Source organism: Mycolicibacterium agri (assembly GCF_002553505.1).
Lineage (GTDB): Bacteria > Actinomycetota > Actinomycetes > Mycobacteriales > Mycobacteriaceae > Mycobacterium > Mycobacterium agri.
Genome location: NZ_PDCP01000051.1, coordinates 1 through 40,494 on the forward strand (window position 1 = coordinate 1; position 40,494 = coordinate 40,494).

Consider the following 40,494-nt stretch of genomic DNA (forward strand, 5'->3'; position numbering starts at 1 on the left):
GAAAGCCATACCCGACATCCCTGGGTGATTCGAAGCCTAAGGCCGACGACCCCAAACACCCTTCAAGAAAGGTAAGGCTAATCGATGACTCAATTCACGGTCCCAGGCCTGTCCGACAAGGCGGGCAGCGAGGTCGCCGAGCTGCTGCAGAAGGCGCTCAGCCGCTACAACGACTTGCACTTGACGTTGAAGCACGTGCACTGGAATGTGGTCGGCCCGAACTTCATCGGCGTGCACGAGATGATCGATCCGCAGGTCGAATTGGTGCGCGGCTACGCCGACGAGGTCGCCGAGCGGATCGCCACCCTGGGCAAGTCCCCGCTGGGCACACCCGGCGCGATCATCAACGACCGCACGTGGGACGACTACTCCGTCGAGCGGGACACCGTGCAGGCACACCTGGCCGCCCTCGATCTGGTCTACACCGGCGTCATCGAGGACACCCGCAAGTCCATCGACCGGCTTGAGGACTTGGACCTGGTGTCCCAGGACCTCCTCATCTCGCACGCGGGCGAGCTGGAGAAGTTCCAGTGGTTCGTCCGGGCGCACCTGGAGAACTCGGGCGGTCAGCTGGCCAACGAGGGCGCCAAGACCGAGAAGGCCGCGGCGAGCCGCGCCAAGAAGAAGGCGCCGGTCAAGTAGCGCCTCAAGCGCCTCGCTGTTTGAGATCCTCGGGCATCCGATCGCGAAGGCTGTCGTAGATCGGCGGCGATCCAACGAGATTGGCGACGAGCACCGCCGCGGCGGTCGCGACCATCATCGGGATGAGCACCTCCGTGGTGGCCGTCATCTCGGTGACAAGCACCATCGCCGTCACCGGCGCACGCACGGTGGCCCCGAAGAAGGCCGCCATGCCGACCAAGGCCATCGGTACCGCCAATTGGGTTGCGTCATCCGGCCATACGGCCTCGAAGCACGCGGTGAACAGCAGTCCCCACAGTGCGCCGACAGCTAGCAGTGGGGCGAACAGCCCGCCGGGGACCGCCGCCGAATACGACAGCGGGCCCGCGATGAAGCGCACGACCAGTAGGGCGATGACGACCGATATCACGATGTGCTCGCCGCTCAGGATCTGCTGGGTGAGGTCGTCGCCGCCGCCCACCGATTTTGGGTAGACGAACATCGCCGCGCCGATGATGCCGCCGATGACGGCCGCCTTGGCCAGTGTGGGGATGCGGCGGATCGCGGCGATGTGGTCGAGGAACCACAGCACGAGCCCGTTGTACGCGGCACCGATGATCCCTGTGAGCACCCCGAACACGAGGAACAGTGGCAGCCACCCCAGCGCCGGAGTTCCGATCGGTTCGACGTCGAAGTCGGCGTGGTTGCCGAGCACAACACGGGAACAGGCCACCGCCGTTGCAGCCGAAAAGACGGCTGCCAGAACGGTTTTCATTCGGAAAGACTTGGTGACCTCTTCCAGGGTGAAGAGGGCGCCGCCGATCGGCGCGTTGAACGCCACCGCCAGGCCAGCGCCGCCCAGCGCGGTCTGCATCATGCGGACTTCGGGATCGGGTAGCCGCGCCCGCCTGGCTGTCTCGGCGCCGATCGCCGCGCCCATGTGCACCGTCGGCCCTTCGCGGCCCAGCACGAGACCCGACCCCATGGACAGCACGCCGCCGACGAACTTCGCCGGAAGCAACCGAATCAGCGGCGGCCGAGCCTCGCCGAGGAACACCGCTTCGACGTGTTGGATGCCGCTGCCTGCGGCCAGCGGTTCCCACCGCACGATCAGTCCCGCGAGTGTCGCACCGGCCGCGGCGACGGCGATGGGGACCAGCCAGCCGGGGCCGGGCAGGCTGTGCGCCCAGTCGACGAGATGGCCGCGGAGGCGGTCCGCGGTGTCCAGGCACCAGCGGAAGGCGCCGCCGGCGAACCCGATGAATACGCCCGCGACGACCGCCGTGACACAGATTTGCAGCGAACCCCGCATCGAATCGTCGAACTGATCGCGATCTGCCACCGTTCTCCTTCGCCGCCGGACGACCGGGATCTCTAGTTTTGCAGATCCGCGCCAGTGTCACCCGCCGTCAAGGTGATGCGACCACTACCCGTATATACCCCCCGAGGGTATAGTGGCCCGCATGACCGAAGTCGAGCATTCGGGGCACGCGGGTCACGCCGAGCACCAGGACCACGGTTCTCACGGCGACCACGGGGGCCACGGCGCTCACGGCGGGCATGGCGGCCACGGCGACCACGTCGCGCAGTTCCGCAAGCTGTTCTGGGTGATGGTCGCCTTCGCCATCCCGACGGTGGCATGCTCGGCGATGTTCGCGATGATCATCGGCTACGCCGTGCCGGAGTTCCCTGGGGCGCGGTGGGTCTCGCCAGTACTGGGCACCGTGATGTACTTCTGGGGCGGCCGCCCGTTCCTGACCGGTGCGATCAGCGAAATCCGTTCCCGCACACCGGGAATGATGCTGCTGATCGGGCTCGCCATCACCGTCGCGTTCGTCTCCTCGTGGGGCGCGAGCATCGGCGTGCTCGACCACCAGCTCGACTTCTGGTGGGAACTGGCGCTGCTGATCGTCATCATGCTGCTCGGCCATTGGATCGAGATGCGCTCGCTGGCGCAGACCAGTTCGGCGCTGGACTCACTGGCGGCGCTGCTGCCCGACGAAGCCGAGCGCGTGGACGGCGACGAGGTCACCATCGTCGATCCATCGGCTCTGCGCGTCGGCGACGTCGTGATCGTGCGCCCCGGCGGAAGCGTGCCCGCCGACGGCGAGATCGTCGACGGCTCCGCCGACATCAACGAATCGATGGTCACCGGCGAGTCGCGGCCGGTGCGCCGCGGCGTCGGCGAGCACGTCGTCGCGGGCACCGTCGCCACCGACTCCGGCCTGCGGGTCAAGGTCACCGCCATCGGCGACGACACCACGTTGGCAGGCATTCAGCGGCTGGTGACCGAGGCGCAGAACTCGTCGTCACGGGCGCAGCGGCTGGCCGACACCGCGGCGGGCTGGCTGTTCTGGTTCGCGCTGGGCGCCGCGATCATCACCGCGGTGGTCTGGGGGATGCTGGGCCTGCCGGACGAGGCCGTCATCCGCACCATCACCGTGTTGGTCATCGCCTGCCCGCACGCGCTGGGCCTGGCGATCCCGCTCGTGGTCTCAATCGCGACCGAACGCGCGGCCCGCGGCGGCGTGTTGGTCAAGGATCGGCTGGCGCTGGAAAGCATGCGCACGGTGCGTGCCGTGCTGTTCGACAAGACGGGCACGCTGACCAAGGGTGAGCCGAGCGTCACGGACGTGGTTGTCGTCGACGGGTGGGATCGGGACGACGCGCTGCGGCTGGCGGCCGCCGCGGAGTCGGATTCCGAACACCCGCTGGCCAACGCGATCGTCGACGCGGCGCGCGCCAATTCGCTGAAAGTGCCTGCCGCGTCGGACTTTTCGTCGTCACCGGCGGTCGGTGTCACGGCGATGGTCGACGGCCGTCAGGTGCGTGTCGGCGGCCCGAGGCTGCTGGGGGAAACCAATCAGTCGGAACTGGCGGCGGTGCGCAGCTGGCACGAAGAGGGCGCGATCGTCTTGCACGTTCTGGTCGACGGCGCGGTCGTCGCGGCACTCAAATTGGCCGACGAGGTGCGGCCGGAGTCCCGCCAGGCCGTCGACGCGCTGCACCGGCTCGGGCTGACGGTTGTGATGATCACCGGAGACGCCGAACCGGTGGCCCGCGCTGTGGCCGACGATCTGGGCATCGACCGGGTGTTCGCGGGTGTGCGTCCGGAGGACAAGGCAGGCAAGGTCGCCGAACTGCAGGCCGAAGGACTGAAAGTGGCGATGGTGGGTGACGGTGTCAACGACGCACCCGCCCTGGCGCAGGCCGACGTCGGCATCGCCATCGGCGCGGGCACCGACGTGGCGATCGCATCGGCAGGCGTCATCCTGGCCAGCTCGGACCCGCGCTCGGTGCTCTCCGTCATCACGCTGTCGAAGGCGGCCTACCGCAAGATGCAGCAGAACCTCTGGTGGGCAGCCGGATACAACCTGATCTCGGTGCCGCTGGCGGCCGGCGTGCTGGCCCCGATCGGATTCGTGATGCCGATGTCGGTCGGTGCGCTGCTGATGTCGGCGTCGACGGTGGTCGTCGCGCTCAATGCGCAACTGCTGAGAAAATTGGACCTGCGGCCCGAGCGCAGCGTCGAGTAGTCGTCTAGTAGTCGAGGCCGCGCAGCGCTGCGCCCAATTGTTCGGCGACGGCCTCATGCGTGCGGACGAGGTCCATCTCGCGAGCGACCTGGGCTCGCAACGCCGTCAGGATGGCCAGTTCCGTCGCGGGCGAGTCCGGCAGATCCTCGAGCGCATCCGACGCCGACGAGACCACGCCGAGCGCCGACTGGGAAGCCGACTTCGCCGCAGCCACCGCCTCGGCGGCATCCTGCAGGTGCTGACCGAGATCGGACTCGACACCGGACAGGTGATCGAGCGCATCGCGGATGCCCTGCGCGAAATCGGCGTACTGGGCGAGCGCGTCGCCCGTCATCGATGCGGCCTGCTCCTGCCCCGACCGGATGGTGTCGGTGGCGTCGGTCAGGTGTCCTGCGGCCGATGCGGCCGCGTCGGGGTTCGGGGCGCCGAACAATCCGTCGGCCCGGGAAAGCACGTCACCGACGTTGCGAAGCAGATCCGGCAGTGGCACGCGATCCAGTATCAGCCATCGAGGGAGGCGATGAGACGGTTGAGTACTTCCGCGTCCGCCTCGCCCGCGGCTTCACCGGCCTCGACAGCGTTGACCAGCTCCACGGGCAGGCCGGCGGCGATGGCGGTCTCGTCGGCCGACAGGTTGGCCCGGCGCCGCGCGACGTAGAGCCGCTGGCCCAGCGTCGCCCCCGGCGTGGCGGCGGCGCGGAACATCAGGTCGTCGTAGCAGCGCCGCACGGTGCGCAGCGCCAGCACCACGTCGGGCGTGCCACGGCTGCGCTGGGCGGCACGGGCCACCACGGTCTCGAGCTTGCGCAGGTCGGCGAGGATCACCGTGACCCGAGCCGGGAACGCTGGATCGTGGTCGGGCGGCAGCGACTCGATCGCGGCGCCGAACGTCTTCATCGCCACGTCGACGGCGTCGACGATCAGCGACGCCGACCCGTCGTCGGCGGGCGGCTCCGGCGCGGCACCGGGAATCGGACCGCCATACCGTATCGTCGCTATGGTTCCGGCGGGCCACTGAAGGACCTCCTCCAGCTTGGCCCTCGTCCGCTCCCTCGGCCAGCTGCGCCCCTTCTCGAACGCGATCAGCGCGCCGGCGTTGATGATCTTGTACTTCGCGAGATTTCGTTGCTTGATGTCCAATTCGCGGCGGCGGGCGGCGACAGCGGCACCCGCGCGGGCAATGCCAGGATCGCCGGCCACCTCGTCCACCCGCCCAGTGTAGCCAGCCCGACGGCTCCGACAGCGCCGACAACACCGAAGCGGGAAAACCATAACAACTGTTGCACTGCTACGGAAAGAACGCTACGGTTTGCAGCACCGCCGTCGAGCGAGAGGAAGTGGTCATGACCGTCATGATCGAAATGCCCGTTCTGGCCGACCAGATCGGCGCCTGCACACAAGACCCGGACCGGTGGATGACCGCGACCGACGCGCAGACGAAAGCGGTGTGCCGGGCCTGCCCCCGTCGCTGGCTGTGCGCGAAGGAGGCGTGCGAGATGCCCAACGCCCAGGGCCTGTGGGCGGGCATCCACATTCCCGAAGGCGGCCGCGGCCGCACATTCGCGCTCAAGCAGCTGCGGTCGCTGGCCGAGCGCGGCGGCTACCAGGTGCACCGCTGAGAAGTTTCGCCGCCCGCCCGCTCTACGAGGGGGGAGCGGGCCGGCGGGCGGATCGCCCGTCTCTAAGAATCTGACTAAGCTTTCTAGCAAAGGTGAGTGGATCGGCTAAGGGCACGTCACTAGGCATGGTTTGTTGTCATAGCAACAATTGCTCCCGATTCTGACCGATGCGACGCTCGTCACGTTCCTGCCCGCCGCCTTCAGCCGCCAGCCGAAACCCAAAGGCGCACAACAATATCGCCCGTATCATTGAGCGCGGGTGGGCCAGCGTGACCGCGCTGACATACCGGCCTAGTTAGGTTCGACTAAGTTGGCATGTCAAGCGGGGTTTGTCATATCGTTTTCCCCACTTGTGCCGAGTGGGGCAGGGGTCGTCGTTCAGTGCTGCACGCGGGCACCGCCACCGCCACGACAGGTCGACGCCGTCGACGGTGGCCAACAGAGTTTCTAGTAAACGTTGAAGGGCTAGGTGGGAATGACGCCCAGTCGTAGGGGTGGGGCTCGCTCCCCGCACTCGCAGGGGTCCAATCGCTCCTCGCGTGCGCAGGGGTTCAATCGCTCCTCGCGTGCGCAGGGGTTCAATCGCTCCTCGCGTGCGCAGGGGTCCGATCGCTCCTCGCGTGCGCAGGGTCTCTACAACCCCGTGTTCGAGCACGACGCGTGTGGCGTTGCCATGGTCGCCGACATGCACGGCCGCCGAAGCCGCGACATCGTCGACAAGGCGATCACCGCGCTGTTGAACCTCGAGCACCGCGGGGCCCAGGGCGCCGAACCGCACACCGGTGACGGCGCGGGCATCCTGCTGCAGGTCCCCGACGGGTTCCTGCGCGCGGTCGTCGACTTCGACCTGCCCGAGCCCGGCAGCTACGCCACGGGCATCGCCTTCCTGCCGCAGTCGTCGAAGGATGCCGCCGCGGCGTGCGAGGCCGTCGAGAAGATCGCCGAGGCCGAGGGGCTGGAGGTGCTCGGCTGGCGCGAGGTGCCCACCGACGAATCCTCACTCGGTGCGCTGGCCCGCGACGCCATGCCGACCTTCCGCCAGGTGTTCATCGGCGGCGCCTCGGGGATGGATCTCGAGCGGCTGGCCTACGTGGTGCGCAAGCGCGCCGAACACGAACTCGGCACCAAGGGTCCGGGACAGGACGGCCCGGGCCGCGAAACCGTTTATTTCCCAAGTCTTTCCAGTCAGACCTTTGTCTACAAGGGCATGCTGACCACGCCGCAGCTGAAGGCCTTCTATCTCGATCTGCAGGATGATCGGCTGACCAGCGCGCTGGGCATCGTGCACTCCCGGTTCTCGACGAACACGTTCCCGTCATGGCCGCTGGCTCATCCGTTCCGGCGGATCGCGCACAACGGCGAGATCAACACCGTCACCGGCAACGAGAACTGGATGCGCGCCCGCGAGGCGCTGATCAAGACCGACCTGTTCGGCGGCCGCAACCTCGAGAAGGTGACGCCGATCTGCACCCCCGGCGCTTCGGACACCGCGCGCTTCGACGAGGTGCTGGAACTGTTGCATCTCGGCGGGCGCAGCCTGCCGCACGCCGTGCTGATGATGATTCCCGAGGCGTGGGAACGCCACGAGTCGATGGATCCCGCCCGTCGGGCCTTCTACCAGTACCACGCGTCGCTGATGGAGCCGTGGGACGGCCCGGCCTCGATGACCTTCACCGACGGCACCGTGATCGGTGCGGTGCTCGACCGCAACGGCCTTCGCCCGTCGCGCATCTGGGTGACCAAGGACGGCCTGGTCGTGATGGCGTCGGAGGCCGGAGTGCTGGACCTGGACCCGTCGACGGTCGTCAAGAAGATGCGCCTGCAGCCGGGCCGCATGTTCCTCGTCGACACGTCCAAGGGCCGCATCGTCGACGACGAAGAGATCAAGGCCGAACTGGCCGCCGAGCACCCGTACCAGGAGTGGCTCGACGCCGGTTTGTTCCACCTCGACGAGCTGCCTCCCGGCGACTACGTCCGCATGCCGCATCACCGAGTCGTGTTGCGCCAGCAGGTGTTCGGCTACACCTACGAGGAACTCAACCTGTTGGTGGCGCCGATGGCGCGCACCGGTGTCGAGCCGATCGGGTCGATGGGCACCGACACCCCGGTCGCGGTGCTCTCGCAGCGGCCGCGGATGCTCTACGACTACTTCCACCAGCTCTTCGCGCAGGTGACCAACCCGCCGCTGGACGCCATCCGCGAAGAGTGCGTGACCAGCCTGCAGGGCACGGTCGGCCCGGAGGGTGACCTGCTCAACCCGAACGCAGACTCCTGTCGGCAGATCGTGTTGCCGCAGCCGATCCTGCGCAACGCCGAACTGTCGAAGCTGATCTGCGTCGACCCCGACCACGAGATCCGCGGCCACAAGCACGGCATGCGCGCCGCGGTGATCCGCTGCCTGTATCCGGTCAAGCGCGGCGGGCAGGGCCTCAGGGAGGCGCTCGACAAGATCCGTGCCCAGGTGTCGGAGGCCATCCGCGACGGCGCGCGCATCATCGTGCTGTCCGACCGCGAGTCCGACGAGTCGATGGCGCCGATCCCGTCGCTGCTGAGCGTTTCGGCGGTGCACCACCACCTGGTCCGCGACCGCACCCGCACCATGGTCGGCCTGGTGGTGGAGACCGGCGACGCCCGCGAGGTGCACCACATGGCCTGCCTGGTCGGCTTCGGCGCCGCTGCCATCAACCCGTACATGGCGTTCGAGTCGATTGAGGACATGGTCGACCGCGGCGTGATCACCGGCATCAGCAGCGACCAGGCCAAGGCGAACTACGTCAAGGCCGCCGGCAAGGGCGTGCTGAAAGTGATGTCCAAGATGGGCATCTCGACGCTGGCGTCCTACACCGGCGCGCAACTGTTCCAGGCCATCGGCATCAGCCAGCAGGTGCTCGACGAGTACTTCACCGGCCTGACCTGTCCGGTCGGCGGCATCGACCTCGACGACATCGCCGACGACGTCGCCAAGCGGCACTCGCTGGCCTTCCTGGACCGGCCGAACGAGTGGGCACATCGCGAGTTGGAGGTGGGCGGCGAGTACCAGTGGCGCCGCGAAGGCGAGTACCACCTGTTCAACCCGGACACGGTGTTCAAGCTGCAGCACTCCACCCGCACCGGGCAGTACTCGATCTTCAAGGAGTACACCAAGCTGGTCGACGACCAGAGCGAGCGGATGGCGTCGCTGCGCGGGCTTCTGAAGTTCAAGGAAGGCGTGCGCCCGCCGGTGCCGATCGAGGAGGTCGAGCCGGCCAGCGAGATCGTCAAGCGCTTCTCCACCGGAGCGATGAGCTACGGCTCGATCTCGGCCGAGGCGCACGAGACATTGGCCATCGCGATGAACCGCCTTGGCGGACGGTCGAATTCGGGTGAAGGCGGCGAAGCCGTGAGCCGGTTCGACCGCGACGAGAACGGTGACTGGCGTCGCAGCGCGATCAAGCAGGTGGCGTCCGGCCGGTTCGGCGTGACCAGCCACTACCTGACAAACTGCACCGACATCCAGATCAAGATGGCCCAGGGTGCGAAACCCGGTGAGGGCGGCCAGCTTCCGGGTAACAAGGTCTACCCGTGGGTGGCCGAGGTGCGGCACTCGACGCCCGGCGTCGGGCTGATCTCGCCGCCCCCGCACCACGACATCTATTCGATCGAGGATCTCGCGCAGCTGATCCACGACCTGAAGAACGCCAACCCGCAGGCCCGTGTGCACGTCAAGCTGGTGAGCGAGAACGGCGTCGGCACCGTGGCCGCGGGCGTGTCGAAGGCGCACGCCGACGTGGTGCTCATCTCGGGCCACGACGGCGGCACCGGCGCGACGCCGCTGACGTCGATGAAGCACGCGGGCGCGCCGTGGGAGCTCGGACTGGCCGAAACCCAGCAGACGTTGCTGCTCAACGGGTTACGCGACCGCATCGTCGTTCAGGTCGACGGCCAGCTGAAGACCGGCCGCGACGTGGTGATCGCCGCGCTGCTCGGCGCCGAGGAGTTCGGCTTCGCGACGGCGCCGCTGGTGGTTTCGGGCTGCGTCATGATGCGGGTGTGTCACCTCGACACCTGCCCGGTCGGCGTCGCGACCCAGAACCCGGTGCTGCGGCAGCGGTTCGCGGGCAAGCCGGAGTTCGTCGAGAACTTCTTCATGTTCATCGCCGAGGAAGTGCGGGAACTGATGGCGCAGTTGGGCTTCCGCACCGTCAACGAGATGGTCGGACAGGTCGGCGTGCTGGACACCGCCAAGGCCGCCGAGCACTGGAAGGCCTACAAGCTGGACCTGACACCGGTGCTGCACGAGCCGGAGTCGGCGTTCATGAACCAGGACCTGTACTGCAGTTCGCGACAGGACCACGGCCTCGACAAGGCGCTCGATCAGCAGCTCATCGTGATGTGCCGGGAGGCGCTCGACTCCGGCACGCCGGTGCGCTTCTCCACGACGATCGCCAACACCAACCGCACGGTCGGCACCATGCTCGGCCACGAGCTGACGAAAGCCTATGGCGGGCAGGGGCTTCCCGACGGCACGATCGACATCACGTTCGACGGGTCCGCGGGCAACAGCTTCGGCGCGTTCGTCCCGAAGGGCATCACCCTGCGGGTGTACGGCGATGCCAACGACTACGTCGGCAAGGGCCTGTCAGGCGGACGGATCGTCGTGCGGCCGTCGGACAACGCGCCGGAAGACTACGTCGCCGAGGAGAACATCATCGCGGGCAACGTCATCCTGTTCGGCGCGACCAGCGGCCAGGTGTTCCTGCGCGGCGTTGTCGGTGAGCGCTTCGCGGTACGCAACTCGGGCGCGCACGCGGTCGTCGAAGGCGTCGGCGACCACGGTTGCGAGTACATGACCGGCGGCAAGGTCATCATCCTCGGCCGGGTCGGCCGCAACTTCGCGGCGGGCATGTCGGGCGGCGTGGCCTACATCTACAACGTCGACGGCACGTTCGAGCAGAACCTGAATGCCGAGATGGTCGATCTCGACGAGATGGACGAGGCCGACATCGAATACCTGCGCGGCATGATCACCGCACATGTCGACGCCACGGATTCGGCCGTGGGACAGCGGATTTTGAACGACTGGGACAACGAGCTCAAGCGGTTCGTCAAGGTCATGCCGCGCGACTTCAAGCGTGTGCTCAAGGCCATCGCCCAGGCCGAGGAGACCGGCGAGGACGTGAACACAGCGATCATGGCGGCTGCCAATGGCTGACCCCAAGGGCTTTCTCAAGTACACACGGCGCGAGACCCCGCAACGGCGGCCGGTCCCGCTGCGGTTGCTCGACTGGAAAGAGGTCTACGAAGACTTCTCCCACGACACGCTGCGCGAGCAGGCGACCCGCTGCATGGATTGCGGTATCCCGTTCTGCCACAACGGCTGTCCGCTGGGCAATCTCATCCCGGAGTGGAACGACCTGGTCCGAAACGGCCGCTGGCGCGACGCGATCGAGCGGTTGCACGCGACCAACAACTTCCCGGAGTTCACCGGCCGGCTGTGCCCCGCGCCCTGCGAGGGCTCCTGCGTGCTCGGCATCAACCAGGATCCCGTGACGATCAAGCAGATCGAGGTCGAGATCATCGACAAGGCCTTCGACGAAGGCTTCGTCGTGCCGCTGCCGCCGGAGAAGAAGACGGGCAAGACCGTCGCCGTCGTCGGCTCCGGCCCCGCCGGGCTGGCCGCGGCGCAACAGTTGACCCGGGCCGGCCATACCGTGACGGTGTTCGAGCGCGACGACCGGATCGGCGGCCTGCTGCGCTACGGCATCCCCGAATTCAAGATGGAGAAGCGCCACATCGACCGCCGTCTGGCGCAGATGGAGGCCGAGGGCACGCAGTTCCGCGTCAACGTCAACGTCGGCGTCGACATCACCGCCGACGAGTTGCGCAGGCAGTTCGACGCGGTGGTGCTGGCCGGCGGGGCGACCGCGTGGCGTGATCTGCCGATCCCGGGCCGCGAACTGGACGGCATCCACCAGGCGATGGAGTTCCTGCCCTGGGCCAACCGCGTCCAGCAGGGCGACCCGGTCACCGACGCCGAGGGCCTGCCGCCGATCCACGCAAAGGGCAAGAAGGTCATCATCATCGGCGGCGGCGACACCGGCGCGGACTGCCTTGGCACCGTGCACCGCCAGGGCGCCGCGAGCGTGCACCAGTTCGAGATCATGCCGCGGCCGCCGGACACGCGCGCCGACTCCACGCCGTGGCCGGTCTATCCGCTGATGTTCCGCGTCTCGTCTGCCCACGAGGAGGGTGGCGAGCGGGTGTACTCGGTCAACACCGAGGAGTTCCTCGGCCGCGACGGCAAGGTCACCGGCCTGCGCGGACACGAGGTCAAGATGGTCGACGGCAAGTTCCAGAAGGTCGAGGGCACCGACTTCGAGATGGAAGCCGATCTGGTGCTGCTGGCGATGGGCTTCGTCGGCCCGCAGCGCGAAGGCCTGCTGACCGACCTCGGCGTCGAGATCAACGAGCGCGGCAACGTCGCACGGGATGCGAACTTCGCGTCGTCGGTGCCGGGCGTCTTTGTCGCGGGCGACATGGGCCGCGGCCAGTCACTGATCGTGTGGGCGATCGCCGAGGGCCGCGCCGCCGCCGCGGGCGTCGACCGCTACCTGATGGGCAAGACCGTTCTGCCCGCGCCGATCAAGCCGACCGCGGTTCCCCAGCGCTGACCCTAGGAGCGCTGGACGGGGTCGTCTGGGAGCGTCGTGTGCGCACCGTCGCGTAACGATGTGGTTCCTGCTGCAAACCTCATCTGTCACATCTGTCTCATTAAAATCATATGATTTTTATACGGCGCGCCTAGTTTTGTTTGCCGGATAAGCGGTATCTAATGACTTCATGAGGACGCTGCGGTAACGTAGGGTCTCGGTTCAGCAATTGCTATACCGCAGGAGTGATCGACGTGTACCTCAATCCACTGTCCCGCTCTCGGGTGAGTCGAATTGCCTGGTCCCTACTACTTCATCCGCTCAAGAGCCGTCAGTACCCGGCTCAGGCCGAGCGTCTGATTACCCGTGACGAGCTACTCCGCTACGGTTTCTAGCAACTTTTCGACCGCGCCGGTTACGACATCACGTCGCGCTGTGACCGTTTCTTTGCCGAGCTGTTATACATCCGTTATCGTCGGTTAGCTTTGCTAGACGAACGCGTGCGTTGACTCGCGCGTGCCCCGTGCGCCGAACGTGAAGCCTCTGCGAGTTTGCGCGCGAATCTCCGCAATTTCTTCACGTTGGAGGCGAGGGCGCGAGGTTAGTTCCTCGTCAGCAGACCCGAATCCCTGATGGCCTCGGCCAACGGCTCGAGCACCGCGGGCGTGTGCGGCGGGGGCAGATAGACGATCGCGAGGTCCAGCCCCTCGTTGCCCAGCCCCGCGGCCTCGTCGATCACCTTGCCGTAGTCCAGGTCCGGCTCCAGGCGCACGTGCGACGACAGCGTGATCTCCTTCGGGTCGCGGCCGATGTCGGCGCAGCGCGCGGCCAGCACGTCACGCTTGCGGGCGAACTCCTCGGGCGTCCCACCGGCGAAGTTCCAGTGGTCGGCGTAGCGCGCGGTCAGCGGCAGTGTGCGCTTCTCCCCGCTGCCGCCGATGCAGATCGGCGGGTGGGGCTGTTGTGGGCCCTTCGGCTCGTTACGCGCGTCCTTGAGTTGGTAGTACTTGCCGTCGAAGGTGGTCGATTCCTTGGTCAGCAGGCTGATGAGCACCTCGCACGCCTCCTCGAAGCGGTCGAAGCGCTCCTTGATGGAGCCGAGTTCGATGCCGTAGGCGCCGGACTCCTCCTCGTTCCAGCCCGCGCCGATGCCGAGCTCGAGCCTGCCGTCGGAGATGATGTCAAGCGCAGCAGCCATATTCGCGAGGACGGCCGGATGGCGGTAGTGAATGCCGGTGACCAGCACGCCGACCCGAAGACGCTTGGTGGCCTGGGCGAGCGCCGTCAGCGTCGTCCAACCCTCCAGACACGGGCCGGTGGGGTCGGAGAAGATCGGGTAGAAGTGGTCGAACGTCCAGCCGGACTCGAAGATGTCGATATTGTCGGCCGCCTGCCAAACGGCAAGCAAGTCACGCCAGGCGGTGTTCTGCGGGGAAGTCTTGAAAGCGAATCGCACTGAACTGATCGTAGTCGCGCTTTTCTGGTCGCGCGCTGTGAGCGAGGGCTACTCGGCTTCGCCGTATTCGCCGAACCAGTAGGCGAGCTTGCCGCGGCGGCTCACCGCGCGCAGCCGGCGTTCGGCGGCCGCGCGGGTCTTCGGCGTGGTGACGATGAGCAGTTCGTCGCCTACGGCCAGACGCGTGTCGGGTTGGGGCACGAAGGTGTTGCCGTCGCGGATGATCAGCGTGATGACGGTGGGTTCGGGCAGCCGCAGTTCGAGCACCGTGACTCCGTGCAGCCGCGACGGCGGATGCACCGTCATCGTCAGCAGCTCGGCTTCCAGCACGTCGAGCGGTGCCGCCTCTACCTGGATCTCGCGGGTGGCCTCGCGGGGGATCAACCCCAACCAGTGCGCCAGCGGTTTCAAGCTGGGGCCCTGGATCAGCGTGTACACCACCACCAGGATGAACACGATGTTCAGCAGCCGCACGCTGTCGGGAACTCCCTCGACGATCGGAAACGTGGCCAGCACGATCGGCACCGCGCCGCGCAGGCCGGCCCACGACAGGAAGACCTGTTCTCGCAACGGAACGCGGAAGCCGGCGAGCGCGACCACCACTGCCACCGGGCGCGCGACAAGCAGCAACACCAAACCGACCACGATGGCGGCCAATAGATCTCCGCCGAGGTCGCTGGGATCGACCAGCAGACCGAGCAGGACGAACAACCCGATCTGCGCGAGCCATGCCAGACCCTCGGCGAACGATCTGGTCGCCGATCGGTGCGGAAGCCCGGTGTTGGCCAACACCACCGAGGACAGGTAAGCGGCCAGGAAGCCGCTGGCGTGTGCACTGCCAGCCGCGGCGAACGCCACCATGCCAAGGCCGAAGGTCGCAAGCGGATACAATCCGGAGGCGGGAAGGGCGATGTGCCGCAACGCCATTGAGCCCAGAAAACCACAACCCAGTCCGATCACCGCGCCGGCGCCGAGCTCGTAGACCAGTTCAGCGACGAGATGAAACGGCGACAACTCCAGCGGCGTCGCGGAGAACAACAAGACGAGGATGACTGCCGGTGCGTCGTTGAAACCCGACTCGGCCTCCAGCAGGCCCGCGACGCGCCTCGGAAGAGGCACGACACGCAAGACCGAGAACACCGCGGCCGCGTCGGTGGACGACACGATCGCGCCGAGCAACAGGGACAGCTGCCAGTCCAGCCCGAGCAGCAGATGCGCCCCGGCGGCCGTGACCAGCATGGTGACCGCCACCCCGACGGTGGCGAGCATTGCCGCGGGCGCCAACACCTTTCGGATGTCGGCGAACCGCGTCGTCAGACCGCCCTCGACCAGGATGACCGCCAGGGCCACCGTGCCGAGGTGATCGGCGAGCAAGTAGTTCTCGAAGTTCAGACCCAGCCCGTCTTCGCCGACCAGCACACCGATGCCGAGGAACAGCAGCAGGCTCGGCAGGCCCACTCGGCTCGTCGCGCGCGTAGCGACGATGCTCGCCAGCATCACCAGGCCGCCGGCGAGCAGTACTAGATACAGCTGCTGCAGGGTCATTTCACACCGCAGTTAACCAGTACGGCCGCGCATGGGTCACTATGACCTTGTGTTGCGAATCAGGAGGCGGCCACAGGAGGAGGCTCCGAGCCCCGCCGATGAGCACCCGACGATGCGCATCGGCATCGCCGGCGCCGGGGCCATCGGCCGGTCCGTCGCCCTTGAACTGCTCGCCTACGGGCACAAGGTCTTATTGATCGAGCAGAACGTTCGGCACTACGAACCACACACGGTGCCCGGCGCCGACTGGCTGTTGGCCGACGCCTGCGAGTTGACCTCGCTGGAAGAGGCCGGGCTGCAGCTGTGCGACGTGGTGATCGCAGCCACCGGCGACGACAAGGTGAACCTCGCGGCCTCGCTGCTGGCCAAGACGGAGTTCGGTGTGCCACGGGTGGTGGCGCGGGTTAACGACGCGCGCAACGAGTGGTTGTTCAACGAGGCATGGGGCGTCGACCTGGCGGTGTCGGCGCCACGCGCGCTGGTGGCCGCGATCGAGGGCGCTATCGACATCGGGCACATGGTGCGGCTGATGGAGTTGCGCCAGGGCCAGGTCAGCCTGGCCAAACTGCGACTGCCCGAAGACGATCCGATGGTCGGCAAGCGGGTGCGTGACCTCACGATGGCGGAGAACACCGCGCTGGCCATCATCGTGCGCGAGGGCGGGGTGCTGCTGCCCAAGCCCGACGACGTGCTCGAGGCCAACGACGAGATGCTGTTCTTCGTCGGCGGCGGAGTCGAGGACCAGGTGCGGGCGCTCGTCAACGGCGCGACGAAGCCGCTGCCGAACCGATGAATCACCGATGAGTTCGCGTGGTAGCGCCGGTCAGTACTTGCATGATTGAACTGACCCCAGCCTGTCAGCGCACAGCGGACGTGCTCGCCTGCGTCAAAGACGACCAACTCGGCCTGTCCACACCGTGCGAAAGAATGCCTCTGGACGCGTTGATCGCGCACATCGGCGGTCTCTGTCTGGCCTTCGAGGCCGCCGCGGGCAAGGAGTTCGGCCCGCTGACCGACACCCCGCCCGCCGACGATGCCGCAATCGACGCGGACTGGCGCACCGCCTACCCACAGCGGCTGGCCGCGCTCGCCCTCGCGTGGAAGAACCCCGCCGCATGGGCGGGCATGACCCGCGCGGGTGGCGTCGAACTGCCCGCCGAGGTGATGGGCAACGTCGCGCTGGCCGAGGTCGTCATCCACGGCTGGGATGTCGCCCGTGTGATCGGCGAGCCCTACGACGTGGACGCGGCGACGCTGCAGGCCTGCCTGGCTTACCTCGCACAGTTCGACCCCGCAGGCACCCAAGGGATGTTCGGACCTGCGGTGCCGATCGCCGACGACGCGCCTGCACTCGACCGGGTCGTCGCCCTGAGCGGACGGGACCCGGCTTGGCGGGTGCCGTAAGCGGGCACACTGGAGTCATGGACCCCGTCGTCGCGCTGCGCCAGATTGCGTACTACAAGGACCGGGCACGCGAGGAACCGCGGCGGGTGATGGCCTACCGCAAGGCCGCCGACATCGTTGAAGCGCTCAGCGACGCCGAGCGTGAACGCCATGGCGCCGCGAACAGCTGGCAGACGCTGCCGGGCATCGGACCGAAGACGGCGAAGGTGATCGCGCAGGCGTGGGCCGGTCGCGAGCCCGACGCCCTCGTCGAATTGCGTTCGAACGTCCAGGATCTCGGCGGCGGTGACGTGCGGGCGGCGTTGCGGGGCGATCTGCATGTGCACTCCAACTGGTCGGACGGGTCCGCGCCGATCGAGGAAATGATGCTGGCCGCAAAGGATTTGGGCCACGAGTACTGCGCGCTGACCGATCACTCGCCGCGGCTGACGATCGCCAACGGGCTGTCGCCGGAGCGGCTGCGGCGCCAGCTCGACGTGATCGACGAGCTCCGCGAGAAGGTGGCGCCGATGCGGATCCTGACCGGCATCGAGGTCGACATCCTCGAGGACGGCTCGCTGGACCAGGACCCCGAGCTTCTCGAGCGGCTCGATGTCGTCGTGGCCAGCGTGCACTCCAAGCTGGCGATGGATGCGCCCGCGATGACACGACGGATGATCAAGGCGGTGGAGAACCCGCACACCGACGTCCTCGGCCACTGCACGGGCCGACTCGTGACGGGTGGGCGGGGCATGCGACCGGAGTCGAAGTTCGACGCCGAGAAGGTGTTCACCGCATGCCGCGACAACGGCACCGCGGTGGAGATCAACTCGCGACCCGAGCGGCGCGACCCGCCGACGCGGCTGCTGAACCTGGCGCTGGAGATCGGCTGCGTGTTCTCGATCGACACCGACTCGCACGCCCCGGGCCAGCTGGACTTCCTCGGCTACGGCGCGCAGCGGGCGCTGGACGCCGAAGTGCCCGTCGACCGGATCGTCAACACATGGCCCGCCGACAAACTGCTGGAGTGGGCGGCGTCCTAGTCAGTCCTAGTCAGTCGGGCAGGTGCGGCATCTCGAGGCCAGGATCGCGCCCGACGAGCACGCCGCGGGTGATCGCCGAATTGCCGTAGCGCTTGCGCACCTTGTCGACGGCGTCGTCGAGCGCAACGGTGTCGGCGTGTTCCTCGTAGGGCAGCTCCAGCTGCTGCGCCCCGTCGCGGTCGATGTTGGACACCGCGAAACCGATCAGCGTCAGCCCGCGCTCGGCGATCAGCGGAGCGGCGGCCGCGACGAGATCGCGTGCGGCGGCGAGGATCACGTCGGTCGACGCGGTGGCCCTGGCCATGGTGTGCGACCGGGTGGCGCGGCCGAAGTCGTCAAACCTCAACCGCAGCACCACCGTTCGCGCCGTGCGTCCGGCGTTGCGCATGCGGCGGGTGATGCGGTCGATCAGGTTGACCACGACGGCGTCGATCTCGGCCGCCGACATCGTGTTGCCGCGGCGGCCGAGCGCGCGTTGCGCACCGACCGAGTGGCGGCGCACGCCGGTGACCACGCGGCGGCGATCGATGTTGCGGGACAACGCGAACAACCGGCACCCCATCGCGTGACCGACGAGTGAGCACAGTGTCGACTCGCTGAGTTCGGCCACGTCGGCGACGGTCTCGATGCCGTAGGTGTGCAGCTTCTCGGCGGTCTTGGCGCCGACACCCCAGAGCCGGCGTACCGGCAGCGGATGCAGGAACGCCAGTTCACGGTCGGGCGGCACGAGCAGCAGGCCGTCGGGCTTGGCCTCCTGGCTGGCGACCTTGGCGAGGAATTTGGTGCGGGCGATGCCGACGGTGATGGGCAGGCCGACGCGGTCGCGCACCTGGGCGCGTAGCCGCGCGGCGATCTCGACGGGCGTGCCCGCGATGCGGCGCAGCCCGGCAACGTCGAGGAAGGCCTCGTCCACCGACAGTGGTTCGACCAGCGGTGTGGTGTCGCGGAACACCTCGAAGACCGCGTCGCTTGCCTCGGAGTAGGCCGACATGCGCGGCGGCACGACCAACGCGTGCGGGCACAGCTGCCGGGCCTGGCGCCCGCCCATCGCAGTGCGCACGCCGTAGGCCTTGGCCTCATAGCTCGCCGCGAGCACGACGCCGCCGCCGACGATGACCGGCCTGCCGCGCAGCGCGGGATCGTCGCGCTGCTCGACCGAGGCATAGAACGAGTCGAGGTCGGCGTGCAGGATCGTGGCGTCCGCCGTCGGCGCCGTTGATGCAACCCGGACCACGAACGTATGTTCGCATCAGGGTCCGACGCGGGACCAGGCTTTAGGGCGCTGTGCCGTAGATTGCGTTCAACCAGATGTGCACCAGGTTGTCGAGCACGCGCTCGTCGGCCAGAGCCGGCTTCTGACCGGCGAAGGCGGCGGTCATCACGGCCTCGTTGAGCAGATTCAACGACGTGGCCAGTTCGCGCGCCGGGATGTGGTCGGGCGCCTCCCCGCGGGCCCGCACCGCCTCGATCACCTCGGTGGTCTGGTCGATGTTGGTCTGCATGAACTCCGCCCACTTTTTGCGGGCTTCGGAGTTGGTGTATTTGGCCACCGACCAGGGCGCGGCCAGCGCCTGGTGCGAGTGGAATGTCGAGTAGTACACGCCGATGGCGGCCCGCCAGAACTCGGCACGATCGTTGGGCGGATTCGCCACCAGGGCCTCGCGGGCTGCATCCGCCTCGGCCATGACCCGGTCCATCAGGGTGAGCAGGACGGCATCCTTGGACGGGAAATAGAAGTAGAACGTCGGCCGGGAGATTCCCGCCCCTTTGGCCAGGTCATCGACGGAGATGTCGGCCAGCGGGCGTTGCGCGAGCAGCCGCTCTGCGGTCGCCAGAATCGCCAGCTCACGGTCGTCGCCGGAGGGGCGGGCAGCCCGGCGGCCCCGGGCTAAGCGGGGGTGGCTGGCGGTCGTCACAGCAGAAACTTTACACGGTGTCGAATTTGTCGACACACTGTTGACTTATTCGACACCGCGTTGATAGCTTTACATCATGACCGAATTTGTCGACGTGATCATCGTCGGAGCCGGCATCTCCGGCATCAGCGCCGCGTGGCACCTGCAGCAGCGGTGTCCCGACAAGAGCTACGTCATCCTCGAGCGCCGGGACAACCTCGGCGGCACCTGGGACCTGTTCAAGTACCCGGGCCTGCGCTCCGACTCCGACATGTACACGCTCGGCTTCCGTTTCAAGCCCTATCTGTCCGAGCAGGCCATCGCCGAAGGCCCATCGATCCTGAACTACCTGAAGGAGGCGGCGGCCGAGAACGGCATCGACAAGCACATGCGGTTCGGCCAGAACGTGGTCGCCGCCGACTGGTCCGACGCCGACAATCGGTGGACTCTGCGGGTGGAAGCCGACGGGCAGCAGCGCGAGATCGCCTGCTCGTTTGTGATCGGCTGCACCGGCTACTACAACTACGACGAGGGCTACCTGCCCGAGTTCGCCGGGGCCGACGACTTCGAAGGCCAGATCGTGCACCCGCAGCACTGGCCCGAGGATCTCGACTACCAGGGCAAGAAGATCGTCGTCATCGGCAGCGGCGCCACCGCCGTCACCCTGATCCCCGCGCTGATCGCGTCCGGCTCCGGGCATGTGACGATGCTGCAGCGCTCGCCGACCTACATCGCAGCGATGCCGGACAAGGACCCGTTCGTGGCCAAGGTCAGCAAGGTGCTGCCGGAGAAGGCGGCCTATGCGGCGACGCGCTGGAAGGCGATCATCCAGGCCACGGTGCAGTACCAGATCGCCAGGAAGTTCCCCAACTTCTTCAAGAACGCTCTGCGCAAGATGGGCGAGCGCAGGCTGCCAGAAGACTTCGACTGGGACAAACACTTCACGCCGACCTACAAGCCGTGGGACCAGCGAGTGTGCCTGGCGCCCAACGGCGACCTGTTCAAGGCCATCCGCAAAGGCAAGGCCGACGTGGTCACCGACACCATCGACCGGTTCACCACCACGGGCATCAAGCTGACGTCAGGCGAAGAGCTCCACGCCGACATCATCGTCACCGCAACCGGTTTGAACATGCAACTGCTTGGCGGGCTGGAACCGACCAAGAACGGCGAGCCGATCGACCTGCCGTCGTTGATGACCTACAAGGGCTGCATGTTCTCGGGCATCCCGAACTTCGTGATGACGTTCGGCTACACCAACGCCTCGTGGACGCTGAAGGCCGACCTGGTCTCCGAGTTCACCTGCCGGCTGCTGAACTACATGGACGACAACGGGTTTGACCGTGTCGAGCCGCAGCATCCCGGCGATGCGGTGGACGAGATGCCGTTCATGGACTTCTCACCGGGCTACTTCAAGCGCGCCGAGCATCTGTTGCCGAAGTCGGGTTCGCGCGCACCGTGGCGGCTCAAGCAGAACTACCTCTTCGACATGCGGATGATCCGCTACGGCAAGGTCGACGAAGAGTCGCTGCATTTCACCAAACACCGTGCGCCCGTGGCGGCTTCGGTCTGACGGAGATCTAGCCGTAGGGGCTCCTCGTGCTCCCGTCTACCCGCGAAACGGAATCCTCGCAGCGGAAGTGCGAGAAGACGCCTGCGTAGGTTCCGTCTCGCGGGGGAGGTGCGCTGGGACCCACGCTCAGTCCGGGGCGACGACGACGATCCCGTCGTCGTCGCTGTAGGCGATGTGCCCCGGCACGAACACCACGCCCCCGAAGTCGACGGCGACGTCGCGCTGCCCCTCGCCGGTCTTGCCGCTCTTACGAGGGTTGGTGCCCAACGCCTTGATACCGATGTCGAGGGTGCGCAACGCCGCGGAGTCCCGTACCGCGCCGTTGATGATCAGCCCCGCCCAGCCGTTGTCGACGCCGAGGCCCGCGATGAGGTCGCCGACGAGTGCGGTGTGCAGGGATCCGTCGCCGTCGACGACCAGCACCGCGCCGTTACCGGGTTCGGACAGAACCGATTTCAGCAGCGTGTTGTCCTCGAAGCACTTGACGGTGGTGATCGGTCCGGCGAACTGCGATCGGCCGCCGAACTGGCGCAGTTGCAGATCGCAGCTGCGCACGTCGGCGCCGATCTCGTCGACAAGGTCAGCCGTGGGACGCGGTTGAATGCTCACCCGTCGATGCTAGCCACCACGATGTCGTGCACGTACTGCGCCAGGCCCGGTTCGGCGTCGTCGTAGTAGCGGGTGAACCGTTCGTCGGCGAGGTACATCTCGACCAGGCACCGGTGCATCTCGTCGCTGCAGTCGTAGTACCGCTCGATCGATGCGCGGTGCCTGGCGGCCAACTCGTTGGCGCGCTCCGAGCCGGGTGTGACGCCGGCGCGCTTGGCCTCGGCGAGTGCGTCGAGCAAGGCGTCATTCTCGGCCTTGATCCGGATCCAGTCCTCTTTGGTGAAGCTGGCTGCCCGCTGTTGCGACTGCTTCCAGGCGTCGGTGTCGCCCCACCGTTGCTCGGCTTCTGCGGCGTACTCCTCGCTGAAGGCGGTGGTGCCGAAGATCTCCACCTGCTCCTCAGCCGTCAGCTGAATTCCCTTGCGGTGCGCGGACATTAGTTCCTCCACTGCCCTGATGGTGTCTTGAAGCCGGTCAACCTGCTCGGACAGCAGCGCATGCTGTCGCTGTAGGTGGGCGACCACATCGGCGTCCGGGTCGTCGAGCAGCGTGCGAATCTCGTCGAGTGGCATCCCGACCGACCGGTACACCAGTACGAGGTGCAGCCGCTCGATGTCGGCGTCGGTGTAGCCGCGGTATCCGGCAGGCGTGCGAACGCTCGGCACCACCAGGCCGATGTGGTCGTAGTGGTGCAGGGTGCGAACGGAGACCCCCGTCAGGGCGGCTACCGCACCAACCGTTTTGGCGTCCATGAAGCCACTATCAACCCTGACGCCGCGTGAGGGTCAAGTTGTTAGTCGGTGTTTCCGCGGCGGCTGGCGATGATGACCAACAGAATCGCGAGCACACCCGCAGCGATCGCCGCAGCGATCGGCAGCCGCGACTGCGGGGGGCCGACCAACGGAACGCTCGGCGGCGCCGTCACCGGGTTACCCGCTGCGGCCACCGTCGACTTCGCTTGTGCGGCAGTCTGTTTGGCCTCGGTGACGAGATCGCGGTCGCCGTCTACCGCTTTCGCGGCCGCCTTCTTTGCGGGCGGTTTCTTGGCCGCGGCCTTCTTGGCGGAAGCTTTCTTCGCGGCGGCCTTCTTCGCCGGCGCCGCCTTCTTGGCGGCCTTCGCAGGGGTCTTCTTGGGGGTCTTGGCCGGAGCCTTCTTCGCGGCCTTGGCTTTCTTGGCAGCCGCCTTCTTGGCGGGCGGCTTGTCGCCCGTCGGCTCGGTGGGTTTTTCGGGTGACGGTTCAGCAGCCGGGGCAGGTGCAGGAGCGGCATCCGAAGCGGGGGTGGGTGTCTCCGGCTTCGGCGGTATCTGCGCAGGCGCTGGCACGTCAGGCTTTTCGTCGGCGCGATCCTGCGGGTCGGCCATCGGGCTGCTCCTTTGCAGTGTCTCGTCTTTAGTCACTCAACCCTAGCCCGTGACGGAAAGGGCAGCGGCCATGGTCAACGCGACGGTCATGATTGCCAGCTCGGTCAGCGATCGAGACCGCGACAAATATGCGGTCACGCGGTGCGACTTTGCCGCGGGTAACCATCGGGCCCGGTTGCTCCACGCTAGCGCGAGCAATACAACAGTTAGCACGATCTTGATCAGCAACACCCGCCCGTAGCCCGTGCCGAACAACTGCGACGGGCTGCCGATGACCACCAGCGCCCCGGCGACCCCGCCGGCCAGCAGGGCGATCACACACCCCAGCGACAGCTCCGAGAACCGCGGCAGCACCCGGGCCCACTGCCCGCGGTGCTCGACCGTCAGCACCAGCGCCGCCAACGTTCCGCACCACAGCGCGGCCGTCAACGCGTGCACCGCAATTGCCGCCCCGCCCAGGGCACTCGCGGCCATGTGACCGCCAATTGTGCGTGCCACCAACCCAACTGCCGTGACGCCCGCGACGGCGACGGTCACCGGGGCAGTCCTCGGGGCGGCGACGGCCAGCAGCAGCACCACACCGGCCGCCGCCGCGCTGAACACCCCCGAGCGCCCGACCGCGGTCGCCGACGCGAACTCAAGGGCCGTGCCGAGGCCGACCCGCGTCACCGGCATCGCGGCAGCCGCTGCGGCGCCGACGACCAAGCGGCACAGTTCGGCCACCAGCCAGACGCCCGCCGCGACCGCGAGCGGTGCCTCGGCCCGGTGCATGAGCTCGGTTCGGTGGCGGCCGTCCTCGAGCGCAGGCGCCGTCGCGAGGCCGAGCGTGACGGCCGCCGCGCAGTCGGCGACCGCACGCACCACCGCCTGGGCCGGCGCGGCCTGCGGGTACGCCAACGCCCACGCCGCGCCTGAGGCGGCGAGCACGACGAGCAGCCCGCCCAGCGCGGCGTGGGTCCGGGTCACGTCTTTCGCCGCGTCGCCCACCAGACTCCGCCGGCGATGATCAGCGCACCGATCACCAGGAACGGCCACACCGGAATCCCGCCATCTGTGGGTTCGGCCGGTGCGGCCGTCGCCCGGCCCGGCGTGCCAGGCCCTGGCGCCGTCAGCTCGAACTGCCACGACCCCGACACCGGATGGCCGTCCGCCGACGTCACGCGGTAGTTCACCGTGTAGGTGCCCGTCGGCCCGAGCGGGCGCACACTCACCGAGACCACCGCGCCCTCGACCTGCGGGTCGCCGTCCGACCACAGGTTGCCGTCCGGTCCCACCACGGTCATCGCGGCGAAATCGGGCTGTATCTGCTCGTTGAATGTCGCGCTGACCCGTTGCGGTCCCTGCGCCAGCGCGGCGCCTTCGGCGGGATCGGCCGCGATGCGGACGGCGTGTGCGGATGCAACCGGGGCGCCGGCCAGCGCCATCGCCGCCACCAGGGCGGCGATGAACGCGAGCCGGGCAATCCGGATCATGTGCGTCTCCGCGCGATCAATGCCGCGGCCACCCCGACGGCGGCCAGCGTGATGGCGCCGCCGGCGAGCCAGCGCGCGGTGTTGTCGGCGCCCTGCGTGGCCTGAGCCGTCATCGCGTGCTCGGAGGTCGTCGGCGTCGCACCGGTCAAGCTCAGCACAGGCGCGGGATGCTCCGGTTCAGCGCCGTCGGGTAGCGGCGCCTGGTCCCAGCGCACCACCGTCCCGTCGGAGTACGTCTGGGTGGTCGGGAAGCTGACGCTGTCGCCGTCGGGCAGCTTCACCGACACCCGGAACAGCGCGAACTGGTCCGACGAGATGCCGATCGTCGGGTCGGCCGTCCAGGTGACCGAGTGGACGGTGCCCGCCGCGGTGTCCCGTTCGACCGTGGCCGTCCAGCCGGGCATGACTTCGGTACGCGCCGACGCGACGTCGGGCAGCTCGACACGCAACTGCGTCGTCAAGGCCCCGGTGTCGGATTCGCCCGGCACCCGGAACGTCAGCACCGATGTGGTGCCCGGCGCGGGATCGTCGGCGTCGACGTGGACGTGCGCCGACGCCGGGCCGGCGGTCACCAGCCCGAGAGTGAAGGCCGCGGCCGTGGTGGCCACGCTGATAAGGGCGCGCTTGGGCGCCCCGGATGGGGAACGCATTCAATTGTCACTTTCTGTGTTGGGGATTTCGGACGGTCAGCGTGCGGGGCTGACCGGCGGTCCCCGGTGTGACATCGAAGCGGCGAGCAGAAGCGCCGAATGCATCGGCTGGTCGGCGCAGATCGTGACAACGGCGCGCTCGGGCGTCGGCGGCACGATGACGCGCGCGACGGAGCCGACGACGCGCGATACCGCCCGGCAGAGATGGTCGCCCGCCGCGATCAGCAGCGCGCCGACCACCACCGCCATCGCGTGCGCCGCCAGCATCGCCGGGGCGGGCAGCACCGTCGCGGTGTCGCCGCCGTGGCTGTGGCCTGCGGCGCTCAACATCAGGTGGCCGGCGAGCTGACCTGCTGCGAGCAATGCCAGCAGCACGCGGGCGTCTGACGTGCGGGCGATGCTCGCGGCCAGACTGCCGACCGTCACGGCCAGCACCGCGAGCAGCGCCGCCGATGTGCCCGTCGGAGCGGCACTGCCTGCCAGGCCGTGGGCCGCCACCGCCAGCGTCGCGGTCAGCAGCCCGGCAGCCGTCCCCCGCAGACGCGCTGCGACGGTCGACGGCTGGCTCACGGCGATGCCTTTCAGGCCACGCCGAGGCGAGCCATCAGGTCGGCGTCGATGCCGTCGAGCTGGCGGGAGATCGAATCGTGGGCCGCCTTGCGCTTGCCCGACGGCATGTTCTCGGCGGCGGTGACCGCGGCGGACAGCTCGCTGAGCCGCTCGGTGATGGCGGCGACGAACTCCTTGGTCTCGGCGTCCTTGGGCTTCTTCTCGGCGACGAGCCGCAGCGTCTGCTCGGCGCCCGCGATGCGGGCCGACAGCTGGGCGCCGTGCCCCGAGAACTGGCCCAGCTGGCTGAGTGGAACGCCGAGCCGATCGGCGCGCCGTTCGTCGAGGAAGCCCCGCGCGGCCATTGCCCCGCGGTAGGCCAGCGGCACGGCGATCGGCGCCAACAGCCGGGTGACGGTCAACGCGCGGCGGATCCGCGTCGGAGAGAACAGCTTGCCCTCCTGGGCCGCCTTGAGCTGAGTTTCAGCAACCTTGAGCGCGGCCTTGTCGCTCTGCCGCTGGGCGCGCAATTGGGCCTTGAGCGCCTTGGCCTCGGCCTTGCGGGCCGCCTTGTCGCGACGGCGCTCGTTCTTCGCGGCGAGCTTGGCCTCAAGCTTCGCTTTCGCCTTGATGGCGCGGGCCTCAGCTCGCCGAGTAGCGCGGCTTTTGCGTCGCTTGAACAGGCCCATCTGGCCGCCTTCCGGTCGTCTCGTCGACATCGTGGCCACTGATCTGCGCGATGGCGCAGCACCAACACTATCGCCCCGCATTCGGGCCAGCGTTGGCGTGCCCCGGTGCGCATGTGGTTCGATCCACTAGCAAACGTGTGTGAGGCGTTTGTGCGACAATTGTGACACTCCCCGTCCGCCCCTCGGTCGACGGGCGTGCTGAGAGGTGGTGACCGAGTGGCTCCGCGTGTGCGTGTCGCCGCGTCGGCGGTTCTCGTCGCGTCCGGGCTGCTCATCACCGGCGCCGGTGGCGCGAGCGCGATTGCCGATCCCGGACACGGCTACGGACGATCGGACAAGGACATGTCATGGCCAGGCGGTGCCCGATGTCAGTCGCGTCCGCGCGGTTGGACCTGCTGCCCGTGGGCGGGTTCCTGATCGGAAAGCTGGCTTCCTATTCGGCCCTCGGTGCATTGCTGGGAGCCCTCGGGGCGGCGGTGTCACTATCCGTCGATGCCCGGACCGCTGTTCAACAAGTTGGACATCAACCTGCTGTTGCCGCTGTTCGTGGATGGTGAGCGGACCACGGTTGGCCAGCACATCGAGCTTCTGCTGCACCTCGCCCTGGACGTTGGTGTGGTCCGCCGAACCCAGTACCCCGGCCAGCGCGCCGGCCGCGACACGGTTCGAAATCGCCTTGCAGGCGAGCGCGACATCGAGGATCAGGCCGTTGAGGTCCCCGGACGCGTCGGGGTGACGCCGGCGTTCTTCAATCAGAAACTGCACCAAGGTGGTGCGATCGGCAAACATGCCCCAAGGATGTCGGGGGCGGTGCTGACCGGCCATCCCCCGCCTGGGTGGGTGGCTGGGTGGCTGCCGACCGAGCTGAGCCTGTAACCGAAACATCTGGAACCGATAAGGCCTCGTCCAGACCGTGTCTGGACCTCCATCGCCCCGGTGTCGAGAAACCTGCAGGCCGTGCCGTCACGCCTGGCTGCGTCGCTCCTAGAACTGTCTGCAGTTCGATGCGGTCGGGACTCCGTTGAAGCGGTCCGCCAACCATGCGAATACTTTCTGCGCGCCACCGAGTGGAGCGGTCGTGTCGCCGGGATGGTGTCCGAGGAGCTCGACGAGCCCTACCGGCTGCCAGCCGAACACCCCAGGGGCAAATACCTGCTGTTGTTCGATCCGCTCGACGGATCCTCGAACATCGACGTCAATGTGTCGGTTGGCAGCATCTTTTCGATACTGAGGGCGCCGCAACCCGGCTCGGACCCCGAGCCGCAGGACTTTCTGCAGCCCGGCTGTGAGCAGGTGTGCGCCGGATATGCGATCTACGGGCCGTCGACGATGCTTGTCCTGTCGGTCGGCACCGGGGTGCACGCGTTCACCCTGGACCCGAACCTGGGGGAGTTCATCCTCACCCGCGAGTCAATCCAAATACCGGAGAGCACCAAGGAATTCGCTATCAACGCGTCCAACCAGCGATTCTGGGAGCCGGCCGTGCAACGGTATGTGCAGGAGTGTCTCGCCGGCCGCTCAGGGCCCCGCCAAAAAGACTTCAATATGCGCTGGGTCGCCTCGCTGGTGGCTGAAACTCACCGGATCCTCACCCGTGGAGGAGTTTTCCTGTATCCGCGTGACTCGCGGCAGCCGGTCAAGCCCGGCCGGTTGCGGCTGCTGTACGAGGCGAATCCAGTGGCATTTCTCATCGAGCAAGCCGGCGGCGCGGCCAGCACCGGACGAGGCCGTCTCCTCGACGTGGTTCCCACCGATGTGCACCAGCGGGTCTCTTTCGTGTTCGGTGCTCGCGAGGAGGTCGCAATCATCGAGGATTACCACGGCGAATCCTATGAGCTGGCCTCCAAATTGCCGCTCTACGGCACACGCGGCCTGTTCCGCAGCGCGGCGGTCTGACTAGCGTGTCACGCAAAAATCCGATCGTCTCGGTCACGGGATCCTCGGGCGCTGGCACGACCTCTGTGATGCCAGACCGCGCGGCCCGCCAGATAGCGCACCGACTTGCCGGCCTCGGCCAACACCGTCAGCAACAAGGCGGCGTAGACCGTGGTCAGATCCACCGTCCAGGACACCTGATCACCCAGTGCGTCAATGTCACTGACGAGCTCGCGGATCGCTTGTTCGTCATTGACCAGCCTGCGCGACAACACCACCGCGCCCTTGTCATCGACCACACAGACCCAGTGGTACTCCTTGCCGACATCCACACCAGCCCACAACTGGCCCGTCGTCATCGAACCCCTTTTCACTTGTCTACCAACACAATCCCCACGGACAACCCCGCCAGCATTTCCTTAAATAGGCGATCGCATCGCAGATCTCAATCAGCGGCCAGAGGAAGTCCAGGCAGGCCGGGCGGCCAGTCCTTTCAAGCCGCACCATCAGGCCGGCACGAGTCATGCTGCCTCACCCGGCCCACCCGGGTCACAGCCCAACGTAACAACACGAAGTAACTGCACCTACGAACTTAAGGGTAGTCATGAACGGCCCAACCGCTGAGCTGTCGTCCGCCGCCGCGGTGCGTCGCCAATGATCGCGCCACACGCCCGCCGGGTAACGGTCGACCGATTCGGGCCGCCCGAGATGTTGCACGTCGAATCGTTCGCGTTGGGTGAGCCGGGGCGTCGGCGCGTGCGCGTGCGCGTAACGCATGCGTCGGTCGGATCGACCGACGCGATGGCGCGGTCAGGCGATTACCTCTTCCAGCCCCGGCCCGGCTTCGTTCCTGGCTATGACTTCGTGGGCGTGGTCGAGACCACCAATGCCGCCGCGGCTCGCCGGGGACTGTCTATCGGCATGCGGGTGATCGGCTGTCTAGCCCGGATGGGGTCCTACACAACACATTTGAATGCCTGCATCGATCGCCTGGTTCCGTTGCCCGATGAACTCGACTCAACAGTTGCCGCCGCCCTGCCACTGGACCTGGTCACCGCGGACCTGGCACTCGAGCTAGCCGAACCACCCCACGGCGGAACACTTTTCGTCCAGGGAGTCTCCGGCCCGGTCGGCAGCTTGCTCACTCAGCTCGCCGTCGCGAAAGGACTGCGGGTGTTCGGCACGGCATCGGAGCGCACCCGCGCCAGCGCGGAGTCCCTTGGCGCGCACGTCGTGAACTACCGGGATCCGAACTGGCCCATAATGATTCGGCAGCTGACCGCCGGCGGGGCGCACGCCGGCGTCGACCACACCGGCACCGCACTGGTTCGGGCGGCGACCAGGCGCACGGGCACGGTGGTCCGTACCGCATGGAGCGGCCGGCCCGGACACGGTCGCGTCGACGCCGCGCGGGGTGGGCCCGCGACGTTGGCTCGCAGATTCACCTCGCCCAGTGAACGTCTGTGCTCAGTCCCGCTACTGGTCGCGTTACAGCCGCAAAGGTACCGACAGATCCTGCACGACCAACTACACCGAATCGCCGGCGGCCAACTCCGGGCACCCACGGTGACCACGGCGCCCTTCGACGAGGTCATCGACGCCCACCGGCAACTGGCCGACCTCCCGCCGGGGCACAAGCTCGTCCTCGAAATGCCCCCTGGCTAGAGACGACGATATCCAACGAGCGACGTGCCGCCCCGCCGAACCGCGGGAGCGCATCCTGCGCGGCGCCGTCATCACCATGGAGCCCCACCAGCCGCGGGCCGGCGCGGTGGGAATCCGCGACGGTGTCATCGAATCGGTCGGCACCGTCGAGCATGTTCGGTCGGCCATGGGTCAACACGTCCCGGTCGATGACCTCGGTTCAGCGGCGATCCTGCCGGGATTCATCGACGCACATCACCATTTCTCCCTGGCCGTGTTCGACGCCGGGGTGCCCGGCCTGCACCTGCCGCCCGGCAGCCGGGTCGGCGATCTTCTGAAACTGGTCAACCGGGCGGTCTCCGACCACGACGGGCACGGCTGGATACGCATGCGCGGATACGACCCGGCCCTGCTGAACGAGGGTCGGGGCCCGCACATCCGCGAGCTCGACGAGGTCTGCCCCGACTACCCGCTGCTACTCATCGATTACAGCGGTCACGACGGATGTGTCAACTCGCGGGCGATGGCCGAGATGGGCTGGAACCGAAGCTCACCCAATCCACCCGGAGGCTTGCTTCGACGAGACCGGTTGGGCCGCTTGACCGGTGAAATCGTCGAAGGCGCGACGTTTCTGGCGGACGCGAGATCGCGCGGATCGTTGTCCCATCGCGGCGAGGATATCTGGACCGCCGAATGCGAGCGGCACTCGCGACGATTGCTCGCCGCCGGGATAGTCCGCGTGGCAGACGCGGCGGTGGCACCGATGTTCGACCCGCTGTTTGAACGCGCCGCCCGCGCCCGGGCACTACCAGTCATCGTTCATCGGATGCCATTGGGTGGTCGCAGCATGCTCGATCCACGCTTCGACGTAGGGCCAACCGGCTCTGGACCCGAGAGCACCCCGGTCGGGCCGGCGAAACTGATCCTCGACGGCGCAAGCCGCTGCGCGCTGTGTTTCTCGATCCAGCAGGCGGCCACATTCGCCGCGAAAGCGATCAGGTCGGCCGTCGCCGCACGAAGCTTAGCGGCGCTGCGGGCGGAGTCACACCTGCAATGGCGTATCGGCCGCGATCAGCTCGTCCACGCGAGAATGTTGTTCTGGCAACAGGAACAACTCAACGCCGCCGTCGCTGAGGCCGTTGACAACCAGCTCCAGGTCGCCCAACACGCGATCGGCAACGAAGCGGTGAACATGGCGGTCACGGCATTGGAAGAACACCAGCAACGCCTGCACAGGCTGCCCGGACGACCGCGCCTGGAACACACCGTCCTGATTGACCCGCCGCTCGCACAGCGCATCGCCAACGTGGGCGCCATCGCCACAGTCCAGCCCTACTTCGTCTATGACTTTCTCGGGGACGCCGTCGCGAGGACGCCGATTCCGAACCTCTCCTGGTCTTGCCGCTTCGCACGCTCACCGATGCCGGGGTGATACTGGCCGGCAGTTCGGACTATCCGGTTGTCGACTTCGACGTCCTCGCCAGCGTCCAAGCCGCCGCGACCCGGCGCACCCGCAGCGGTCTGCAGTGTGAACCCGAGGAAGCGCTCAGCGTTGAAGAGGGCCTGCGCGCTTACACGGCGGGGTCAGCCCTGGCCCTCGGCGTCGACAATGTGGCTGGCACGCTACAACCCGGCAAGCGCGCTGACATTGTCGTGCTCTCCGACGACCCGACCCAGATTGACGTCGACACCCTGACCACGGTCATCGTGCGGCGAACCTACGTGGGCGGTGAACTCGCATTCGCCACCGCATCCGAAATACCAATCACCGCCCAGTGAGTCATCGCACACTGCCAGGCAGCGAAACACGGGATCCACAAGCGATGGGGCACCGTATTTACATCACCTGACCAGGGCATCCGGACAGGGAAGATGTCTGAATTCCAGCAAAAGAATGACGACCGTGACGAGGTTGAACGCTGCCGGGACTTTGAGCACAGACGTCAACACTTGCTCGAACTGACGCCACCCCCCGCCGGTTAGAACAACCGCGCCGATCGACGGATCACGGTCGACCGCCTTGGTCAGCAGGTCAAGTTCGCGAAGGAACGTCGAGTTCACCAGGTTGATCGGTGGGTTCACGTAGGTCGCAGTGAGAACGCGGCCGTGCTGCTCGAGCTGGATCGTCTGCAGGGATAGGTCGCATACGGCTTTCGTCGGGGCCCTCGCTACGGGATCGGGTAGGTGACCGAGGTGAGGCGCTCCGAAAGCGACCAGAGCTCAGCGGCGGTGTGCGGATCGTGAGCGGCGGCGACAGCGGACACGCGGGTGGGGTAGCCCCGGCTTTCAAGTGGCCCGTCCGGGCCGATCACATCGCCGCCGCGGGCGGTCGGGCCGGTGGCGGCGAACAGCTGTGGCAGGACGCCGCGGCGCGGGTCTTGGGCCAGGATGCGGTTCGTAATGCGCATGAACTGTTTGGTGATGCCGGTGGGACCGGAGGATTGCAGGTTGGTGGCCGAGTAGCCGGGGTGCGCCAGCAGGCTCGCGGTGCGCTTGCCGGCCTCGTGTAGTCGGCGATGCAGTTCAAGGCCGAAGACGGCGTTGGCGAATTTGGACTGTTGGTAAAAGGCGCGCGGGCTGTAGGCGACGGCCCCGTCCAGATCGTCCCAGTGGATACGTCCGGGTTTGTGCTCGGTGCTGGTCACCGTCACCACTCGGGCGTTTGGTGCTGACTCAAGGAGCGGGAACAACAACCCGGTCAAGGCGAAGTGGGCGAGATGGTTTGTGCCGAACTGGTTCTCGAAGCCGTCCTCGGTCAGCGTCCGCGGCGGCATCATCACCCCGGCATTGTTGACCAGGATGTCGAGGTGGTCGTGACTGTGCTGAAGGTCGGTCGCGAATCGGCGAACACTTGCCAACGCGCCAAGGTCGAGAACAGTGCCACGAATGTCTGCGGCCGGAACCTCGGTACGCACGCGGGTGACGGCGTCGGCGGATTTGGCCTCGGAGCGACAGGCTGCGGTGACACTTGCTCCTGCCCGCGTCAACGCCAGGACGGTGAGTTAGCCCAGCCCGCTGTTGGCGCCGGTGACAACGGCGGTGCGCCCCGTGAGGTCGGGGATCTGGTCGGTGGTCCAGTGCTCGGTCATCGAATCTCCAGACGTAGGTTGGCAGCGTCGGCGCCGCCGCGGTTAGGGCGCGGGGGTGGGGCCGTCTGTCCACAGGTCGCGGGCCAGTGCGCGGCGGTGCGGCCACAGCGAGTCCTTGGCCTGGAATCCGATAACTCCGGTGCCCTGGTCGGCGTCGGGGATCTGCCAGGCTCCGTTAACCGCGCCCGTCAGCCCGGCGGAGAGTTTCTCGAATGCTTGCGCGGTCTTCAGGTCCGCCTCAACGCCGTTGTTGATGATGAATTTCAGTTGCCGCACCGCCTGCTGATTCTTGCTGAGTACCACGGTGATCAACTCGTCTACGGCGGCGTCGAGCTGCCCATCAGGGACGACCCGATTCCACAGTGACAGCTCGGCTGCTCGTGATGCTGGGTGCAAGGCACCCAGCAGGTTGATCTCCTTAGTCAGACGCCGACCGATCAGCCGAGCCATCCGCGTGGTGCCTCCCCAGCCCGGGGTGATGCCGACGTCGACCTCGGGCATGCCCCACTTCGCGGTTGCCGCAGCGATGACGAAGTCGCAGGCCATGGTGATCTCCAAGCCGCCACCGACGGCGTAACCGTCGACGCGCGCGATGGTCACTTTGTCCAGCTCCTCCAGCGTGTCAGCCATGTGCTGATAGCCGGTGACGCGCCGCATTACCTGGTCGGCGTTGCCCCACTGGAACATCTCGGTGATGTCGTCCCCGGCGCAGAACGTGCCGCCGGTGCCCTCGACGACCAGCACCTTGATGGTGGTGCTGTCGCGGACCCGTTCCAAAGCGTGGATGAACTCGTTCGAGAGCTGCATCGACAGCGCGTTGTGGGCTTGGGGGCGGTTCAGGGTCAGGCGCGCGACAGCGCCGTCTTCGGCATACAGCAGGCCTGCGTACGGAAGTTCGACGTGGTGCGCTGATGGTGCCGGCGCTCCCGGCGCGAGACGATTCTCGACACTGGCCACAGCGATTCTCCTTCAACCAGTTAAGTTGCGTTTGGCTACCGACAGTGAAGCACAGTGAGTATTAGTTTGCAACTGACCCTTGTACGCTGTATCCCATGATGGATCTAGGCGAGTTTCGCATCGATTCGGTCGCGGCCGCCCTGGGCGAGGTTGGAGACCGGTGGACGTTCCTCGTGTTGCGCGAGTCCTTCTTCGGAGTCACCCGTTTCGCTGACTTTCAACGTAACCTCGGCGTGGCCCGCAATATCTTGTCCGACCGGCTTGGCAAACTTGTCGACAACGCAATCCTGCTGCGCCGTCCCTATAGCCAGAATCCACCTCGCGACGAGTACCGACTCACCGAGAAGGGCCTCGACCTGTACGGCGTCATCGTTGCGCTCATGAACTGGGCCGACCGCTGGATTGTCGACCAGCCCCCGCTGACACTCACACACGTCACCGACGGCGGGGCTGTGGAACAGTCATTGCGCTGTGCGCAGTGTGGCGAGCACCTCACCGTCCGTGATATCAGCTACCACTACACCGACCCGACAGCATCACGAGCTGAAACCCTCCCGAAGTCAACGCACCGTTCAGAGGCCACTCGTCCAGCGAGTCCCGCCAACCCATGAGCGCCCCGCTGAACGGTGTCAGATAACCGCGCCTGCTTGGGAGAGGTGGCCCGTACTTGGACACGTCTCATGGCCGCGCCGAGATATCTAAACCGATAGGTTCGATGATCGCGGGGAAATCTGATTGGTGCTCTGTCGTGAGAGTTGCGATCATGGCGCACACGATGTGGTGGCCGTTGGGTGAGGAGATCGTGCGGGTATGACGATGGTCGCATTGGGCGTGCCCTCCATGCCGAACGCGCTTTCGGCCCCGGACACTGGTCCGCTGGTCGATACCTACGGGCGGGTTGCTACCGATCTGCGCGTGTCGCTGACGGACCGCTGTAACCTGCGCTGCACGTACTGCATGCCCGCCGAAGGCCTGGACTGGCTGCCGGGCGACGCGCTGCTGCAGCCCGACGAGCTGATCCGGCTGTTGCGCATCGCGGTCACCCGCCTGGGAATCAAGAGTGTCCGGTTCACCGGTGGTGAGCCGCTGGTGGCCAAGGGTCTGGAGCGGATCGTCGCGGCGACGGCGGCCCTGCAACCCCGCCCGGAGATCGCGCTGACTACCAACGGGATCGGGCTGGGACGACGGGCGGCTGGCCTCAAGCGTGCCGGGCTGGACCGGATCAACGTGTCGCTGGACACCGTCGACCCGCAGCGCTTCGCCGCCACCACCCGACGGAACCGCCTCGCCGATGTACTGGAAGGGCTCGCAGGCGCAGCGGCGGCCGGGCTCTCACCGGTCAAGGTGAACGCAGTGTTGGATCCGGGGACCGGGCTGGCCGACGCGGTCGAGCTGCTGCGCTTCTGCGTTGCCCATGGCTATCAGTTGCGGTTCATTGAGCAGATGCCACTCGACGCCGAACATCACTGGGACCGCGACACCGCGCAACGTGCCGACGGCGTGCTGGCCGCGCTCCAGGCACATTTCCAGCTGACCCCCGATCCCGCGCCACGGGGGTCGGCACCGGCCGAGCTGTGGCTCGTGGACGGCGGGCCCGCCAAGGTGGGCATCATCGCGTCGGTGTCCCACGAGTTCTGCGGAGCCTGCGACCGCACCCGCCTCACCGCGGACGGACAGGTGCGCAGCTGCCTGTTCTCCCAGCGCGAGAAGGATTTGCGGGGTCTGCTGCGCGGCGGCGCCGACGACGACGTCATCGAGGCGGCCTGGCGTGCCGCCATGTGGGCAAAACCGGCCGGACACGGCATCAACGACCCCGGATTCGTGCAGCCGGACCGGCCGATGAGTGCGATCGGCGGATGACCACCGTCACCGTCCGATACTTTGCCGCAGCCCGGGCGGCGGCGGGTGCGGAGGCTGAAGCGATCGCCCTGGACGACGGCACGACGGTTGCCGAATTGCTCGGGATGCTGGGTGACCGCGGCGAAGAGTTGGCGCGGGTGCTGCGGCGATGCTCGTTCCTGCGAGACGGCGTCGCTGTCCGCGACCACGCGGTCATGTTGCTCTCCGGCGACACGGTCGATGTGTTGCCGCCATTTGCCGGCGGGTAGCTTCGTCGACGTCCTAGTCGACGGCGAGTGCCACCTCGGTCGACTTCACCAGCACGGTGGTAGCAACCCCTTCGGCAAGGCCGAGCTCTTCGACCGCGTCTTTGGTGATGGATGCGGTCATGATCTGATCGCCGCCGTCGAGGCGAACCTTCACCGTCGCCATCACGCCGCCGATATTCACTTCGGTGACGGTGGCCGGCAGCTGATTGCGGGTGGACAGACGCATTCCGAGATCCCCTTCTGTGCAGTAGCGACGGTCACACCGTACTCGACGCAGAGGGAATCTGATAGCGCCTTATCTGCGGAATTCTGAGCGATACTTAACCGTAAACCGCACTCAGTTTGTATGGTTTTTCCGCATGTGCGGAGCCATACTGGCGCAGAGGAGGTCGGCGTGACAGCCATTCGGATCAAGGATGCGGCTGCGCTCCTCGGTGTCAGCGACGACACGGTGCGCCGCTGGATCGATAGCGGCAGCCTTCCTTCGTTCAAGGACGAGTCGGGACGCAAAGTAATCGCCGGCGATGCGCTGGCCGAGTTCGCCCGGGAACACGCGGCGCCGCCACCGAATCCCCTCGGCGTCGCCAGTTCCGCACGTAACCGGTTCGTCGGTCTCGTCACGAAGGTGACTACAGATCAGGTGATGGCCGAAGTGCAGATGCAGTGCGGACCCTTCACCATCGTCTCGCTGATGAGCAGTGAGTCGGCCACCGAACTCGGCCTCGAACCGGGCGTCGTCGCCGTGGCGGTCGTCAAAGCAACAACCGTGATCATCGAAACACCTGGAGGAACGTCATGAGATCGATCTTCGCTGTGGCCGTGGCGGCATTGGGCGCTGCGACTCTTGTCGGCGGCTGCTCGACGTCAGGGACCGATACCGCCTCGACGACGACCGGAGGTGCATCGCCGGCACCCGCGAGCATCACCGGCGATATCACCGTGTTCGCGGCTTCATCGGTGAAGTCGACCTTCACCAAATTGGCCGCCCAACTGGAGAAAGACAACCCGGGAACGAAGGTCACGTTCAATTTCGCGGGTTCCTCCGATCTGGTTGCCCAACTCACGCAAGGCGCACCCGCCGACGTGTTCGCGTCCGCCGACACGAAGAACATGACCAAGGCGGTCGACGCCGGCCTGGTGGCCAAAGATCCGGTCAACTTCGCCACCAACACGCTGACCATCGTCACTCCGCCGGGAAACCCGAAAAAGATCGCATCGTTCGCGGATCTGGCCAAGCCCGGCACCCAGGTCGTGGTGTGCGCACCCCAGGTGCCCTGCGGATCGGCCACCGAAAAGGTCGAGAAAGCCACCGGCGTGACCCTGAAGCCGGTGAGCGAGGAATCAACAGTCACCGACGTGCTGGGAAAGATCACCGCCGGCCAGGCCGACGCTGGACTGGTCTACGTCACCGATGCCAAAGGTGCCGGTGACAAGGTCACCACGGTCCCGTTCCCCGAGTCCAGCGGCGCTGTGAACACGTACCCGATCGCCGTCCTCAAGGGGTCGAAGAACCCTGCCGCCGCGCAAAAGTTCGTTGATCTCGTGTCAGGCGCGGAGGGGCGGAAGGTGTTGGCGGAAGCGGGTTTCGCTGCGCCATGACGGCAGGACGGCGGTCTGGTGGACTGATCCAGGTCGGGCTGCCAGCCTGGATCTTTCTGCCTGCGGTGGTCGGTGCGCTCTTCGTGATCGTGCCGCTAGTGGCGATCCTGCTCAAGATTGACTGGCCGAACTTCATCGCCCTCATCGCGTCCGAATCCTCGCGCACCGCATTGGTGTTGAGCTTGAAGACCTCCGCGGCGAGCACCACAGTCTGTGTGCTCGTCGGCGTACCGATGGCGCTGGTACTCGGCCGCGCAACATTCCCCGGCCAGTCGGTCCTGCGAGCTCTCGTCGTGCTCCCGCTTGTCCTGCCCCCGGTCGTGGGTGGGATTGCCCTGTTGTACACCTTCGGCCGGCAAGGGCTGCTCGGTCATCAACTCGAGGTGGCGGGCATCCAGATCGCGTTTTCGACCATCGCGGTGGTGCTGGCACAGTCCTTCGTGTCGCTGCCCTTCCTCGTGGTCAGCCTCGAGGGTGCACTGCGCACCGCCGGCACCGACTACGAACGCATCGCCGCGACCCTCGGTGGCCGGCCCACCACCGTGCTGCGGACGGTGACGTTGCCCCTGGTGATTCCCGGGTTGATGTCGGGAGCGGTGCTGGCGTTCGCTCGCTCCCTGGGCGAATTCGGAGCGACGCTGACCTTCGCCGGCTCGCTGCAGGGCGTCACCCGGACACTGCCGCTCGAGATCTACCTGCAACGCGAGACCGATCCCGACGCCGCCGTCGCTCTTTCGCTGGTACTCATCGTGGTCGCCGCGGCCATCGTCATCGCGTCGGCCAGCCATCGCCTGGCGGGGCCGGCATGAGCAGCGTATGTGTGCAGGCCGCCCTCGAGCAGCGGGGAATCAAATTCGACCTCGCACTCGACGACGGCGAGGTGCTCGCCGTGCTCGGGCCCAACGGTGCAGGAAAATCGTCGCTTCTGCTGATGATCGCCGGACTGTTGCGACCCGACCACGGCCGAATCGAACTCGGCGAAAACGTGGTCACCGACACCAGCGCAGGGGTGTTCGTGGCCGCACACGCGCGTGGTGTCGCCATGCTGTCCCAGCAGGCACTGCTGTTCCCGCACATGAGCGCGGTCGCCAACGTCGCCTATGCCCCGCGCTGCAAGGGCCAGAGCCGCTCCGCCGCGCGCGCCACCGCGCAACGCTGGCTGGAGGCAGTCGACGCTGGACACCTCGCCGACCGACGCCCGGCCCAGCTCTCCGGAGGCCAGGCGCAACGTGTCGCCGCCGCCCGCGCACTGGCCGCCGAACCCCAGGTGCTGCTTCTCGACGAACCGATGTCAGCACTCGACGTCACCGCCGCCCCAGCGCTGCGGCGACTGCTGCGTGACGTGCTGCGCCGCGAGCGCCGCACCGCCATCATCGTCACCCACGACCTACTCGACGCCCTCGCGATCGCCGACAAGGTCGTCGTCCTCGAACGCGGACGGGTCGTGGAAAGCGGCCCCGTCCGTACCGTTTTGGCCTCCCCGCGAACTGCTTTCACCGCCCGGATCGCGGGTGTCAACCTGATTCCCGGAGTCGTCACCGCACCGGGAACGATCCGGACAGCAGGGGGGCATTGATATTTCGGGCGTCGGCGACCTCGAGTCAGGCGCCTCGGCGGTCGCATTGTTTCGGCCCAGTGCGGTGGCGGTCCACCTCGACCCGCCACATGCCAGCCCGCGCAACGTGTTCAAAGAGACTATCGCCGAAATGGACATTCACGGAACGGCTGTCCGGATCCGGGGCGCCGACCAACCCGACGGAAGCGCCGGACTTGCCGCCGACATCACCGCCGCATCCGCTGCAGACCTCGACCTCGCGCCCGGCCAGACCGTCTACTTCGTGGTGAAAGCACAAGAGGTGGAACTCCATCCCGCACTGCCCGCGCTAACCTACGTCAACTGAAATAACCCCGGCCACCGACGGTGAGCGAGTGCACCACCCGGAATTCCAAATCGGAGGGGCCGCCCGCCAATCCTGGTCGCACATCCGCGCCGAACCCGCTCAGCGACGCCGAACCGGACCCCTCAATCAGCGCCCTAGGTGTACTGGGACAGGACGTTGGTAGCAGGCGTGTTGGCTTGATGTGAGGAGAACCTCCGGGTGGGGTGTGGCTTGTCTAGGTCCACCACCGTCCGGAGGTTCTCGTGTCCCACCGTAATGCCCGTACGACGTTTCACGGCCGGCTGCTGATAGTGCGCCGGTATCAGGCTGGCTGGCCCAAGGCCCATATCGCGAAAGCGATGGGGGTTTCGCGTAAATGCGTCCACACCTGGATCAGTCGTTTTGAGACCGAGGGTGAAGACGGTCTTCACGACCGGTCCTCGCGGCCGCATACCAGTCCGACCCGTGTCCGGCCCAGCGTGGAGAACCAGATCGTGGCCTGGCGCAAACGCCACCGGTGCGGTCCTGACGAGATCGCCGCCAAGCTCGGGATGTGCCCGCGAACGGTGTCCCGTGTGCTCAACCGTCGACAGATGCCCCACCTACGCGAGCTGGACCCGATGACCGGTCAGGTGATCCGCTCTTCTAAGACCACCGCGGTGCGTTATGAGCGGTCGCGCCCCGGCGAGCTGGTTCACATGGACGTCAAG

Annotated in this window: 39 protein-coding genes and 3 pseudogenes; 21 read left to right on the forward strand and 21 right to left on the reverse strand. The window is 67.0% G+C overall.

What is annotated here, in order from left to right:
- Positions 1-84 precede the first annotated feature (84 nt).
- Positions 85-642 carry a Dps family protein gene (locus tag CQY20_RS22985; RefSeq protein WP_097942393.1) on the forward strand — a complete coding sequence of 186 codons (558 nt, stop codon included), beginning with the start codon at positions 85-87 and terminating at the stop codon, positions 640-642.
- A gap of 4 nt (positions 643-646) precedes the next feature.
- Here CQY20_RS22985 and CQY20_RS22990 read toward each other — a convergent pair whose 3' ends face one another.
- Positions 647-1,933 carry a H(+)/Cl(-) exchange transporter ClcA gene (locus CQY20_RS22990; protein WP_097942426.1) on the reverse strand — a complete coding sequence of 429 codons (1,287 nt, stop codon included), beginning with the start codon at positions 1,931-1,933 and terminating at the stop codon, positions 647-649.
- Between the two features lie 151 nt (positions 1,934-2,084).
- On the opposite strand from CQY20_RS22990, the gene CQY20_RS22995 reads away from it, so the two are divergent.
- Positions 2,085-4,157, forward strand: a complete 2,073-nt coding sequence (locus CQY20_RS22995; RefSeq protein ID WP_097942427.1) for a heavy metal translocating P-type ATPase — start codon at positions 2,085-2,087, stop codon at positions 4,155-4,157.
- A gap of 4 nt (positions 4,158-4,161) precedes the next feature.
- On the opposite strand, the gene CQY20_RS23000 is transcribed toward CQY20_RS22995, so the two are convergent.
- Both CQY20_RS23000 and CQY20_RS23005 read right to left on the reverse strand, forming a co-directional pair.
- Positions 4,162-4,647 (reverse strand): hypothetical protein, encoded by a 486-nt coding sequence (locus tag CQY20_RS23000; RefSeq protein ID WP_097942394.1) that lies wholly within the window; start codon positions 4,645-4,647, stop codon positions 4,162-4,164.
- Positions 4,648-4,658: 11 nt separating this feature from the next.
- A complete protein-coding gene (locus CQY20_RS23005) occupies positions 4,659-5,366 on the reverse strand; it encodes a transcriptional regulator (RefSeq protein WP_097942395.1) in 708 nt (235 codons plus the stop codon).
- Positions 5,367-5,509: 143 nt separating this feature from the next.
- Here CQY20_RS23005 and CQY20_RS23010 point away from each other — a divergent pair, with 143 nt between their 5' ends.
- From CQY20_RS23010 to CQY20_RS23025, 3 genes and pseudogenes are all read left to right on the forward strand, one after another.
- Positions 5,510-5,776 (forward strand): WhiB family transcriptional regulator, encoded by a 267-nt coding sequence (locus CQY20_RS23010; protein ID WP_371871117.1) that lies wholly within the window; start codon positions 5,510-5,512, stop codon positions 5,774-5,776.
- A 625-nt stretch (positions 5,777-6,401) separates the two neighbouring features.
- A pseudogene (gene gltB / locus CQY20_RS23020) lies at positions 6,402-10,967 on the forward strand (glutamate synthase large subunit); the annotation flags it as partial.
- Entirely contained in the window at positions 10,960-12,426 is a 1,467-nt protein-coding gene (locus CQY20_RS23025; protein ID WP_097942398.1) for a glutamate synthase subunit beta, read from the forward strand. The pseudogene gltB and the gene CQY20_RS23025, both read left to right, overlap by 8 nt.
- Positions 12,427-13,006: 580 nt before the next feature.
- On the opposite strand, the gene CQY20_RS23035 is transcribed toward CQY20_RS23025, so the two are convergent.
- Positions 13,007-13,861, reverse strand: coding sequence for an LLM class F420-dependent oxidoreductase (locus CQY20_RS23035; RefSeq protein WP_097942399.1), 855 nt, complete (start codon positions 13,859-13,861; stop codon positions 13,007-13,009).
- Positions 13,862-13,909: 48 nt separating this feature from the next.
- Positions 13,910-15,406 (reverse strand): potassium/proton antiporter, encoded by a 1,497-nt coding sequence (locus CQY20_RS23040; RefSeq protein WP_097942400.1) that lies wholly within the window; start codon positions 15,404-15,406, stop codon positions 13,910-13,912.
- 112 nt (positions 15,407-15,518) lie between these two features.
- Here CQY20_RS23040 and CQY20_RS23045 point away from each other — a divergent pair, with 112 nt between their 5' ends.
- The 3 genes from CQY20_RS23045 to CQY20_RS23055 are packed head-to-tail and all read left to right on the forward strand — an operon-like array spanning position 15,519 to position 17,832.
- A complete protein-coding gene (locus CQY20_RS23045) occupies positions 15,519-16,199 on the forward strand; it encodes a potassium channel family protein (RefSeq protein ID WP_097942401.1) in 681 nt (226 codons plus the stop codon).
- 41 nt (positions 16,200-16,240) lie between these two features.
- Positions 16,241-16,810 carry a TIGR03086 family metal-binding protein gene (locus CQY20_RS23050; RefSeq protein ID WP_097942402.1) on the forward strand — a complete coding sequence of 190 codons (570 nt, stop codon included), beginning with the start codon at positions 16,241-16,243 and terminating at the stop codon, positions 16,808-16,810.
- Between the two features lie 17 nt (positions 16,811-16,827).
- Positions 16,828-17,832: a PHP domain-containing protein gene (locus CQY20_RS23055; RefSeq protein WP_097942403.1), complete on the forward strand. Its 1,005-nt coding sequence runs from the start codon at positions 16,828-16,830 to the stop codon at positions 17,830-17,832.
- 10 nt (positions 17,833-17,842) lie between these two features.
- Here CQY20_RS23055 and dinB read toward each other — a convergent pair whose 3' ends face one another.
- Positions 17,843-19,066, reverse strand: coding sequence for a DNA polymerase IV (gene dinB / locus CQY20_RS23060; protein ID WP_097942404.1), 1,224 nt, complete (start codon positions 19,064-19,066; stop codon positions 17,843-17,845).
- 40 nt (positions 19,067-19,106) lie between these two features.
- Positions 19,107-19,748 (reverse strand): TetR/AcrR family transcriptional regulator, encoded by a 642-nt coding sequence (locus CQY20_RS23065; RefSeq protein ID WP_097942405.1) that lies wholly within the window; start codon positions 19,746-19,748, stop codon positions 19,107-19,109.
- A gap of 76 nt (positions 19,749-19,824) precedes the next feature.
- Here CQY20_RS23065 and CQY20_RS23070 point away from each other — a divergent pair, with 76 nt between their 5' ends.
- On the forward strand, positions 19,825-21,300 hold the full coding sequence (locus CQY20_RS23070) for a flavin-containing monooxygenase (protein ID WP_097942406.1): 1,476 nt from the start codon (positions 19,825-19,827) through the stop codon (positions 21,298-21,300).
- A gap of 126 nt (positions 21,301-21,426) precedes the next feature.
- On the opposite strand, the gene rraA is transcribed toward CQY20_RS23070, so the two are convergent.
- From rraA to CQY20_RS35615, 9 genes are all read right to left on the reverse strand, one after another.
- The gene (gene rraA / locus CQY20_RS23075; RefSeq protein WP_097942407.1) at positions 21,427-21,909 is read right to left on the reverse strand and encodes a ribonuclease E activity regulator RraA; all 483 of its coding nucleotides are present in this window, start codon (positions 21,907-21,909) and stop codon (positions 21,427-21,429) included.
- Positions 21,906-22,661: a MerR family transcriptional regulator gene (locus CQY20_RS23080; protein WP_097942408.1), complete on the reverse strand. Its 756-nt coding sequence runs from the start codon at positions 22,659-22,661 to the stop codon at positions 21,906-21,908. The genes rraA and CQY20_RS23080 overlap by 4 nt, the downstream gene beginning before the upstream one ends.
- Positions 22,662-22,702: 41 nt before the next feature.
- Complete coding sequence (locus CQY20_RS23085; protein ID WP_097942409.1) at positions 22,703-23,272, reverse strand: hypothetical protein; 570 nt, start codon at positions 23,270-23,272, stop codon at positions 22,703-22,705.
- A 42-nt stretch (positions 23,273-23,314) separates the two neighbouring features.
- Positions 23,315-24,238, reverse strand: coding sequence for a CopD family protein (locus tag CQY20_RS23090; protein WP_097942429.1), 924 nt, complete (start codon positions 24,236-24,238; stop codon positions 23,315-23,317).
- A complete protein-coding gene (locus CQY20_RS23095) occupies positions 24,235-24,744 on the reverse strand; it encodes a copper resistance CopC family protein (protein WP_097942410.1) in 510 nt (169 codons plus the stop codon). Before CQY20_RS23095 ends, CQY20_RS23090 begins: the two co-directional genes overlap by 4 nt.
- Complete coding sequence (locus tag CQY20_RS23100; RefSeq protein WP_097942411.1) at positions 24,741-25,394, reverse strand: YcnI family copper-binding membrane protein; 654 nt, start codon at positions 25,392-25,394, stop codon at positions 24,741-24,743. The genes CQY20_RS23095 and CQY20_RS23100 overlap by 4 nt, the downstream gene beginning before the upstream one ends.
- Positions 25,395-25,430: 36 nt before the next feature.
- Positions 25,431-25,964, reverse strand: a complete 534-nt coding sequence (locus tag CQY20_RS23105; RefSeq protein ID WP_234816376.1) for a hypothetical protein — start codon at positions 25,962-25,964, stop codon at positions 25,431-25,433.
- Positions 25,965-25,975: 11 nt separating this feature from the next.
- Positions 25,976-26,632: a DUF6474 family protein gene (locus CQY20_RS23110; RefSeq protein ID WP_097942412.1), complete on the reverse strand. Its 657-nt coding sequence runs from the start codon at positions 26,630-26,632 to the stop codon at positions 25,976-25,978.
- 345 nt (positions 26,633-26,977) lie between these two features.
- Positions 26,978-27,517, reverse strand: coding sequence for a hypothetical protein (locus CQY20_RS35615; protein ID WP_308494464.1), 540 nt, complete (start codon positions 27,515-27,517; stop codon positions 26,978-26,980).
- Positions 27,518-27,589: 72 nt separating this feature from the next.
- Between CQY20_RS35615 and CQY20_RS23125 the strand changes: the two genes are divergently transcribed.
- The gene (locus CQY20_RS23125) at positions 27,590-28,528 is read left to right on the forward strand and encodes a class 1 fructose-bisphosphatase (protein WP_272938829.1); all 939 of its coding nucleotides are present in this window, start codon (positions 27,590-27,592) and stop codon (positions 28,526-28,528) included.
- A 23-nt stretch (positions 28,529-28,551) separates the two neighbouring features.
- On the opposite strand, the pseudogene CQY20_RS23130 reads toward CQY20_RS23125, so the two are convergent.
- Positions 28,552-28,866 (reverse strand): annotated as a pseudogene (locus CQY20_RS23130) (IS110 family transposase); the annotation flags it as partial.
- Between the two features lie 295 nt (positions 28,867-29,161).
- Between CQY20_RS23130 and CQY20_RS23135 the strand changes: the two are divergent.
- The 3 genes from CQY20_RS23135 to CQY20_RS35995 all read left to right on the forward strand — a co-directional run bounded on the left by CQY20_RS23135 (position 29,162) and on the right by CQY20_RS35995 (position 31,930).
- Positions 29,162-30,172, forward strand: coding sequence for a zinc-binding dehydrogenase (locus CQY20_RS23135; RefSeq protein ID WP_097942415.1), 1,011 nt, complete (start codon positions 29,162-29,164; stop codon positions 30,170-30,172).
- Between the two features lie 76 nt (positions 30,173-30,248).
- Positions 30,249-31,583 (forward strand): amidohydrolase family protein, encoded by a 1,335-nt coding sequence (locus tag CQY20_RS23140; protein ID WP_097942416.1) that lies wholly within the window; start codon positions 30,249-30,251, stop codon positions 31,581-31,583.
- On the forward strand, positions 31,550-31,930 hold the full coding sequence (locus tag CQY20_RS35995; protein WP_163701107.1) for an amidohydrolase family protein: 381 nt from the start codon (positions 31,550-31,552) through the stop codon (positions 31,928-31,930). Before CQY20_RS23140 ends, CQY20_RS35995 begins: the two co-directional genes overlap by 34 nt.
- 63 nt (positions 31,931-31,993) lie before the next feature.
- Here CQY20_RS35995 and CQY20_RS23150 read toward each other — a convergent pair whose 3' ends face one another.
- From CQY20_RS23150 to CQY20_RS23160, 3 genes are all read right to left on the reverse strand, one after another.
- Positions 31,994-32,233, reverse strand: a complete 240-nt coding sequence (locus tag CQY20_RS23150) for a hypothetical protein (RefSeq protein WP_097942418.1) — start codon at positions 32,231-32,233, stop codon at positions 31,994-31,996.
- Between the two features lie 86 nt (positions 32,234-32,319).
- Positions 32,320-33,138 carry an oxidoreductase gene (locus CQY20_RS23155; protein WP_234816379.1) on the reverse strand — a complete coding sequence of 273 codons (819 nt, stop codon included), beginning with the start codon at positions 33,136-33,138 and terminating at the stop codon, positions 32,320-32,322.
- A 144-nt stretch (positions 33,139-33,282) separates the two neighbouring features.
- A complete protein-coding gene (locus CQY20_RS23160; protein ID WP_163701109.1) occupies positions 33,283-34,197 on the reverse strand; it encodes an enoyl-CoA hydratase/isomerase family protein in 915 nt (304 codons plus the stop codon).
- Positions 34,198-34,292: 95 nt separating this feature from the next.
- On the opposite strand from CQY20_RS23160, the gene CQY20_RS23165 reads away from it, so the two are divergent.
- The 3 genes from CQY20_RS23165 (at position 34,293) to CQY20_RS23175 (ending at position 36,305) form a co-directional block, all read left to right on the forward strand.
- Complete coding sequence (locus CQY20_RS23165) at positions 34,293-34,808, forward strand: winged helix-turn-helix transcriptional regulator (protein WP_207767317.1); 516 nt, start codon at positions 34,293-34,295, stop codon at positions 34,806-34,808.
- Between the two features lie 199 nt (positions 34,809-35,007).
- A complete protein-coding gene (moaA, locus tag CQY20_RS23170; protein ID WP_097942420.1) occupies positions 35,008-36,057 on the forward strand; it encodes a GTP 3',8-cyclase MoaA in 1,050 nt (349 codons plus the stop codon).
- Positions 36,054-36,305 (forward strand): MoaD/ThiS family protein, encoded by a 252-nt coding sequence (locus tag CQY20_RS23175; RefSeq protein ID WP_097942421.1) that lies wholly within the window; start codon positions 36,054-36,056, stop codon positions 36,303-36,305. The genes moaA and CQY20_RS23175 overlap by 4 nt, the downstream gene beginning before the upstream one ends.
- Before the next feature lie 13 nt (positions 36,306-36,318).
- Here the strand turns inward: CQY20_RS23175 and CQY20_RS23180 are convergent, their stop codons facing one another.
- Positions 36,319-36,531 carry a TOBE domain-containing protein gene (locus CQY20_RS23180; RefSeq protein ID WP_097942422.1) on the reverse strand — a complete coding sequence of 71 codons (213 nt, stop codon included), beginning with the start codon at positions 36,529-36,531 and terminating at the stop codon, positions 36,319-36,321.
- Positions 36,532-36,699: 168 nt separating this feature from the next.
- Here CQY20_RS23180 and CQY20_RS23185 point away from each other — a divergent pair, with 168 nt between their 5' ends.
- The 5 genes and pseudogenes from CQY20_RS23185 to CQY20_RS23205 form a co-directional block, all read left to right on the forward strand.
- Positions 36,700-37,104, forward strand: a complete 405-nt coding sequence (locus CQY20_RS23185) for a TOBE domain-containing protein (RefSeq protein ID WP_097942423.1) — start codon at positions 36,700-36,702, stop codon at positions 37,102-37,104.
- Positions 37,101-37,904 carry a molybdate ABC transporter substrate-binding protein gene (modA, locus tag CQY20_RS23190; protein WP_097942424.1) on the forward strand — a complete coding sequence of 268 codons (804 nt, stop codon included), beginning with the start codon at positions 37,101-37,103 and terminating at the stop codon, positions 37,902-37,904. Before CQY20_RS23185 ends, modA begins: the two co-directional genes overlap by 4 nt.
- Positions 37,901-38,713, forward strand: a complete 813-nt coding sequence (locus tag CQY20_RS23195) for an ABC transporter permease (protein WP_097942425.1) — start codon at positions 37,901-37,903, stop codon at positions 38,711-38,713. Before modA ends, CQY20_RS23195 begins: the two co-directional genes overlap by 4 nt.
- Positions 38,710-39,805: pseudogene (locus tag CQY20_RS23200) on the forward strand (sulfate/molybdate ABC transporter ATP-binding protein). Before CQY20_RS23195 ends, CQY20_RS23200 begins: the two are co-directional and overlap by 4 nt.
- A 242-nt stretch (positions 39,806-40,047) precedes the next feature.
- On the forward strand, positions 40,048-40,494 hold a 447-nt coding region (locus CQY20_RS23205; RefSeq protein WP_165789290.1), incomplete at its 3' end, for a helix-turn-helix domain-containing protein.

Excerpts from the sequence above, each read along its gene's own strand:
- CQY20_RS22985 (WP_097942393.1), top strand. The coding sequence starts at position 85 with ATGACTCAATTCACGGTCCCAGGCCTGTCCGACAAGGCGGGCAGCGAG.
- CQY20_RS22990 (WP_097942426.1), bottom strand. The coding sequence starts at position 1,933 with ATGCGGGGTTCGCTGCAAATCTGTGTCACGGCGGTCGTCGCGGGCGTA.
- CQY20_RS22995 (WP_097942427.1), top strand. The coding sequence starts at position 2,085 with ATGACCGAAGTCGAGCATTCGGGGCACGCGGGTCACGCCGAGCACCAG.
- CQY20_RS23010 (WP_371871117.1), top strand. The coding sequence starts at position 5,510 with ATGATCGAAATGCCCGTTCTGGCCGACCAGATCGGCGCCTGCACACAA.
- CQY20_RS23025 (WP_097942398.1), top strand. The coding sequence starts at position 10,960 with ATGGCTGACCCCAAGGGCTTTCTCAAGTACACACGGCGCGAGACCCCG.
- CQY20_RS23040 (WP_097942400.1), bottom strand. The coding sequence starts at position 15,406 with ATGACCCTGCAGCAGCTGTATCTAGTACTGCTCGCCGGCGGCCTGGTG.
- CQY20_RS23045 (WP_097942401.1), top strand. The coding sequence starts at position 15,519 with ATGCGCATCGGCATCGCCGGCGCCGGGGCCATCGGCCGGTCCGTCGCC.
- CQY20_RS23050 (WP_097942402.1), top strand. The coding sequence starts at position 16,241 with ATGATTGAACTGACCCCAGCCTGTCAGCGCACAGCGGACGTGCTCGCC.
- CQY20_RS23055 (WP_097942403.1), top strand. The coding sequence starts at position 16,828 with ATGGACCCCGTCGTCGCGCTGCGCCAGATTGCGTACTACAAGGACCGG.
- CQY20_RS23070 (WP_097942406.1), top strand. The coding sequence starts at position 19,825 with ATGACCGAATTTGTCGACGTGATCATCGTCGGAGCCGGCATCTCCGGC.
- CQY20_RS23080 (WP_097942408.1), bottom strand. The coding sequence starts at position 22,661 with ATGGACGCCAAAACGGTTGGTGCGGTAGCCGCCCTGACGGGGGTCTCC.
- CQY20_RS23085 (WP_097942409.1), bottom strand. The coding sequence starts at position 23,272 with ATGGCCGACCCGCAGGATCGCGCCGACGAAAAGCCTGACGTGCCAGCG.
- CQY20_RS23095 (WP_097942410.1), bottom strand. The coding sequence starts at position 24,744 with ATGATCCGGATTGCCCGGCTCGCGTTCATCGCCGCCCTGGTGGCGGCG.
- CQY20_RS23100 (WP_097942411.1), bottom strand. The coding sequence starts at position 25,394 with ATGCGTTCCCCATCCGGGGCGCCCAAGCGCGCCCTTATCAGCGTGGCC.
- CQY20_RS23110 (WP_097942412.1), bottom strand. The coding sequence starts at position 26,632 with ATGGGCCTGTTCAAGCGACGCAAAAGCCGCGCTACTCGGCGAGCTGAG.
- CQY20_RS35615 (WP_308494464.1), bottom strand. The coding sequence starts at position 27,517 with ATGTTTCGGTTACAGGCTCAGCTCGGTCGGCAGCCACCCAGCCACCCA.
- CQY20_RS23135 (WP_097942415.1), top strand. The coding sequence starts at position 29,162 with ATGATCGCGCCACACGCCCGCCGGGTAACGGTCGACCGATTCGGGCCG.
- CQY20_RS23140 (WP_097942416.1), top strand. The coding sequence starts at position 30,249 with ATGGAGCCCCACCAGCCGCGGGCCGGCGCGGTGGGAATCCGCGACGGT.
- CQY20_RS23165 (WP_207767317.1), top strand. The coding sequence starts at position 34,293 with ATGATGGATCTAGGCGAGTTTCGCATCGATTCGGTCGCGGCCGCCCTG.
- moaA (WP_097942420.1), top strand. The coding sequence starts at position 35,008 with ATGACGATGGTCGCATTGGGCGTGCCCTCCATGCCGAACGCGCTTTCG.
- CQY20_RS23175 (WP_097942421.1), top strand. The coding sequence starts at position 36,054 with ATGACCACCGTCACCGTCCGATACTTTGCCGCAGCCCGGGCGGCGGCG.
- CQY20_RS23180 (WP_097942422.1), bottom strand. The coding sequence starts at position 36,531 with ATGCGTCTGTCCACCCGCAATCAGCTGCCGGCCACCGTCACCGAAGTG.
- modA (WP_097942424.1), top strand. The coding sequence starts at position 37,101 with ATGAGATCGATCTTCGCTGTGGCCGTGGCGGCATTGGGCGCTGCGACT.
- CQY20_RS23195 (WP_097942425.1), top strand. The coding sequence starts at position 37,901 with ATGACGGCAGGACGGCGGTCTGGTGGACTGATCCAGGTCGGGCTGCCA.